Annotated in this window: 52 protein-coding genes and 1 other RNA gene (2 of these 53 running past the window's edge); 37 read left to right on the forward strand and 16 right to left on the reverse strand. The window is 62.1% G+C overall.

Annotated features, from left to right (window positions below; translation table 11 throughout):
- A protein-coding gene (locus ACYQ47_RS25430) for a tetratricopeptide repeat protein (RefSeq protein ID WP_459907505.1) crosses the window boundary here: on the reverse strand, positions 1-208 show its beginning. The gene continues 1643 nt to the left of window position 1, outside the view; the window shows 208 of its 1851 coding nt (coding positions 1-208); it begins with the start codon at positions 206-208; its stop codon lies off the left edge, out of view.
- A 129-nt stretch (positions 209-337) separates the two neighbouring features.
- Between ACYQ47_RS25430 and ACYQ47_RS25435 the strand changes: the two genes are divergently transcribed.
- The 3 genes from ACYQ47_RS25435 (at position 338) to ACYQ47_RS25445 (ending at position 3604) form a co-directional block, all read left to right on the forward strand.
- Positions 338-685 (forward strand): ArsR/SmtB family transcription factor, encoded by a 348-nt coding sequence (locus ACYQ47_RS25435; protein WP_244825944.1) that lies wholly within the window; start codon positions 338-340, stop codon positions 683-685.
- A gap of 23 nt (positions 686-708) precedes the next feature.
- Positions 709-1788, forward strand: coding sequence for a cation diffusion facilitator family transporter (locus tag ACYQ47_RS25440; protein ID WP_459907508.1), 1080 nt, complete (start codon positions 709-711; stop codon positions 1786-1788).
- 97 nt (positions 1789-1885) lie between these two features.
- On the forward strand, positions 1886-3604 hold the full coding sequence (locus tag ACYQ47_RS25445) for an FAD-dependent monooxygenase (protein ID WP_309844056.1): 1719 nt from the start codon (positions 1886-1888) through the stop codon (positions 3602-3604).
- 63 nt (positions 3605-3667) lie between these two features.
- Here ACYQ47_RS25445 and ACYQ47_RS25450 read toward each other — a convergent pair whose 3' ends face one another.
- The 4 genes from ACYQ47_RS25450 to ACYQ47_RS25465 are packed head-to-tail and all read right to left on the reverse strand — an operon-like array spanning position 3668 to position 8910.
- Positions 3668-3910, reverse strand: coding sequence for a formate dehydrogenase subunit delta (locus tag ACYQ47_RS25450; protein ID WP_250526121.1), 243 nt, complete (start codon positions 3908-3910; stop codon positions 3668-3670).
- 3 nt (positions 3911-3913) lie between these two features.
- On the reverse strand, positions 3914-6841 hold the full coding sequence (gene fdhF, locus ACYQ47_RS25455) for a formate dehydrogenase subunit alpha (RefSeq protein ID WP_250509361.1): 2928 nt from the start codon (positions 6839-6841) through the stop codon (positions 3914-3916).
- Between the two features lie 18 nt (positions 6842-6859).
- Positions 6860-8416 (reverse strand): formate dehydrogenase beta subunit, encoded by a 1557-nt coding sequence (locus ACYQ47_RS25460; RefSeq protein WP_459907511.1) that lies wholly within the window; start codon positions 8414-8416, stop codon positions 6860-6862.
- Positions 8413-8910 (reverse strand): NAD(P)H-dependent oxidoreductase subunit E, encoded by a 498-nt coding sequence (locus ACYQ47_RS25465; RefSeq protein WP_309962669.1) that lies wholly within the window; start codon positions 8908-8910, stop codon positions 8413-8415. The genes ACYQ47_RS25460 and ACYQ47_RS25465 overlap by 4 nt, the downstream gene beginning before the upstream one ends.
- Positions 8911-9037: 127 nt before the next feature.
- Between ACYQ47_RS25465 and ACYQ47_RS25470 the strand changes: the two genes are divergently transcribed.
- The 3 genes from ACYQ47_RS25470 (at position 9038) to ACYQ47_RS25480 (ending at position 11998) form a co-directional block, all read left to right on the forward strand.
- Positions 9038-10108, forward strand: coding sequence for a substrate-binding domain-containing protein (locus ACYQ47_RS25470; RefSeq protein WP_250509442.1), 1071 nt, complete (start codon positions 9038-9040; stop codon positions 10106-10108).
- 148 nt (positions 10109-10256) lie between these two features.
- Positions 10257-10526 (forward strand): hypothetical protein, encoded by a 270-nt coding sequence (locus ACYQ47_RS25475; protein ID WP_244825932.1) that lies wholly within the window; start codon positions 10257-10259, stop codon positions 10524-10526.
- 395 nt (positions 10527-10921) lie between these two features.
- Positions 10922-11998: a glycosyltransferase family 4 protein gene (locus tag ACYQ47_RS25480; RefSeq protein WP_244825931.1), complete on the forward strand. Its 1077-nt coding sequence runs from the start codon at positions 10922-10924 to the stop codon at positions 11996-11998.
- A gap of 78 nt (positions 11999-12076) precedes the next feature.
- On the opposite strand, the gene ACYQ47_RS25485 is transcribed toward ACYQ47_RS25480, so the two are convergent.
- The 5 genes from ACYQ47_RS25485 to ompA all read right to left on the reverse strand — a co-directional run bounded on the left by ACYQ47_RS25485 (position 12077) and on the right by ompA (position 17682).
- Complete coding sequence (locus ACYQ47_RS25485; protein WP_459907514.1) at positions 12077-14482, reverse strand: FG-GAP-like repeat-containing protein; 2406 nt, start codon at positions 14480-14482, stop codon at positions 12077-12079.
- A 413-nt stretch (positions 14483-14895) separates the two neighbouring features.
- Positions 14896-15253: a transfer-messenger RNA gene (gene ssrA / locus ACYQ47_RS25490) on the reverse strand.
- Positions 15254-15308: 55 nt separating this feature from the next.
- Positions 15309-16067, reverse strand: coding sequence for a phosphoglycolate phosphatase (gene gph, locus ACYQ47_RS25495; RefSeq protein ID WP_244825929.1), 759 nt, complete (start codon positions 16065-16067; stop codon positions 15309-15311).
- Positions 16068-16071: 4 nt separating this feature from the next.
- The gene (gene ubiG / locus ACYQ47_RS25500) at positions 16072-16770 is read right to left on the reverse strand and encodes a bifunctional 2-polyprenyl-6-hydroxyphenol methylase/3-demethylubiquinol 3-O-methyltransferase UbiG (protein WP_244825928.1); all 699 of its coding nucleotides are present in this window, start codon (positions 16768-16770) and stop codon (positions 16072-16074) included.
- Positions 16771-17025: 255 nt separating this feature from the next.
- The gene (gene ompA / locus ACYQ47_RS25505) at positions 17026-17682 is read right to left on the reverse strand and encodes an outer membrane protein OmpA (RefSeq protein ID WP_244825927.1); all 657 of its coding nucleotides are present in this window, start codon (positions 17680-17682) and stop codon (positions 17026-17028) included.
- 684 nt (positions 17683-18366) lie between these two features.
- Between ompA and gyrA the strand changes: the two genes are divergently transcribed.
- The 16 genes from gyrA to cysM all read left to right on the forward strand — a co-directional run bounded on the left by gyrA (position 18367) and on the right by cysM (position 36474).
- The gene (gyrA, locus tag ACYQ47_RS25510) at positions 18367-21030 is read left to right on the forward strand and encodes a DNA gyrase subunit A (RefSeq protein WP_244825926.1); all 2664 of its coding nucleotides are present in this window, start codon (positions 18367-18369) and stop codon (positions 21028-21030) included.
- A 170-nt stretch (positions 21031-21200) separates the two neighbouring features.
- Positions 21201-21815, forward strand: coding sequence for a DUF2059 domain-containing protein (locus ACYQ47_RS25515; protein WP_244828095.1), 615 nt, complete (start codon positions 21201-21203; stop codon positions 21813-21815).
- A 174-nt stretch (positions 21816-21989) separates the two neighbouring features.
- Positions 21990-23072 carry a 3-phosphoserine/phosphohydroxythreonine transaminase gene (serC, locus tag ACYQ47_RS25520; protein ID WP_459907518.1) on the forward strand — a complete coding sequence of 361 codons (1083 nt, stop codon included), beginning with the start codon at positions 21990-21992 and terminating at the stop codon, positions 23070-23072.
- A 40-nt stretch (positions 23073-23112) separates the two neighbouring features.
- On the forward strand, positions 23113-24195 hold the full coding sequence (gene pheA / locus ACYQ47_RS25525; protein WP_244825924.1) for a prephenate dehydratase: 1083 nt from the start codon (positions 23113-23115) through the stop codon (positions 24193-24195).
- Positions 24196-24277: 82 nt separating this feature from the next.
- Positions 24278-25204, forward strand: coding sequence for a prephenate dehydrogenase (locus tag ACYQ47_RS25530; RefSeq protein WP_244825922.1), 927 nt, complete (start codon positions 24278-24280; stop codon positions 25202-25204).
- A gap of 9 nt (positions 25205-25213) precedes the next feature.
- On the forward strand, positions 25214-26518 hold the full coding sequence (gene aroA / locus ACYQ47_RS25535; protein WP_459907521.1) for a 3-phosphoshikimate 1-carboxyvinyltransferase: 1305 nt from the start codon (positions 25214-25216) through the stop codon (positions 26516-26518).
- A gap of 103 nt (positions 26519-26621) precedes the next feature.
- Positions 26622-27302, forward strand: coding sequence for a (d)CMP kinase (gene cmk, locus ACYQ47_RS25540; RefSeq protein WP_459907523.1), 681 nt, complete (start codon positions 26622-26624; stop codon positions 27300-27302).
- A gap of 165 nt (positions 27303-27467) precedes the next feature.
- Positions 27468-29201 carry a 30S ribosomal protein S1 gene (gene rpsA / locus ACYQ47_RS25545; RefSeq protein WP_244825917.1) on the forward strand — a complete coding sequence of 578 codons (1734 nt, stop codon included), beginning with the start codon at positions 27468-27470 and terminating at the stop codon, positions 29199-29201.
- 22 nt (positions 29202-29223) lie between these two features.
- Entirely contained in the window at positions 29224-29553 is a 330-nt protein-coding gene (locus ACYQ47_RS25550; RefSeq protein WP_244825916.1) for an integration host factor subunit beta, read from the forward strand.
- Positions 29554-29911: 358 nt separating this feature from the next.
- A complete protein-coding gene (locus ACYQ47_RS25555) occupies positions 29912-30205 on the forward strand; it encodes a LapA family protein (protein ID WP_459907525.1) in 294 nt (97 codons plus the stop codon).
- A gap of 82 nt (positions 30206-30287) precedes the next feature.
- On the forward strand, positions 30288-31463 hold the full coding sequence (gene lapB / locus ACYQ47_RS25560) for a lipopolysaccharide assembly protein LapB (RefSeq protein WP_244825912.1): 1176 nt from the start codon (positions 30288-30290) through the stop codon (positions 31461-31463).
- A 69-nt stretch (positions 31464-31532) separates the two neighbouring features.
- The gene (locus ACYQ47_RS25565; RefSeq protein WP_459907527.1) at positions 31533-32936 is read left to right on the forward strand and encodes a UDP-glucose dehydrogenase family protein; all 1404 of its coding nucleotides are present in this window, start codon (positions 31533-31535) and stop codon (positions 32934-32936) included.
- On the forward strand, positions 32902-33879 hold the full coding sequence (gene rfaE1 / locus ACYQ47_RS25570) for a D-glycero-beta-D-manno-heptose-7-phosphate kinase (protein ID WP_244825909.1): 978 nt from the start codon (positions 32902-32904) through the stop codon (positions 33877-33879). Before ACYQ47_RS25565 ends, rfaE1 begins: the two co-directional genes overlap by 35 nt.
- Before the next feature lie 28 nt (positions 33880-33907).
- On the forward strand, positions 33908-34900 hold the full coding sequence (gene rfaD / locus ACYQ47_RS25575) for an ADP-glyceromanno-heptose 6-epimerase (RefSeq protein WP_250465318.1): 993 nt from the start codon (positions 33908-33910) through the stop codon (positions 34898-34900).
- 75 nt (positions 34901-34975) lie between these two features.
- A complete protein-coding gene (locus ACYQ47_RS25580; RefSeq protein ID WP_244825907.1) occupies positions 34976-35329 on the forward strand; it encodes a ComEA family DNA-binding protein in 354 nt (117 codons plus the stop codon).
- Between the two features lie 242 nt (positions 35330-35571).
- On the forward strand, positions 35572-36474 hold the full coding sequence (cysM, locus tag ACYQ47_RS25585) for a cysteine synthase CysM (protein WP_459907530.1): 903 nt from the start codon (positions 35572-35574) through the stop codon (positions 36472-36474).
- A gap of 67 nt (positions 36475-36541) precedes the next feature.
- Here the strand turns inward: cysM and mltB are convergent, their stop codons facing one another.
- Complete coding sequence (mltB, locus tag ACYQ47_RS25590; RefSeq protein WP_310396448.1) at positions 36542-37690, reverse strand: lytic murein transglycosylase B; 1149 nt, start codon at positions 37688-37690, stop codon at positions 36542-36544.
- Positions 37691-37997: 307 nt separating this feature from the next.
- Here mltB and ACYQ47_RS25595 point away from each other — a divergent pair, with 307 nt between their 5' ends.
- A complete protein-coding gene (locus ACYQ47_RS25595) occupies positions 37998-38921 on the forward strand; it encodes a histone deacetylase family protein (RefSeq protein WP_309962688.1) in 924 nt (307 codons plus the stop codon).
- A 4-nt stretch (positions 38922-38925) separates the two neighbouring features.
- Here ACYQ47_RS25595 and ACYQ47_RS25600 read toward each other — a convergent pair whose 3' ends face one another.
- Entirely contained in the window at positions 38926-39804 is an 879-nt protein-coding gene (locus ACYQ47_RS25600; RefSeq protein ID WP_459907533.1) for an alpha/beta hydrolase, read from the reverse strand.
- Between the two features lie 232 nt (positions 39805-40036).
- Between ACYQ47_RS25600 and ACYQ47_RS25605 the strand changes: the two genes are divergently transcribed.
- From ACYQ47_RS25605 to ACYQ47_RS25630, 6 genes are all read left to right on the forward strand, one after another.
- Positions 40037-41071, forward strand: a complete 1035-nt coding sequence (locus ACYQ47_RS25605; RefSeq protein WP_250465313.1) for a methionine ABC transporter ATP-binding protein — start codon at positions 40037-40039, stop codon at positions 41069-41071.
- On the forward strand, positions 41061-41714 hold the full coding sequence (locus ACYQ47_RS25610) for a methionine ABC transporter permease (RefSeq protein ID WP_244825900.1): 654 nt from the start codon (positions 41061-41063) through the stop codon (positions 41712-41714). Before ACYQ47_RS25605 ends, ACYQ47_RS25610 begins: the two co-directional genes overlap by 11 nt.
- A 34-nt stretch (positions 41715-41748) precedes the next feature.
- Positions 41749-42543, forward strand: coding sequence for a MetQ/NlpA family ABC transporter substrate-binding protein (locus tag ACYQ47_RS25615; protein WP_459907536.1), 795 nt, complete (start codon positions 41749-41751; stop codon positions 42541-42543).
- 234 nt (positions 42544-42777) lie between these two features.
- Positions 42778-43527 (forward strand): electron transfer flavoprotein subunit beta/FixA family protein, encoded by a 750-nt coding sequence (locus tag ACYQ47_RS25620; protein ID WP_459907538.1) that lies wholly within the window; start codon positions 42778-42780, stop codon positions 43525-43527.
- A gap of 14 nt (positions 43528-43541) precedes the next feature.
- Positions 43542-44477 (forward strand): electron transfer flavoprotein subunit alpha/FixB family protein, encoded by a 936-nt coding sequence (locus ACYQ47_RS25625; RefSeq protein WP_310396439.1) that lies wholly within the window; start codon positions 43542-43544, stop codon positions 44475-44477.
- A gap of 86 nt (positions 44478-44563) precedes the next feature.
- On the forward strand, positions 44564-46354 hold the full coding sequence (locus tag ACYQ47_RS25630) for an acyl-CoA dehydrogenase (RefSeq protein WP_459907540.1): 1791 nt from the start codon (positions 44564-44566) through the stop codon (positions 46352-46354).
- 99 nt (positions 46355-46453) lie between these two features.
- Here the strand turns inward: ACYQ47_RS25630 and ACYQ47_RS25635 are convergent, their stop codons facing one another.
- Positions 46454-47740 carry a D-amino acid dehydrogenase gene (locus ACYQ47_RS25635; protein ID WP_459907542.1) on the reverse strand — a complete coding sequence of 429 codons (1287 nt, stop codon included), beginning with the start codon at positions 47738-47740 and terminating at the stop codon, positions 46454-46456.
- Positions 47741-47891: 151 nt separating this feature from the next.
- Here ACYQ47_RS25635 and ACYQ47_RS25640 point away from each other — a divergent pair, with 151 nt between their 5' ends.
- Complete coding sequence (locus tag ACYQ47_RS25640; RefSeq protein WP_250526091.1) at positions 47892-48380, forward strand: Lrp/AsnC ligand binding domain-containing protein; 489 nt, start codon at positions 47892-47894, stop codon at positions 48378-48380.
- Between the two features lie 67 nt (positions 48381-48447).
- Entirely contained in the window at positions 48448-49575 is a 1128-nt protein-coding gene (locus ACYQ47_RS25645; protein WP_459907544.1) for a PA0069 family radical SAM protein, read from the forward strand.
- Between the two features lie 23 nt (positions 49576-49598).
- Here the strand turns inward: ACYQ47_RS25645 and ACYQ47_RS25650 are convergent, their stop codons facing one another.
- Entirely contained in the window at positions 49599-50102 is a 504-nt protein-coding gene (locus ACYQ47_RS25650) for a TM2 domain-containing protein (protein ID WP_459907546.1), read from the reverse strand.
- 295 nt (positions 50103-50397) lie between these two features.
- Between ACYQ47_RS25650 and rpsP the strand changes: the two genes are divergently transcribed.
- From rpsP to ACYQ47_RS25680, 6 genes are all read left to right on the forward strand, one after another.
- Entirely contained in the window at positions 50398-50652 is a 255-nt protein-coding gene (gene rpsP / locus ACYQ47_RS25655; protein WP_008342343.1) for a 30S ribosomal protein S16, read from the forward strand.
- Between the two features lie 62 nt (positions 50653-50714).
- Positions 50715-51446 (forward strand): ribosome maturation factor RimM, encoded by a 732-nt coding sequence (gene rimM / locus ACYQ47_RS25660; RefSeq protein ID WP_459907549.1) that lies wholly within the window; start codon positions 50715-50717, stop codon positions 51444-51446.
- 36 nt (positions 51447-51482) lie between these two features.
- Entirely contained in the window at positions 51483-52253 is a 771-nt protein-coding gene (gene trmD / locus ACYQ47_RS25665) for a tRNA (guanosine(37)-N1)-methyltransferase TrmD (RefSeq protein ID WP_250509331.1), read from the forward strand.
- A gap of 149 nt (positions 52254-52402) precedes the next feature.
- Complete coding sequence (rplS, locus tag ACYQ47_RS25670) at positions 52403-52795, forward strand: 50S ribosomal protein L19 (RefSeq protein ID WP_250465293.1); 393 nt, start codon at positions 52403-52405, stop codon at positions 52793-52795.
- Positions 52796-52942: 147 nt separating this feature from the next.
- Complete coding sequence (locus ACYQ47_RS25675) at positions 52943-53596, forward strand: CoA pyrophosphatase (RefSeq protein WP_309843997.1); 654 nt, start codon at positions 52943-52945, stop codon at positions 53594-53596.
- Between the two features lie 115 nt (positions 53597-53711).
- On the forward strand, positions 53712-54650 hold the full coding sequence (locus ACYQ47_RS25680) for a CobD/CbiB family protein (RefSeq protein ID WP_244825882.1): 939 nt from the start codon (positions 53712-53714) through the stop codon (positions 54648-54650).
- Between the two features lie 7 nt (positions 54651-54657).
- Here ACYQ47_RS25680 and ACYQ47_RS25685 read toward each other — a convergent pair whose 3' ends face one another.
- Both ACYQ47_RS25685 and rsgA read right to left on the reverse strand, forming a co-directional pair.
- Positions 54658-54981: a putative signal transducing protein gene (locus ACYQ47_RS25685; RefSeq protein WP_244825881.1), complete on the reverse strand. Its 324-nt coding sequence runs from the start codon at positions 54979-54981 to the stop codon at positions 54658-54660.
- Positions 54978-55852, reverse strand: the 3' portion of a protein-coding gene (gene rsgA / locus ACYQ47_RS25690; RefSeq protein ID WP_459907553.1) for a ribosome small subunit-dependent GTPase A. Its footprint extends 82 nt past the window's final position; the window shows 875 of its 957 coding nt (coding positions 83-957); the start codon falls outside the window, past its right edge; its stop codon occupies positions 54978-54980. The genes ACYQ47_RS25685 and rsgA overlap by 4 nt, the downstream gene beginning before the upstream one ends.

Genomic DNA, 55852 nt, shown 5'->3' on the forward strand with positions numbered 1-55852 from the left:
CGGCATCGGTCGGACGCAGGTCTACCGCGCGGCGCACGAGAGAAGCCGCTTCCTCGTGCTGGCCTTGTTGATGGCGCAGCACGCCGAGGTAGTGGAGCGCGTCGACGTGAAGGGGTTCGGCGGCGAGCGCGGCCTGATAGTCGCGCTCCGCCTCGGTCAGGCGGCCGTCACGATGGGCCGCGAAGCCGCGGGCAAATACGGTGTCCATGACGGGAAGTTTGTGCAAAACACGCGTATTTTCCCACACTGGCCCGAGCGATTTCCGCCTGTACGGTTGACATGTCGCGTCGATGGTCCTTAACATGTGAACACCTATTCATATGTTGACGATCAAGTCGTGGCTTCGACTCCACTGAATCCTGCTGGCGGCATCACTTCGGATGACCGCGTCGTACCGCTTGCCGACCTGTTTCGCTTGCTTGGCGACCCGACGCGCTTGCGCATCGTGCTCGCGTGTGTCGCTGAAAGGCGCGCGGTGGGCGCGATCGCGGAGGGGCTCGGGTTGTCGGGTTCGCTCGTGAGCCATCACTTGCGGCTCCTGCGCGCGGCGCGGATCGTGCGGGCCGAGCGGCAGGGCAAGCAGGTTTTTTACGTGGCGGCGGATCGCCATATCAGCGGGATGCTCGGCGAATTGCTGGAACACATTGCCGAGCCGCAGCCGCAGGACGCGACGGATATCGACTGATCGAACGAATCACGGGCACCACGATGAACAAGCAAACGCAGCACGACCACGAAGACCACGTTCACGCGGGACATGACCACGCCGGTCACGAGCATGCCGGCGACGACCACGCCGGTCACGACCACAAAGGTCACGACCACAAAGGTCACGACCACAAAGGTCACGACCACAAAGGTCACGACCACGGCGCGGGAGGACATCATCACCATCACGCGCCGCAGGCCGGACAAGGGCGCACGTTCGCGCTGGCAGTCGGCCTGAACGTGCTGATCGTGATCGTGCAGGCCGTCTACGGCTTTCTCGCGCATTCCACCGCGCTGCTCGCCGACGCCGGTCACAATCTCTCCGACGTGCTCGGTCTCTTGCTCGCGTGGGGCGCGGTATGGCTCGGCACGCGCCGGCCGAGCGCGCGCTATACCTTCGGCCTCGGAAGTTCGTCGATACTCGCCTCGCTTGCCAATGCCGCGCTTCTGCTTTTCGCGTGCGGCGCGATCGTGCTCGAAGCCGTCCAGCGTCTGCTGAATCCGGCGCCCGTCGCGGGACTCGACGTGTTCATCGTCGCGACGCTCGGCATGGTCGTCAACGGCTTCTCGGCGTGGCTCTTCATGCGCGGCAGCAAGGAGGACCTCAACGTGCGCGGCGCCTTCCTGCACATGGCCGCCGATGCCGCGATCTCCGCCGCCGTCGCCGTGAGCGGCCTCGTCATCCTCTTCACGGGCATGAGCTGGCTCGATCCGGTGATGAGCATCGTCGTGGTCGCGGTGATCGTCTATGGCACGTGGGGCCTCGGGCGCGACGCGATGCGCCTTGCCATGGCAGCCGTGCCGCCGAGCGTGGATCTGGCGCGTATCGAAGGCTATCTGACGCGCTTGCCCGGCGTGCGTAACGTGCACGACCTGCACGTGTGGGCGCTGTCCACCACGGAGAACGCGCTCACCGTGCATCTCGTGATGCCGCAAGGCCATCCCGGCGATGCCTTCGTGCAGGGCGTCGTGACCACCTTGCGAAGCGACTACTCGATGCATCATTCGACCTTGCAAGTGGAACTCGGCATGAGCTGCCACGAGTGCGTACTGCAGCAGGAACGCGCGCACGCGCATTGAAGGCACGGCCGCGCGTGTGCGCCGAGGTCGGCGCCCAGGTCCACCGAGGCGCGGCCACGGCGTACACTCGACAACGTGACGTTTCAGGGAGGACCGCATGTTTGCGCCAAAGCTGAATCCGAACGACAAGCTGGATGTCGCGCCCGTTCTGATCGTCGGCGCCGGTCCCACGGGACTCGCCGCCGCCATGAGCCTTTCGCGCGCGCATATTCCCGTGCGGCTCATCGACCGCGCGCACGAGCGCTCGCCGTATTCACGCGCCATCGGCATTCAGGCGCGCACGCTCGAACTGCTGGAACAGCATCGCGTCGTCGAGCCGTTTCTCGAACTCGGGCACCGCTCGCGGGTGGCGAACCTCTATTCGAACGGTCAGCGCCTCGCGCGGCTCGACTTCGATCCGCTGCAGACGCGCTATCCCTATCTTCTGTTTCTCGATCAATCCGAAACCGAACGCCTGCTTGCCGGGCATCTCGAAAGCCAGGGCGTGACGATCGAGCGCGGCGTCGAACTCGTCGATTTCAATCAGGGCGCGGCGGGCGTGCAAGCCACCTTGCGACACGCCAATGGCCGCGATGAGATCCTGCGCCCGTCCTACATGATCGCCGCCGATGGCGCGCATAGCTTCGTGAGGCATCGGCTGGAAATCGGCTTCGACGGCAAGACGTTCGACCAGACCTTCCTGCTCGCCGACCTGCAGGCCGATTCCGACTGGCCCGACGACGAACTCCATATCTTCGCGTCGGGCGAAGGCCTCGCCGCGCTCTTTCCGATGAGCGATGGCCGCGCGCGTCTCATCGCCGACTTGCCCGCGCCCGTCGACGACAAGGAGAAGGCAGGGCCCACTATCGAGGAATGCCGCGCGATCGTCGAGCGGCGCGTGCATCATCGCGTCACGCTGTCGGATCTCACGTGGTCGGCGTACTTTCATGTCAATAGCCGCATGGTGGATCGTCTGCGCGTGGAGCGCATTTTCCTTGCGGGCGACGCCGCTCACGTTCATAGCCCCGCAGGCGCGCAAGGCATGAACACGGGCATTCAGGAAGCGTTCAATCTCGGCTGGAAACTCGCGCGCATGCTCGCGGGCGGTGCACCCGAACGCCTGCTCGACAGCTATCACGCGGAACGGCATCCGATCGAGCGCGACGTGCTGCGTCAGTCGAACATGCTGTTGCAGATGGCGGGCGCGGAACACGGCCCGATGAAGCTCATGCGCGATCACGTCATGCCGATGCTCGCCGCCATCGGCCCGTTGCGCGATGCGATGCGGCGCACGGTGAGCGAGCTTTCGATCAACTATCGCAAGAGCCCGCTCACGCTGGAGCGTCTGCTCGATGGCGGTCCGCGCGCCGGCGAACGCGCGCCCGATGCACGCGTGCATGTCGTCGATGGCCCGCTCGGCCGCTTGCCGGGCGTCGGCTGTCTCTACGACCTGCACGATCCGGGCTGCTTCTCGCTGTTCCTGCTGCTGAACCCGTCGGGCGAGGACGACATCGCGCTGGCGCCGGCGACCATCACCGTGGCGCACGCGATGCGCGATCCCGATCTCGACGGCCTCGTGCGCTCCATCGAAGCGCTCATGCCGAATGCCGTGCGCGTATGGCGTATCACCGATACGCAAGGCGAAGGTGCGACTTCGCTCACCGACAATTACGGGCGCACGCGTCCCGCGTTCTATCTCGTGCGGCCGGATGGTTATATCGCGGCGCGCGGGCGGGCGCCTTCGGACGTCCACTCGTTGCTGCGCCACTGCGAGACGTGGTTCAGCGCACAGGGCGCGGATAACAACGAGCCACCCGCGCACGAGTATCGCGAGTAAAACGAAAAACGCCCTGCCGCTCGTGAAAGCGGGCAGGGCGTCGGTACGACGCCATCGCTTAGGTTAAGCCGGCACTTTCGGCTGAAGATCGTCCTTATGCGCGGTCAATGCCTCGCGCAGAATTGGCAGCATCGACGCGCTCGCCTCCGGATTGTCGAGTGCGGCAAGAATCGCGAGCCGCATGCGCGGTTCCCAGAAGCGGCGTATGTGATCCGCCACGCCATCGACGGCCTCGGGGCGATCCGGCATCGAATCGAAAAACTCGCCGATGCGGTTCGCCATGTCGATCAGGTTATCCACGTCCATGCGTCATTTCCCCGTAGTCGCCGCGACATCGCGCATGTTGAGCAGTTCGAGCTGCTGCGTGTTGAAGCGCGAATATTCCTTTTGCCATTGCGACGGTTGTTCCACCGGCATGACCTGCACCGCCGTGACCTTGTATTCAGGACAGTTGGTGGCCCAGTCCGACGAGTCCGTGGTGATCACGTTCGCGCCGGATTCCGGGAAGTGGAAGGTCGTGTAGACGACGCCCGGCTGCATGCGCTCGGTGATCTTCGCGCGCAGCACGGTTTGTCCCGCACGCGATTCGATACCAACCCAGTCGCCCGTCTTGATGCCGCGATCTTCCGCATCGACCGGATGAATTTCCAGACGGTCCTCGTCGTGCCACTGCGAGTTCTCGGTGCGACGCGTCTGCGCGCCGACGTTGTACTGCGACAGAATGCGCCCGGTCGTCAGCAGCAACGGATATTTGCGCGTGACCTTCTCCGGCGTCGCCACGAACTTGGTGATGACGAAGCGTCCCTTGCCGCGCACGAATTCGTCGATATGCATGGTCGGCGTGCCTTCCGGCGCACGCTCGTTGCACGGCCACTGAATGCTGCCGAGCTCGTCGAGCTTCTCGTAGGACACGCCGTGAAACGTGGGCGTGAGTCGCGCGATCTCGTCCATGATCTCTGACGGATGCGTGTAGTTCATCTCGTAGCCAAGTGCGCGCGCGAGCTTGATGGTCACTTCCCAGTCGCCAAGGCCGGGCAGCGGCGGCATGACCTTGCGCACGCGCGAGATGCGGCGTTCGGCGTTGGTGAAGGTGCCGTCCTTTTCGAGGAAGGTCGAGCCTGGCAGCAGAACGTGCGCGTACTTCGCGGTTTCGTTCAGGAAGATGTCCTGCACGACGATGCATTCCATCGCCGAGAGCGCGTCGGCGACGTGCTGCGTGTTCGGGTCCGACTGGACGATATCCTCGCCCTGACAATAGAGGCCCATGAAGGTGCCGTGCGCGGCGGCATCGAACATGTTCGGAATGCGCAGACCCGGTTCCGGCTGCAGCTTCACGTCCCAGGCTTCCTCGAAGAGGGCGCGCGTCGCGGCATCGCTGATATGCCGATAGCCCGGCAACTCGTGCGGGAACGAGCCCATGTCGCACGAACCCTGCACGTTGTTCTGTCCGCGCAACGGATTCACGCCGACGCCTTCGCGGCCCACGTTGCCCGTGACCATCGCCAGGTTGGCGATGCCCATGACCGTGGTCGAGCCTTGCGCGTGTTCGGTCACGCCGAGACCGTAGTAGATCGCGCCGTTGCCGCAGTTCGCGTAGGCGCGCGCGGCTTCGCGCACGAGCTTCGCGGGCACGCCCGTGACGGCCTCCATCGCTTCGGGCGAGTTCTCTTCGAGCGAGACGAAATCGCGCCATTGCTGGAACGCGCGCGTTTCGCAGCGTGCGGCGACGAAGGGTTCATCGACCAGTCCTTCGGTCACGATGGTATGCGCGAGCGAGTTGACCATCGCGACGTTGGTGCCCGGCCGCAATTGCAGATGATGCGACGCCTTCACGTGCGGCGTATCGACGATATCGATGCGGCGCGGGTCGATCACGATCAGTTGCGCGCCTTCACGCACGCGCCGCTTCAGCCGCGAGCCGAAGACCGGATGGCCGTCCGTGGGATTTGCGCCGATCACGACGATGACATCGGATTTCTCGACCGACGCGAACGTCTGCGTACCCGCCGATTCGCCGAGCGTGGACTTGAGGCCGTAGCCGGTCGGCGAATGGCAGACGCGCGCGCAGGTATCGACATTGTTGTTGCCGAACGCCGCGCGCACGAGCTTCTGCACGAGATAGGTTTCCTCGTTGGTACAGCGCGACGAGGTGATGCCGCCGATGGAATCGCGCCCGTACTTGTCCTGAATGCGGCGGAATTCGCTTGCCGCGTAGTTGATCGCTTCGTCCCACGACACTTCGCGCCACGGGTCGGTGATCTTCGCGCGGATCATCGGCTTCTTGATGCGATCCTTGTGCGTGGCGTAACCCCACGCGAAGCGGCCCTTCACGCACGCGTGGCCTTCGTTGGCCTGGCCGTTCTTGTTCGGCGTCATGCGCACGACGGTGTTGCCTTTCATCTCGGCCTTGAGCGAGCAGCCGACGCCGCAATACGCACACGTCGTGATGGCCGAATGCTCCGCCTGACCGAGCATGATGACGGTCTTTTCCTGCAAAGTCGCGGTCGGGCACGCGGCGACGCATGCGCCGCACGACACGCACTCCGACTCCATGAACGGCACGTTTTCGCTTGCCGCCACGCGCGATTCGAAACCGCGCCCGGCGATGGTCAGCGCGAACGTCCCTTGCGTTTCTTCGCACGCGCGCACGCAGCGATTGCAGACAATGCACTTCGACGGATCGTAAGTGAAGTACGGATTCGATTCGTCCTTCTTGTCCTTCAGATGGTTCGCGCCTTCGTAGCCGTAACGCACTTCGCGCAAGCCGACCACGCCCGCCATGTCCTGCAGTTCGCAATCGCCGTTGGCGGGACAGGTGAGGCAATCGAGCGGGTGATCGGAAATGTAGAGTTCCATCACGTTGCGGCGCAGCGACTGCAGCCGGTCGGTCTGCGTGCGGACCTTCATGCCCGCTTCCACGGGCGTCGTGCACGAAGCCGGATAGCCGCGCTTGCCCTCGATCTCGACGAGACACAGGCGGCACGAACCCCACGGTTCGAGCGAATCCGTGGCGCAGAGCTTGGGCACGTTGATGCCCGCTTCGATGGACGCGCGCATCACCGACGTTCCCGCCGGCACCGTGACCGCTTGGCCATCGATTTCCAGCGTCACGTCGATATCCGCGTGACGCAGCGGCGTGCCGTAATCGGTTTCGTCGAACGGGTCGCGGCGCTGAACCGAGGCCGCGCTCTTGCATGCGCAATTGCCCGAGCCGCAGCCGTTGATGGTGTTGGACATGTTCTTGTCTCCCTTGCTTTAGGCCGCTTTTCGGGCGGGCGTGCGGGGCAGCCCGAAATCTTCGGGAAAGTGATCGAGCGCGGACAGCACCGGGAACGGCGTCATGCCGCCCATTGCGCAGAGCGAGCCGGCGACCATGGTGTCGCACAGTTCGCGCAGCAGCGTGATCTGTTTCACCGACGTATCGCCGTCGCGAATCTTGCCGATGACCTCTTCACCGCGCGTCGAGCCGATGCGGCACGGCGTGCACTTGCCGCACGATTCGAGCGCGCAGAAGTGCATCGCGTATTGCGCCAGTTCGGCGAGGTTCGAAGTGTCGTCGTGGATCACGAGACCGCCGTGGCCGACCACTGCGCCGACCTTTGCGTATTCCTCGTAGTCGAGCGGAATATCCCACTGGCTTTCCGGCAAATACGTGCCGAGCGGACCGCCCACCTGCACCGCGCGCGCCGGACGGCCGCTCGCCGTGCCGCCGCCGTATTCATGAATCAGTTCGCGCAGGCTTACACCGAACGCGAGTTCGACGAGTCCGCCTTGCTTGACGTTGCCCGCGAGCTGGAAGGGTAGCGTGCCGCGCGAGCGTCCCATGCCGAAGTCGCGATAGAACGCAGCGCCTTTCGCAAAGATGATCGGCACGGTGGCGAGCGTGATGACGTTGTTGATGACAGTTGGCCTGCCGTACAAACCGACGAGCGCGGGCACCGGCGGCTTCGCGCGCACGATGCCGCGCTTGCCTTCGAGCGATTCGAGCAACGCCGTTTCCTCGCCGCAGACATACGCGCCCGCGCCTTTCGCCACGTACAGGTCGAACGCATGCGAGGTGCCGAGCACGCTCGCGCCAAGCCAGCCGGCATCGCGCGCGCGCTCGATCGCCCGATTCAGGGTGGCGATGGCATGCGGATACTCGCTGCGCACGTAGATGTAGCCCTTGGTCGCGCCCGTCGCCACGCCCGCGATGATCATGCCTTCGATCAGCATGAACGGATCGCTCTCCATGACGAGGCGGTCGGAGAAGGTGCCGGAGTCGCCTTCATCCGCATTGCAGACGATGTACTTCTGGTCCGCATACGCGCCGCGCACGGTCTTCCATTTGATGCCGGCGGGGAATGCCGCGCCGCCGCGTCCGCGCAGGCCGGAATCGACGAGCGCTTCGCACACCGCGTCGCCGTTCATGTCGAGCACTTGGCGCAGGCCCGCAAGTCCGCCGAGCGCGGTGTAATCGTCGATGGAAAGCGGGTCCGTGATACCGATGCGCGCGAACGTCAGCCGCTGCTGCTTCTTGAGGTACGGAATGTCGTCGACCAGGCCGACGTTCTTCGCGTGGACGCCGCCTTCGTGGAAAGAGGCATCGAAGAGGGCGGCGATATCGTCTTCATCGACATTCGAATAACCGATACGCCCTTGCGGCGTTTCCACTTCGACGAGCGGTTCGAGATAGAAGAGGCCGCGCGAACCGTTGCGCACGATCTGCACGTCGATGCCGCGCTTGTCCGCTTCGCTTTCGATGGCCTTCGCAATACCTTCCGCGCCCAATGCCAGCGCGGCGGAATCGCAGGGAACGTAGATGCGCGTCATGCCGTCACCTCTGTCTTCTGGCTTTGTTCGCTCGCTGCCTTGTATAGGCGGTCGAACTTCTGCGGCGTGACGCGCGCGTGAATCTCGCCGTTGATCATCATCGACGGCGACAGCGCGCATTGGCCGAGGCAATACACCGATTCGAGCTCGGTGCCTTCGGCATGACCGCTGTCGAAACGGCATCCGGTATGCCCTTCGATGTGATCCTTCAGCGCTTCGGTGCCCATGCTGCGGCAGGCTTCCGCGCGGCACAACTGCACGGTCACGCGCGCGGGCGGCGCGCTTCGAAAGTGATGGTAGTACGTGATCGTGCCGTGAACCTCCGCACGCGACAGCGACAGGACGCGCGCCAGCGGCGCGACGACTTCTTCCGGCACGAAGCCGGTTTCGTCCTGGATGGCATGCAGGATGGTCATCAAGGTGGCGTCGTGCACGGCATGGCGGCGCACGAGGTCTTCAGCGGCAGCGGCGGACAACGGCTGCGTGTGTGTCATGGGGCTCCTCCAACGCTCGGTATATGTTTTATTAGTGCATATTTCGATCATATAATCGTAAGCACCGAGCATGTAAAAGAACAATAGGCGTCGTGATATATCTTGGCAATAGGAAGGGGCAATGCATATGGTCGATGTCGAATGCCGCGCCGAACTCATCCTCCGCGACGCCGATGGCCGGGAGACCAGCCTGAGCGCGGTTGTGCCGCTTTTGAAGCTCGTCTCTCAGACTGGCAGCATCGCGAATGCCGCGAGCGCTAAGGGTTTGTCCTATCGGCATGCGTGGGGTTTGTTGCGCGAAATCGAGGCGCGGCTGGGCGGCGCGCTGATCCAAAAATCGCGCGGACGCGGGTCGGTCTTGTCGGAACTTGGCGAGTCCGTGTTGCGTGCGCAGCGCGTTTGCGGCGACCGGCTCGAAACGCCGTTGCAGTCCGTCGCAAGCGATGTCGCCAATGAACTCAATCGCAAACTCGCCAGTGGTCTCGCGCAAGTGCGCATTCATGCTTCGCACGGCTACGCGGTCGCGACGCTCGTGCACGCGCTCGGCGAACAGCGCGTGCCGGTGGACATCAAATACCGCGAAAGTTACGAAGCCGTGAGTGCGCTGGCTCGCGGCGAGTGCGAACTGGCGGGCTTTCATCTGCCGATCGGCCCGTTTCGCGCGACGTGTGCGGAGAGCTATCGTCCTTATCTCGATGCGGGCAAGCATCAACTCATTCGGCTCACGCGGCGCACGCAGGGCCTCTTCGTGCCGAAGGGCAACCCAAAGCGCGTGACGGGACTGCGCGATCTCGCGCGCAGCGACGTGCGCTTCGTGAATCGTCAGCCGGGCTCGGGCACGCGCATGCTGCTCGATTTGTCCTTGCGCGGCGTCGGTGTCGATCCCGATCAGATCAACGGTTACGCGACCACCGAACTCACGCATTCGGCCATCGCCGCGTTCGTCGCAAGCGGCATGGCCGACTTGGGCTTTGGCGTGCAGCCCGCCGCGCAGCACTTCGCGCTCGACTTCATTCCGATCATCGACGAGGACTACTTCTTCGCATGCGAACGCGCGCGGCTCAACGAGGCGCGGCTTGCCACCGTATTGCGCGTGCTACGCAGCGACGCGTTCAACGACAGCGTGGCGCATCTGGAAGGTTACGACCCGGCGCGTTGCGGCTCGCTCGTCGATATCGAAGAAGGTTTGCGCGGCTGAGACACTCGCCGCCGCGCGCGGGAGAAACGAACGGTAAGAAGATGCCGGCCCGGAAGAAACTGCTCGCGGCGGTGAATTGGGTTAACCTAACGCTTTGCTGTCGACTCAACCCTGTTCCAGACGCGGCTGTCCCGCGCGAAATTCCGCCATGAAACTTACGTTGCTCGCTTCCACCACCGCTGCGCTCGTCGCCGGTGCGTTCTATCTGATTCCCGTTGCGTTTGCCCAGAATTCGCCTGGCGTGCCGGGCGGCGTGCTGCAAGACCAGTTCCGCCTCAACGAGCATCCGCAAATGCAGTTTGCGGCTTCCGCGCCAACCGATAAGTATCAAAAGGGCAGCTCGCCCATGCGCCGTCGCGGCGACCTCGGCGACCCGGACGGCTGCAATCTGAAGTGCCCGAAGGACGGCACCAACTGATCGCCATTTCACTTCTGCGACCGCACTGCCGAATGCCGGACAGCGTGTGCGGTTGCAGCAAAATCTTCCTCTTACTTCGTGCCAAAACCGCTTTGCACTGACGCGACGCGGCAGGACGTGTGCGCGCAGTCACACGTGCACTTTCAACGTCTTACGCATCGACTGAAAAACGCTATGTGATGGCGGGCGTTTGGTATGACCTCCGGAGTACCTTATGACGGCGTGCTCCCGTGTGCTGTTTTGCGTGGGCATGGCTCATTAGTCATAAAACACAAAAAACAGGAAGTGCGCTGGCCGCCGGATGATGCGAACCGGCGGGCGGCGACGGGGACCACGATACTTGGGCAAAGCGTGTGGCCACTGAGCGCACTTCGGATCAGCCGAGGGACTGCAAAATGCGTATTCTCCAGGTCATACTGGCGCCCCGACTATCCGGGGCCGAAGTGCTTGCCAAAGGCGTCGCGATCGGGCATCAGCGATCGGGCCACGACGTCTGCATCGCATCGCTGATGCCGGAACACGACGACTTCAAACACATCAGCGCGGAACTCGGTTCGCACGGCGTGATCTGCCTTTTCCCGACGAAAAACCCTGGCAAGCTCGGACGCTTGCTGTTCTTGCATCGCGCGATCCGTCAGTTCAAGCCCGACATCATCTTCGCGCACGCCACCATTCCCGCGCTCTACGTTCGCGCCTTGCCGACGCGGGTGCCGATCGTCTGGGTCATGCACTCCGGCGCGAACGATTTCGCGAACCGGGCGCTTTTGCGCGCCGAGCGATTGCTGTCGAGCCGGGCGAAGGCGGTGATTGGCGTGTCGCAGAAGAATATCGACAACTACGTGCAGGAAATCGGGCTGCATCCTTCGATGATCGTCGTGCCCAACGGCGTCGATGTCTCCCGTTTCGCCGACGACGCGCAACCGTCCATTCCCGTGGCCGCCAAGCAGATCGTGCAGGTGGGCCGCTACATTCCCGAGAAGAACCAGTTGCAGACGGTCGAAGCGTTCGCGCGCGTCGCGCGCGCCGAGCCGGATGCGCGACTGCTGCTGTGCGGTGTCATCGAAAATCTCGACTATCACAAGGCGGTCGTCGATCTGGTCGCGAAGCTCGGTCTTGGCGATCGCGTGAAGATCGAAGGGCCGCAGATGAACGTGGCGCAGATTCTGAAGGCGTCGAGCGTGTTTGCGATGCCCTCGAGCTTCGAGGCGCATAGCATCGGCTTTCTGGAGGCGCTGGCGTCGGGCATTCCGGTGGTCGCGAGCGCGATTGCATCGTTCGCCTTCGCGGGTGGTTTTCCCGGCGTGCAATTACTCGATACCGCCGACAGCGACGCCTACGGCCACGCCTTGCTCGATGCGCTCAATCAGCCGCGCGCGACGCGCCCGCTCAACGGCCTGACCCTGCAGAGCACGGCGGACAAGTATCTGGCGATCGCGCGGGACGTTCTGAACTTGCGCGTGGGCCTTAGTTGAGCGTCGGCTTGTTGAACAAGTACGCGCCGCATCGGTTGCCCGGTCGGCGCGTTTGATTTGGTGACGACGAACGCGCTTTCACTGCCCCCAGTAAGCCAGCGTCTTGAGCCACAGCGACTCGGAAAACAGCCCTGGCAATTCGCCCCAAATTTTCACCGGCCCGAGCTTGAACGCCGTATCGAATTCGTAGCCGTAGAGACTCGGCGCGCCGCCCGTGTAATAGAACTCGCCGAGCAACGCGTTCGCGCGCTTGAACAGCACCAGCGTGGCGTGATCGTCGTGTTCGGTGACGCGCGCGATTGCGGGCATTGAATCCGCGTAGGACGTATCGGCGAGCGTCGTTGTCTCGATGGCCGGGCCGAACGCCTTGCCGCCTTTCATCGTGAAGACGCGCGTGCTCGCGCTGTCCCCACGCGGTTCGAGCACGGCCAGATCGTCGATGCCGTCGCCATCGATATCGCCCGCCACGACCTTGGCGAACGGCGCGCGCAACTGCGCATAGACGTTCGTGCGATAGCTCGGCGCGAAGGCGCTTCCGTCACTCGCGAATTGCGAGAGCGCGAGCGCGCCGTCGATATTCTCGATCGCGAGAAGCCCCACGTGCTTCGATTGCGCGACGCGAGCCGGCATGAAACGCGCGCTCTGACTCAACTGGCTCGCCTTTAACCACAGCGCAGGCGCGTTCGCCGTCGCGCCGCTCGACGTCAGCACCCAGAGGTCGAGCCCCGCGTCCTTGCTTTTCTGCGCGATCATCACGTCGGCGCGGCCGTCGGCGTTGAAATCGCCTGCCACGTATTGCTGCGCGATTTCGGGCGTCCATGCCGCGCTCGTCTGAAACCACAAACGGGGCGCCTCGAAATGCGTGCCGGCGCTTTTGAGGAGCCAGAACGCGGTGCCGCCGTTGCGCGGCGTGATCGCCATCAGATCGGCGCGGCCGTCGCCATCGAAATCGCCCAACAGAAAGCGCGCGCTGTCGAAGCAAAGCGAATCGGCATTGCAGGTCGGCGCGGTGGCTTGCGGGTCGAACGGCACGGCGTTCAGAAACCACGGCGACGCCCGGTCGAAGCGCGACATCTCCGCCACCCATACGTTGAAGCCGGGCCCGTCCTTGCGCCGCTGCACATACACGGTGCTGTCGCGGCCTTCGCCACGAACGTCGCCGAAGAGGGCGCCTTCCTGCCGCGTGTCCGTCCACACCGTTTGCGATGACGGCGACCATCGATACTGCGCCGTCAGCATCGAACAGCGGCTTGCCGTCAGTAAGTCGTTTTTCTCGCCGAGACAGTGATCGAGCGGCGTGTACACGAAGCCGAAGTCCCACGGCGTCCAGTGCTGTACCGCGCTTTCCGGCTTGCAGCTTTCCTCGACAAGCCCGTTTTCCCGTTCCGCGATACACCCGCGCGTCGCCGCGCTCACGAAGAGCGCATCGTTTTTAGCGCCCGGCGCGGCGGGCAACTGTTGCCAGAACCAGTTTTGCGTCGCGGCGCCTGTGCATGCGGCGAGCGTCGGTGCCTTACCCGCACCGGCCGATGTCAGGCAGCGGCTCGAGTATTCGTTGACGAGCTGGAACGGGCGCAGCTGGAACTCCGGACCGGCGTCGTTCGCATGGGCCATGCTCCAGTAGCGGCGCGCGACCCAGTTGCCGTCCCACATGTACTCGCCGAAGACGTGACCGGCGTCGTTGCCATCGATCGCGAAATAGCTGCCGACGACATCGCGCTTTCGCAGCGTCTGCGCGGCGTCGAGATTCTTCGGCAAGCCGCCCGTCGGATAGGTGACGTGATAGCCGATCGGCACATCGCGCTTCAGGCTCTGCGCAACCACACGCGTGATGCGCGCCGCGAGAATGTGATCCGGATGCTCCATGAAGGCGACCGTATCCGGATTGAGCGTGTAGATTTCCGTAGCTTGCGAGAGGATCGCGCGCAACGTCGCGGAAAGGGCGGCGCGGTCGTAAGTGGTCGAACCGGTGCCGTCCGCTTGCAGCGGATAGGTATTGAGCGTCTGCCCGCGATCCCACAGCAGACCGAGCGGCACCTTGCCGCCGCGCACACCGCCGCCGGGCAACCGCAATTCGAGCAGCTTCACGCGCGGCTGCTGCGTAAGCACGAGCTGATGCACGGGCTTTCCCGCGAGCATCACTGTCGATTCTTGCCATTTGTCCGGCACGCCTGCCATGCGCGCATAGGCGAGCTTCGTGCCGGTCTCGCGAAGCACGACGTAATCGAACTTCGCACCGTTTGCGCCGCCGATCAGGTGAACCGTCGTCACGCACCAGCCGGCGTCGAGCTTGTCGCTGATGCCGGGATTCACGAAGAGGAGATCGTCGTCCAGGTGGGCGACTACCGTGATGAGAGTGCCCGCGTGGCAATCGGCGACGGGCGGGGCCGCGCGGGCGCCAGCCGGGAGGAGCGCGGCGCATAGCGCCCACATCAAAGAAAGAATCAGATTGCCGATCCACCGTCTCGCTATGCTTCTGCGCATGCTTTCCCCGTAAGCGCTTATCGACGCGCCGATCGTCGACAGAATAAAGCAGAAGATTGCCGTGCGAACGAGAAATCGGTCAGTGGCCGAGCGAACATGAATGGGGCTGACGCGTCCAATCTCGCGGCACAGAAGGGCATCGCCTTGCGCCGGGCTTACGTGCATCAAGATAACTGCCGTAAGGCAGCGTTTTAGGACCGCTCTGATTCGAACAGTACTGGCCGCCGACTATTCTCTCGTCCGTAGCCGAGGTTGTCTCTGCCAGAGCTACGTCTCTCAAGGATGTTTGCCCCGCCCCGCGCGGGGCTTTTTTTTTGGCTACGGGTTTCGCGGATGCGCTTATTCGCGCGGGTTGGCGAGCCGTGGCAAGAAAAAACCCGCGGTGCTTTCGCATGCGCGGGTTTCAAATGGGGTGGTGGAGGCGGCGGGAATCGAACCCGCGTCCAGAAGCACTCTACGAACAGTTCTACATACTTAGTTCTATCTTTTGATTTAACCGTAGCAACGCGGACGAACACGCTTCGCTACAGCGATTCACTAAATTTTCGACTTTGGCGTCGTGACGCCGACAAAGCTTAACTGACGTATATGACCTCTCGTGGTATTGCTACCCTAACCCGTCAGTAAGTTAGTGAGAGGACGGCGGCCCTTAGGCTGCCAGTGCGAACGTTTCGTCGTTTGCAGTTACGTTTTTCCCATTGATTAACGAGGTGACGGGTCCTCGGTATGCCCTGACCGCTTCGCAACCCCTGTCGAAACCAGGTCGCCCCCAAGCAGAACGGAGATTATCCCATGAAAAGCCATGTGAGGCGAACCGCGGCCACTTTCAAGCGATATCGCGCAGCAATTGCTGCAGTTCTTCTGGCGTGTCCACTACGTGAGTCGCGTGCCAGCGGTGCGGCGGAATGTCGTCGCCGCAATAGCCATAGGCCGCCGCCACGGTGATCATGCCGGCTGCAAAGCCTGCCTGAACGTCGCGCAAGTCGTCGCCGACATAGACGATTCGCTCCGGCGCCACATCCAGTAATTCGGCCGCGTGCAGCAGCGGCGCGGGATGCGGCTTCGAATGCGCCGTCGTATCGCCACAAACGAGACAACCGGCCCGCTTATCCAGTCCGAGCAGGGCGACGAGCGGTTCGGCGAAGCGCGTCACCTTATTCGTCACGATGCCCCAGCGCACGCCGCGTGCATCGAGCTGATCGAGCAACTCGGTGATGCCGGGAAACAGCGTCGTTTCGATACACAAATCCGCTTCGTAGTTGGCGAGAAACTCATCGCGCATCGCCGCGAAATCGGGATGCTCGGGGCTGATCTCGAACGCGCCGCCCAACAACCCGCGCGCACCCGCCGATGCGTAAGGCCGCAGGGTTTCGAGGGGGCGCATTTCGAGTCCGCGATCGTGCCGCATCTTGTTGACGGCCGCGACGAGATCGGGCGCAGTATCGGCGATGGTGCCGTCGAGATCGAACAGTACGGCCTGGCAGAGCCCGAGCGAATCGCCCTCGGCGGCGCGCTGGGGCAGCGGGGTGGGATCGTCGGGCAGGGGCGTCGTCTGGACAACACCGTTCTGGTCTTCTTGGGTCATGGCGTCAGGCTTCCCGGCGGCAGGCCATCATGTAGTTGATGCTCGTGTCAGTAGACAGCCCGAAGTGGCGCGAGAACGGACGGTAGGTGATGCCTTTGATGTCGACCGGCAAGAGCGACGCCGTGCGCGCGAAGGTGGCGAGTTCGGACGGCTTGATGAAGCGCGCATAGTCATGCGTGCCGCGCGGCAACATGCGCGCGATGTACTCCGCGCCGATCACGGCGAACATATACGCCTTCGCGTTGCGATTCAGCGTAGAGAAGAAGACCCAGCCGCCTGGCTTGACCAGCGCGGCGCACGCGGCAACGGTGCCCGCCGGATTCGGCACGTGCTCGAGCATTTCCATGCAGGTCACGACGTCGTAGGAAGCGGGTTCGCGCGCGGCCAGCGCTTCGGCTGCGATCTCCTCGTACGCCACCTCCACGCCGCTTTCCAGACTATGCAGATCCGCGACGCCAAGCGCGCTCGACGACAAGTCGATGCCCTTGACCTTCGCGCCACGCGCCGCCATCGATTCCGACAAAATGCCGCCGCCGCAGCCGATGTCGAGCACTTGCTTGCTCATCAGATGCGCGTGCGCATCGATCCAGTCGAGCCGCACCGGGTTCAATTCGTGAAGCGGTTTGAACTCGGCGTTCGGGTCCCACCAGCGATGCGCAAGCTCGCTAAATTTCTGCAGTTCGTGGGGATCGACGTTGGTCATATTCTCAATTGCCCTTCTAAGTCGTGAATCGTTAAGGATCGAGTATATAGGCGCGGGAAAAGGGCGGCAAAAAGCTGAAGTGACGCGTCGCCGACAACTTCGCTCGTTCCGTGCCATAGCCGTCGAAGCCGCCTGCGCCGGGGCCACGGTTATTGCGTTTATTCGATGCGCGCATCTCGCCGAGATTCACAAAAATCGCAGGCATAAAAAAACCCCCGCCGAAGCGGGGGTTCGATCCTGCGGCAATCAGCGCAATTACTGCGGCTGACGCGTCGTGCCGACAACTTCGACTTCCACGCGACGATCCGGTGCGAGGCAGGCGATAAGTTGCTTGCGGTTCTTCTGGTTGCAGCCCGTGGTGACCGGGTTGCGCTTGCCCTTGCCTTCCGTATAGATACGGTTGGCTTCGATGCCCTTGCTGACCAGGTAAGCCTTGACAGCTTGCGCACGGCGCAGCGACAGACGGTCGTTGTACTTGTCCGAACCAATGCGGTCGGTGTAGCCGGTAGCGACCACGACTTCCAGGTTCAGCGCGCCGATCTTCGATGCGAGATCGTCAAGCGCGGTCTTGCCAGCCGGCTTCAGAACTGCCTTGTCGAAGTCGAACAGAGCGTCAGCTTGATAGGTGACCTTCTGGCTTTGGATAACCGGGGGCGGCGGAGCGACCGGTGCGGGCGGCGTCGGCGCGACTGCGACCAGAGCGCCATCGCACTTTGCGTTGGCCGTGGCCGGGGTCCAGAATGCGTCGCGCCAGCAGAGTTCGTTCGTGCCGTTCATCCACACATACTCGCCCGTGCCGTTCACCCAGTTGTCGTTCACGGCTTGTCGCGAGGCCGGCACCGATTGCGCCGAGGCCGATGCAGCCATAACTGCGGTAGCTGCAATGAACGCGAGCTTTGAAAGTTTATTCATATTTCTCCTCTCGAAATTGAGATTACCGCAGGTTTACTGCGAGCCTGTAGACAAAGACAAGTCATACATTGCTCGGAGTATAACATTCCCTACGGAACAAAACGCGGCTGTGTAGACTTCGAGCAGTGTCTAACTTTGTGCGTTGGCATTTTGCCATATCGTTCCCTTGCAACGATAAAAATATCCCCGCACCCTCTGCGCCCGCAACCTTATGTGGTGCATGCGCAACAAGAAAGGGACAGGAGCCGGTCTTGGTCGCGGAAGGCGCGAAACGTGCGCACTTTATGTGCCCGCGAGTCAATATCTGCGTATCTTTATCGTCGGGTTTGTACTGCTTTAGCAAAACGACGAGGCGGCATCATAGCCCGCCTAAGTGACGAAAACAGTGAAACGTTCCCTGGTTTTTGTAAGTAATTGGAACAAGTGCATCTATCCCTCATTCCTCAAGATCGGGAACGGCGGTTGAGCGTCCCATACACTATGTATACGCCGGTCCTCCGGACGCGGATGTCGCGCATGTTAGAATCTTTGGATGCGCTGCGTTCGCAGCGCCGCAGCGTATGGCTTACGCGCCTGGCCGGCGCGGGTCGCGCGGCCGGCGGGCGAGGGCGAAACTCGAGGTAACGTTTTCGAATCGTCGGATCGCGCTGCTGTGTCGCTGCTGCACAGTTCAAGACACGGATAATGGATCAATTCGCCAAAGAGACTCTGCCAATCTCCCTAGAGGAGGAAATGCGCCGCTCATATCTCGATTACGCGATGAGCGTGATCGTCGGGCGAGCGCTTCCCGATGTCCGCGATGGACTGAAGCCCGTACACCGTCGCGCGCTGTATTCCATGCACGAGCTGAACAACGACTGGAATCGCGCGTATAAAAAGTCGGCGCGTATCGTCGGCGACGTGATTGGTAAGTACCATCCGCACGGCGACGCATCGGTGTACGAGACGATCGTTCGCATGGCTCAGCCGTTTTCGCTGCGCTACATGCTGGTGGACGGCCAGGGCAACTTCGGTTCGGTCGACGGCGACAACGCCGCCGCCATGCGTTACACCGAAATCCGCATGGCGAAGATCGGTCACGAACTGCTGGCCGACATCGACAAGGAAACCGTCGACTTCGGCCCGAACTACGACGGCAGCGAAAGCGAGCCGCTCGTACTTCCGGCGCGCATCCCGAATCTGCTGATCAACGGCTCAGCCGGTATCGCGGTCGGCATGGCAACGAACATTCCGCCGCACAATTTGCGCGAAATCGTCGACGCCTGTCTGCATCTGCTCAACACGCCTGAGGCAACGGTCGACGAACTCATCGAGATCGTGCCGGCGCCGGATTTCCCGACGGCCGGCATCATCTACGGCGTCGCGGGCGTGCGCGACGGTTATCGCACTGGGCGCGGTCGCGTCGTCATGCGCGCGACCACGCACTTCGAAGAGATCGACCGCGGCCAGCGCATGGCCATCATCGTCGACGAGATTCCGTATCAGGTGAACAAGCGCACGCTGCTCGAGCGCATCGCCGAACTCGTCAACGAGAAAAAGATCGAGGGCATCTCCGACATTCGCGACGAGTCCGACAAGAGCGGCATGCGTGTCGTGATCGAACTCAAGCGCGGAGAAGTGCCGGAAGTCATTCTGAACAATCTGTATAAGCAGACGCAGCTTCAGGACACTTTCGGCATGAATCTGGTCGCGCTCGTCGACGGCCAGCCCAAGCTGCTGAACCTGAAGGAAATGCTGGAATGCTTCCTGTCGCATCGGCGGGAAGTGCTCACGCGGCGCACGGTCTACGAACTGCGCAAGGCGCGCGATCGCGGACACGTGCTCGAAGGCCTCGCGGTGGCGCTCGCGAATATCGACGAATTCATCGCGATCATCAAGGCCGCGCCGACTCCGCCTGTGGCGAAGCAAGAGTTAATGAACCGTCCGTGGGATTCTTCGCTCGTGCGCGAAATGCTCACGCGCACCGAGACCGAGGCGACGGGCGGGCGTATTGCGTATCGTCCGGAAGGACTGAATCCGGCCTACGGGCTGCAGGAAGATGGGCTCTACAAGCTGTCGGACGTCCAGGCGCAGGAAATTCTGCAGATGCGCCTGCAACGCCTGACGGGTCTCGAACAAGACAAGATCGTCGCCGAGTATCGTGACGTGATGGCGCAGATCGCCGACTTGCTCGACATCCTCGCGCGGCCGGAGCGTATTCGTCAGATCATCGTCGAAGAACTGGGCCAGGTACGCGCCGAGTTCGGTGACGAGCGTCGTTCGCGTATCGAGTTGAATGCAACCGAGCTGAACACCGAAGACCTGATCACGCCGCAGGAAATGGTCGTGACCATGTCGCATACCGGCTACGTGAAGTCGCAGCCGCTTTCCGAGTACCGCGCGCAAAAGCGTGGCGGGCGCGGCAAGCAGGCCACGCAAATGAAGGAAGACGACTGGATCGACACGCTTTTCATCGCGAACACGCACGATCACATGCTGTGCTTCTCGAACCGCGGTCGCGTGTACTGGATCAAGGTCTACGAAGTGCCGCAAGGCTCGCGCAATTCGCGCGGCCGGCCAATCGTCAACATGTTCCCGCTGCAGGAAGGCGAGAAGATCAACGTCGTGCTGCCTATCAAGGACTTCTCGGCCGACAAGTTCGTCTTCATGGCCACTTCGCTCGGCACCGTCAAAAAGACGCCGCTCGAAGCGTTCAGCCGTCCGCTCAAGAAGGGCATCATCGCGGTCGGTCTGGATGACGGCGACTTTCTCATCGGCGCGGCCATTACCGACGGCGCGCATGACGTCATGCTGTTCTCCGATTCAGGCAAGGCGGTACGTTTCGACGAGAACGACGTGCGCGCCATGGGCCGCGAAGCGCGCGGCGTGCGTGGCATGCAACTGGAAGACGGTCAGCAGGTCATCGCCATGCTCGTGGCCGGCGACGAAATCCAGTCGGTGCTCACCGCGACGGAAAACGGCTACGGCAAGCGCACGCCGATCAACGAATACACACGCCATGGCCGCGGCACGAAGGGCATGATCGCGATCCAGACTTCCGAGCGCAACGGCCGCGTGGTCGCCGCGACGCTCGTCGAGCCGGAAAGCGAGATCATGCTCATTACGACATCGGGCGTGCTCATCCGCACGCGCGTGTCCGAAATCCGCGAAATGGGGCGTGCAACTCAAGGTGTTACACTCATCAGCCTTGACGAGGGCACCAAGTTGTCGGGACTGCAGCATATCGCGGAGGCGGAAGCCGAAGTGGAAGCAGAAGCTGAAGCACTCGACGAAGGCGACACCGGCACGAACGGCTCCGCCGCCGCGCCGGGCGACTCAGAAAATGATGAAAACGGCGAAGACGCCTGATATTTTTTGTGACGCAAGCTTCTCGTATTCGCTTTTGAAAGCCTGAATTGGTTAAGCTGCGCGACTCGGGCCTGTTGTCGGCGCTGTGCTTCGTTATGTGCGAAGCCAGCGTCGAAAATCTGAAGGCTCGTCGCCGGTGCAGAACTGGATATTTTTTACAGGGAGTAATGATGCAAGGACGTTTCAAGCAGTGGATGTTGCTGGCCGCTTTCGTGCCGACTTTCGCGATGGCTCAGTCGCTTCAGAACCAGGCGCCGAACCAGGCGGCAGCTCCGGCACCGGCCGCAGCAGCCCCGGTTGATCCGGCCAAGCAAGCCGCGATCAAGGACCTGCTCGACGCGATCGACGCGCAGAAGCTGGTCGGCGCGATCGGCAACAGCGCGCAAATGCAGTCGAAGCAACTCGTCCCGGCAATCCTGTCGGACGCGCTGTCGGAAAACAAGTCGCTGAACGACAAGCAGAAGCAAGCTGCCGTTCCGACGCTGCAAAAGAATGCAGTGCCGAAGCTGGTTGACTCGGCAGGTCAGGTGTTCGCAACTGACAGCTTCCGTCAGGACGCAATGAAAGCTCAGTACGACGCATACGCGAAGTACTACACGACCGATGAAATCAAGGACCTGACCTCGTTCTACAAGAGCACGACGGGCCGCAAGTTCATTCAGGTTCAAGACCAGGTTGGTCGCGACGTGGTCAATGGTTTGATGCAGAAGTACATGCCGCAAGCCATCAAGGCAACGCGCACGCAAGCCGACCAGGAAGTGGCAAGCGTCAAGCCGGGCAAGTAAGCACGGTGGCATAGTCCGAAAGGCTCGCGCATTGGCGGGTTTTCAGGACAGTGCGATAATGGCTGTTTGCGCGCAAGCGCAAGCAGCCATTTCTTTTTTAGGCGCGGACAACGAGCTTTCAGCTCATCGTTTCAGGCTCCGCGTCTGTCGAACGAGACAAATCGGGATCTCCAGATGCGCGTGTTCAATTTCTCCGCCGGCCCGGCCGCCTTGCCAGAAGAAGTGTTGAAGCAAGCCGCCGATGAAATGCTCGATTGGCAAGGCAGCGGCATGAGCGTGATGGAGATGAGTCACCGCGGCGCGGAGTTCACGTCGATCCATGAAGCGGCGCTGACCGATCTGCGGGAATTGCTCAAGGTGCCGGCGTCGCATCGCATATTGTTTCTGCAGGGCGGTGGCATTGGCGAAAACGCCATCGTGCCGATGAACATGCTCGGCACGAAAAAGACCGCCGATTTCGTCGTCACCGGTTCATGGTCGACCAAGTCGCTCAAGGAAGCGCAGAAGTACTGCACGCCGCATCTCGCGGCGACTGGCAAGACCGAGCAGGGCTTCACGCGCGTGCCTGCGTTGAGCGAGTGGCAGCTTTCGGACGATCCCGCTTACGTGCATCTGTGCACGAACGAAACCATCGACGGCGTCGAGGCCTTCGAAATTCCCGATCTCGGCGACATTCCGCTCGTGGCGGACGCGTCGTCGCACATTCTTTCGCGTCCCATGGACGTCGCCAAGTACGGCGTGCTCTTCGGCGGCGCGCAGAAGAACATCGGCATGGCGGGCGTGACGGTCGTGATCGTGCGCGAGGATCTGCTCGACCGCGCGCTGTCTATCTGCCCGTCCGCGTTCGAGTGGAAGATCGTCGCGGAGAACAATTCGATGTACAACACGCCGCCCACTTACGCGATCTACGTCGCTGGCCTCGTCTTCAAGTGGCTGAAGAAACAGGGCGGCCTGGAAGCCATGGAAGCGCGCAATCTCGAAAAGGCGACGTTGCTTTACGACACCATCGATTCCAGCGATTTCTACGTCAACAAGGTCGACCGGAACGCGCGCTCGCGCATGAACGTGCCGTTCTTCCTCGCCGACGAATCGCGCAATACCGATTTCCTGACCGGCACCAAGGCGCGCGGTCTGTTGCAACTGAAGGGCCACAAGTCCGTCGGCGGCATGCGGGCATCGATCTACAACGCGGTGCCGGTCGAGGGCGTGAAAGCGCTCGTCGATTACATGAAGGAATTCGAGCGGACCAGCGCGTAAGCCTCATCGCTCCTTTAACTGCCTCTGCCCCAAGCACCGCATGGACGACGATCTCAATTCAAGACTCAAACCGCTGCGTGAACGCATCGACGCGCTCGACGCGCAACTCATCGCGCTTTTGAATCAGCGCGCTTCCGTCGCGCTCGAAGTCGGCGAAGTGAAGAAGCATTTCAACGCGCCCGTGTTTCGGCCGGAGCGCGAACTGCAAGTCATCGCGCGTCTGCAGGAAATGAGCGACGGCCCGCTCGCCGACGCGCACATCGCCGCGATCTGGCGCGAGATCATGGCCGCGAGCCGCGCGCTCGAACAGACTATCCGTTCAGCGTTCCTGGGCCCGGTCGGCACGTATAGCGAACAGGCGATGTTCGAATACTTCGGTCATTCGATCGAGGGCCTCGCGTGTCCGTCCATCGACGAAGTGTTTCGCTCGGTCGAAGCGGGCGCCGCGCAATATGGCGTCGTGCCGGTCGAGAATTCGGCGGAAGGCGCGGTGTCGCGCACGCTGGACTTGCTGCTGGAAACGTCGCTCTTGATCGGCGGCGAACTCGCGCTGCCGATTCACCACAATCTTTTGACCGCGTCCGGCACGCTCGAAGGCGTGAAGCGCGTCTATGCGCATCCGCAAGCGCTCGCGCAGTGCCAGCACTGGCTGACCGCGAACGCGCCGCAGCTCGAACGGCAGGCGGTTTCGAGCAACGCGGAAGCGGCGCGTATCGCGGTGGGCGACCCGGCCGTCGCGGCCATCGCTGGCGACCGCGCGGCCACGCATTACGGCTTGGGCGTCGTTTATTCGCAGATTCAGGACGACCCGCACAACCGCACGCGCTTCGTGATCATCGGTCGCGAACCGACGGGGCCGAGCGGTCACGATCAAACTTCGCTCATCGTGACGGTGACCAATGAATCGGGCGCAATGTTCAAGCTCCTGGAGCCGCTCGCAAAGCACGGCGTTTCCATGACGCGCTTCGAATCGCGGCCCGCGCGCGCCGGCACGTGGGAGTATTACTTCTATATCGATATCGAAGGGCATCGCGACGATGCGTTCGTCGCCGCCGCGCTCGATGAACTCGGGCGCAAGGCTGCGTTTTTGAAGATTCTTGGGTCCTATCCGCGCGCGCGTTGACCCGAGTTTTCGCGGGCCGCCGCTCGATTCGGGCAGCGGCCGATTTTTCCAGCGTCGAACGGCGCGCACTTATCGATGTTCCGTGGACGCATTCTCTTTCAATAAACTGGTTATTTTCGGCGTCGGCCTGATCGGCGGATCGCTTGCGCGCGCGTTGCGCGAGCGCGCGGGAATCGAAGGCCGCGTGGTCGGCGTCGGACGCTCGCTGCGCTCGGTCGAACGCGCGCTCGAACTCGGCGTGATCGACGAAGCCGTCGCGCTCGACGACGACGCGGCGCTCGCACGCGCGTTGCACGGCGCGGATCTCGTCTTGATCGCGGCGCCCGTCGCGCAGACCGAACCGCTGCTCGCGCGCATCGCGCCCTTGCTCGAAGCGCGGACCATCGTCACGGACGCAGGCAGCACCAAGAGCGACGTCGTCGCGGCGGCGCGCGCGGCGCTCGGCGTAAAGCTCGCGCAGTTCGTGCCCGGGCATCCGATCGCCGGGCGCGAATCGAGCGGCGTCGATGCCGCCTTGCCCGACCTTTACGTGGATCGCAACGTCGTGCTTTGTCCGCTCGCCGAAAACGCGCCGGCCGATGTCGACCGCATCGCCGCGATGTGGCGCGCGACCGGCGCGGCGGTGCATCGCATGAGCGAGACGCAGCATGATCGCGTGTTCGCGTCGGTGAGCCATCTGCCGCACGTGCTCTCGTTCGCGCTCGTCGAGCAGATTTTGGAAGCGCCCGACGCCGAGCTGAAGTTTTCTTTCGCCGCGGGCGGATTTCGCGATTTCACGCGCATCGCGGCATCGAGTCCGGAAATGTGGCGCGACATCTGCGTGGCGAATCGCGCCGCGCTGCTCGCCGAACTCGACGATTACGCCGCCGTGCTCGCACGGTTTCGCGCGGCCATCGATGCGTCGGACGGCGCGGCGCTCGAAGCGGCGTTCGCGCGTTCGCGTGTCGCCAGAAAAGAATGGCAGGAACGCGGCAGCATCAAGACGTCCGGCGATCCCGCCGCGAAATAAGGAAAGACCATGGAACATCTCGATCTCGGACCCTTCTCCCGCGCGTCCGGCACGGTGCGGCTGCCCGGCTCGAAGAGCATCTCGAACCGCGTGCTTTTGCTCGCCGCGCTCGCGAGCGGCGAAACGCAGATCACGAATCTGCTCGATTCCGACGACACACGCGTGATGCTCGCCGCGCTGCAAACGCTCGGCGTTACGTTTCTAAACGACGGCGCACGCGTCATCGTGAACGGCACGGGCGGCGCGTTTCCGTCGAAGAAGGCGGAGCTGTTTCTCGGCAACGCGGGCACGGCGGTGCGGCCGCTCACGGCGGCGCTCGCGGTCAACGGCGGCGAATATCGCGTGCATGGCGTGCCGCGCATGCACGAACGGCCAATCGGCGATCTGGTCGATGGCTTGCGTCAGATCGGCGCGAAAATCGACTACGAGCTCAACGACGGCTTCCCGCCGCTCAAGATTCATGCGGCGAAAATCGCCATCGACAAACCCATCCGCGTACGCGGCGATGTATCGAGTCAGTTTCTGACCGCGCTTCTGATGAGCCTTCCGGTGATCGAGGGGCGTGACGCGCCGGTGACCATCGAAGTCGAAGGCGAGCTGATTTCGAAGCCGTACATCGACATCACCATCCGGCTGATGGAGCGTTTCGGCGTGCAGGTCGAGCGCGACGGCTGGGCGCGCTTTACCGTGCCGGCCGGCGCGGGCTACCGGTCGCCAGGCGCGATCATGGTCGAAGGCGATGCATCGTCCGCGTCGTATTTCCTGGCGGCGGGCGCGATCGGCGGCGGTCCGGTGCGCGTGGAAGGCGTGGGCCGGGCGAGCATCCAGGGCGATGTCGGTTTCGCCGACGCGCTCAATCGCATGGGCGCGAACGTGATGATGGGCGAAGACTGGATCGAAGTGCGCGGCGTCGAGTCCGACGACGGCAAACTCGCGCCCATCGACATGGACTTCAACCTGATTCCCGACGCGGCGATGACCATTGCCGTCGCCGCGCTCTTTGCCAACGGCACGACCACGCTGCGCAATATCGCTAGCTGGCGCGTGAAGGAAACGGACCGCATCGCCGCGATGGCAACCGAGTTGCGCAAGGTCGGCGCGACGGTGGAAGAGGGCGCGGATTATCTCGTCGTCACGCCACCCGCCGAACTCACGCCGAACGCCGCGATCGATACTTACGACGATCACCGCATGGCCATGTGTTTTTCGCTCGTGAGTCTGGGCGGCGTGCCGGTGCGCATCAACGATCCGAAGTGCGTGAACAAGACGTTCCCCGATTATTTCGATCGCTTTGCGACGCTCGCCCACGCCTGAAAGAGACGCTCAAGACTCAAACGCCAACGAACGCCGCAACATGAAACGCGACCATTTCGACTTCAACGAAAGCAGTAATAACGGGCCAGAAAGGCCGAGAGCAATGAAACCGACCCGTCCATTCGACCCTACACCAGTAATCACCATCGACGGGCCGACCGCTTCGGGCAAGGGCACGGTCGCGGCGCTCGTCGCGGCCACGCTCGGCTTCCACCTGCTCGACAGCGGCGCGCTTTATCGGCTAACGGCCTTGGCAAGCCTGAGCTACGACATCGACACGGACGACGCTGCCGCGCTCGCAAAGCTCATCGGCGCGCTTCACATCACCTTCCGCGAGGGCTGTGCGCAGCTCGACGGCGTGGATGTATCGAGCGAGATTCGCGCCGAGGAAGTCGGCAACCGCGCGTCGGCGATCGCCGTGCATCCGCAAGTGCGGCAGGCGCTCGTCGCGCGGCAGCGGGCGTTTCGCAAGCGTCCGGGCTTGGTCGCCGACGGCCGCGACATGGGCACCGTCATCTTTCCCGATGCCACGTTGAAAGTGTTTCTGACCGCAAGCGTCGAAGCACGCGCGGCGCGCCGGCATAAGCAATTGATGCAAAAAGGTTTTTCTGCTAATATGAATGACTTGCTGCGAGATTTGCGTGAGCGCGACGCCCGGGACTCCAACCGGGCCACCGCACCGCTCAAAGCCGCGGCGGACGCGAAGACGCTGGACACCTCCGGTTTGTCGGTCGATCAGACGGTGGAACAAATCATCGGTTGGTACAGCGCGGTTCGTGTATAGCGGTTCGTTTTTAGCGAGTTGTGAAGAACAGTAGTCAGCTTTAGACGCAAGGTGCTCTTCCATGTGGCGGAGCGTGTTTCAACCCCTTAACCCCGCATCGCCTCGCGCACATATCCGGCCATATTCCGGCTCTTCGGAAACTTCAAAGGCCATCGCGCAAAAGCCGTGCAAATATCGATTTTTATGTCCGACCTGCAAACCTCTACCCCGAATACCGAATCTTTCGCGGCTCTGTTCGAAGAGTCGCTGACCAAGCAGGACATGCGCGCCGGCGAAGTGATCTCCGCCGAAGTCGTGCGCGTCGACCACAACTTCGTGGTCGTGAACGCTGGTCTCAAGTCCGAAGCCTACATTCCGCTCGAAGAATTCCTGAACGACGCGGGCGAGGTTGAAGTGCAGGCGGGCGACTTCGTTTCCGTCGCAATCGACGCGCTGGAAAACGGCTATGGCGACACCATCCTCTCGCGCGACAAGGCGAAGCGTCTGGCTTCGTGGCTGTCGCTGGAAAAGGCCCTCGACAACAACGAACTCGTGACCGGCACGATCACGGGCAAGGTCAAGGGCGGCATGACCGTGATGGTCAACGGCATCCGCGCATTCCTGCCGGGTTCGCTGGTCGACACGCGTCCGGTCAAGGACACGACGCCGTACGAAGGCAAGACGCTCGAATTCCGCGTCATTAAGCTCGACCGCAAGCGTAACAACGTCGTGCTGTCGCGCCGCGCTGTCATCGAAGCGACGCAAGGCGAAGAGCGCGCAAAGCTGCTCGAAACGCTGAAGGAAGGCGCGATCGTGGAAGGCGTGGTCAAGAACATCACCGACTACGGCGCATTCGTTGACCTCGGCGGTATCGACGGCCTGCTGCACATCACCGACATCGCATGGCGTCGTGTGCGTCACCCGAGCGAAGTTCTGTCGGTTGGCCAGGAAGTTACCGCCAAGATCCTCAAGTTCGACCAAGAGAAGAACCGCGTTTCGCTCGGCATCAAGCAACTGGGCGACGATCCGTGGGAAGGCATCTCGCGCCGTTACCCGTCGGGCACGCGCCTGTTCGGCAAGGTCACCAACATCACCGACTACGGCGCATTCGTCGAAGTGGAATCGGGCATCGAAGGCCTGGTTCACGTGTCGGAAATGGACTGGACGAACAAGAACGTTGCACCGTCGAAGGTCGTGCAGCTGGGCGACGAAGTCGAAGTCATGGTTCTGGAAATCGACGAAGACCGCCGCCGTATCTCGCTCGGCATGAAGCAATGCAAGCCGAATCCGTGGGATGACTTCAGCCGCAACTTCAAGAAGGGCGACAAGATCAGCGGCGCCATCAAGTCGATCACCGACTTCGGCGTGTTCATCGGTCTGCCGGGCGGCATCGACGGCCTGGTTCACCTCTCCGACTTGTCGTGGAGCGAAACCGGCGAAGAAGCCGTGCGCAAGTACAAGAAGGGCGACGAAGTCGAAGCCGTGGTTCTGGGCATCGACGTGGACAAGGAACGCATTTCGCTCGGCATCAAGCAGCTCGAAGGCGATCCGTTCAACAACTTCGTCGCGATCAACGACAAGGGCGCTATCGTCGACGGTACGGTGAAGTCGGTGGACGCGAAGGGTGCGGTTATCACCCTGACGGCGGACGTCGAAGGTTACCTGCGTGCTTCGGAAATCGCGCAAGATCGCGTGGAAGATGCTCGCAACGTGCTGAAGGAAGGCGACAAGGTCAACGCGATGATCATCAACATCGATCGCAAGTCGCGTGGCATCAACCTGTCGATCAAGGCGAAGGATTCGGCCGAACAGCAGGAAGCCATTCGTGGTCTGCAGACTTCGGACTCGAACGCCGCCGCCACCGGCACGACCAACCTCGGCGCGCTGCTCAAGGCCAAGCTTGACGGCCAGAACAGCTAAGCCTTAACGGTACTGCTGCAGTATGACCAAATCGGAATTGGTCGCCCAGTTGGCGTCGCGATTTCCGCAACTTGTCCTCAAGGATGCGGATTTCGCGGTGAAGACGATGCTCGATGCGATGTCGGAGGCTTTGGCCAACGGTCATCGTATCGAAATTCGCGGCTTCGGCAGCTTCGGGCTCAATCGCCGTCCGTCGCGCGTCGGGCGCAATCCAAAGTCGGGTGAGAAAGTGCTGGTACCGGAGAAATTCGTGCCGCACTTCAAGCCGGGCAAGGAGTTGCGTGAACGCGTGGATGGTCGTGCGGGTGAGCCGCTGAAGGAGTCGAATGACGACGATGCGGACGATCTCTGATCGGCGCCCATCGTCCCCGTGATCAACTTGATCTCAGGTTCGCGGCGTCCGGCCACGAGGCAATCGACCAGAAAAGCACCCTGCGGGGTGCTTTTTTTATTGCCGGCCGAACTTGCGCGGCCTTAAAGCGGCACGTAACGGGTGCGGCATTTGCTCGGCCATCGCCTGCTGATCAATTTCAACGATTGGTGATAGCCCTTTCGCGCCCGATGCGTTCCAATTGAGGGTCGGCGCGCCGCAGGTGCTGGCGCGCGAAGGCATCCATTACAATACCGGTCACTTTGACCTGGTTATCATCCGCGCGGGCTTGGCGTCATGCCAACCACTGACACGCGCGACCGCTCCTGGAAAACCGTACATGAAATTCATCGTCTGGCTGATCCGTGTCCTGGTATTCGTGCTTCTGCTCGTGCTGGCGCTCGCGAATCGCGACCCCGTCACGCTGAACGCGCCCGGAGGATTTCAATGGCAAGCGCCGTTGATCCTGATCGGCCTTGCATTCTTCCTCGTGGGCTTGCTGGCGGGACTGGTTTCGGCTTTGCCGAAGATGCTGCGTTTGCGCATGGAAAACGGGCGCCTCAAGCGCGAGTTGCGTGTCGCACGCGAGACGCCGGTGGTGAAGGAAGAGCCGCCCATGCCGCCACTCATCTAAAGAAATCATTCGCAACTGTCCCGGCGAGCGCCGTGAGGGTTGTTAAAAAGCAGACACCTAACCGACTCTTCGACAAAAGCGCATGGATCTAGACTTCTGGTGGCTGCTCGTCATTCCCGTTGCCTTCGCTCTCGGCTGGATGGCGTCCCGCTATGACCTGAAAACGCTGCTATCCGAAAATGCGAACCTGCCGCGCTCGTATTTTCGCGGCCTGAATTTCCTGCTCAACGAGCAACACGACAAGGCGATCGACGCGTTCATCGAGGTGGCCAAGCTCGATCCCGAAACCATCGAACTGCACTTTGCGCTCGGCAACCTGTTTCGGCGGCGCGGCGAAACCGATCGCGCGATCCGCGTGCATCAGAACCTCTTGAGCCGTGCCGATCTTCCCGTGGCCGAGCGCGATCACGCGCTCTATGAACTCGGTCAGGACTTTCTGAAGGCTGGGCTGCTCGATCGCGCCGAGGAAACTTTCCGCTCGCTCGAAGCCGGCGAATACTCGCTCGGCGCGCAACGTGCGCTTCTGACCATCTACGAAATCGAAAAAGATTGGCCGAAGTCGATCGCGACCGCCGAGCGCATCGAAAAGATGGGCGCGCCGTCGCTGCATATGGAGATCGCGCATTTCCATTGCGAGCTTGCGCAGGAGGCTTTGCAGCGCAAGAATCCGGAAGGCGCGCGCGACGAGTTGAAGCTCGCGCTGGCGTCGAATCCGGATAACGTGCGCGCGACCATTCTCTCGGGCGATGTCGAAGCCGCCGCCGGCAATGTCGAAACGGCGATCGAAAGCTGGAAGCGCGTGGAGGCGCAGAACGAAGCGTATCTGCCGCTCGTCGCCGAGAAGCTGATGAAGGCGTACAGCACGCTTGGCCGCAAGGAAGAGGGCGTCGATTTGTTGATCGATTACGCGAGCCGTTATCCATCGAACGATTTGCTCGATGTCGCGTACAAGCATGTTCAGGAGTTGCGCGGACTCGACGCGGCGCACGCGCTTGCGAGGAAGCAAATGGAAAGCGCGCCGAACCTCGCGGGCATGACGCGTCTGCTCGAAGCGCAGGAAGCGACCGCCGAGGAGCCGCGCCGCGGCGAGCTCGAACTCATGCGCACGCTCGTCAAACAGCGCACGAAGAATCTGCCGCGCTACACATGTCAGACCTGCGGCTTCCGCGCGCGTCTATTCTATTGGCAATGCCCCGGCTGCAGCGGCTGGGAAACCTACGCGCCGCGCCGCGTGGAGCCGATCACCAGTTCCGCCTGAGGGCGGACGCGCTCGAGAGCGCGAGGCGTCGTCTCCGCCACCGGCATTTCAGGAATCAGTTAAAAGCGTATGAAAATCACCATCGTCGGCACGGGTTACGTCGGTCTGGTTACCGGCGCGTGTCTCGCCGAAATCGGCAATGACGTGTTTTGCGTGGATGTCGATCCGCGCAAGATCGATATTCTCAACAACGGCGGCGTGCCGATCCACGAGCCGGGCTTGCAGGAAATGCTCCGGCGCACGCGCGCGGCGGGTCGTATTCAGTTCTCCACCGATGTGCAGGCAAGCGTCGAGCATGGCGAGATCCAGTTCATCGCGGTCGGCACGCCGCCCGACGAGGATGGCTCCGCCGACTTGCAGTACGTGCTCGCGGCGGCGCGCAATATCGGCCGCTATTCGAACGGCTTCAAGGTGATCGTCGATAAATCCACGGTGCCAGTCGGCACGGCGCTGCAGGTCAGCAACGTGGTCGAAGCCGAACTAAAGGCGCGCGGACTGGAAGGTTCGGACGAACACGGCTTCTCGGTCGTGTCGAATCCGGAGTTTCTCAAGGAAGGCGCCGCCGTGGACGACTTCATGCGGCCGGATCGCATCGTGATCGGTATCGACGACGACGAGAACGGCAAGCTCGCGCGCGAGAAGATGAAGCGGCTCTACGCGCCGTTCAACCGAAATCACGAGCGCACGCTTTACATGGACGTGCATTCCGCCGAGTTCACCAAGTACGCGGCCAACGCCATGCTGGCCACGCGCATCTCGTTCATGAACGACCTGTCGAATCTCGCGGACATGGTCGGCGCGGATATCGAAGCGGTGCGACGCGGGATCGGTTCGGACCCGCGCATCGGCTATCACTTTTTGTATGCGGGCTGCGGCTACGGCGGCTCGTGTTTCCCGAAGGATGTGCAGGCGCTCGTTCAGACCGCGCGTGAAAACGGCCATCGGCTGCGCATTCTCGAAGCGGTCGAGGAAGTCAACGACGCGCAAAAAGAAGTGCTTGTCAACAGGATCGTCAGGCGCATGGGCGAGGATCTGCGCGGGCGCACGTTCGCCGTGTGGGGGCTCGCGTTCAAGCCCAATACCGACGACATGCGCGAGGCGTCGAGCCGGCGCATCGTCGAGGCGCTGCTTGCGCGCGGCGCGACCGTGCGCGCTTACGATCCCGTCGCATTGCAGGAAGCCGAACGCGTACTCGCGCTCGATCTGGCCGAGCGGCCCGACGACATCAAGCGTCTGCACTTCGTGCGCTCGCAGCAGGAAGCGCTGACGGATGCGGATGCGCTCGTCATCGTGACCGAATGGAAGGAATTCAAGAGCCCGGACTTCGCGCATCTGAAGAGCGCGTTGAAAATGCCGGTGATCTTCGACGGCCGCAATCTGTATGAACCGGAAGCGATGTCCGAGATGGGCATCGATTACTACGCAATAGGACGTCCTCATGTCGCTCTCGACAGTAACGGCAAGCGCAGCTGATTCCGCCGACATTCCGGTGGTGCCGCGCGCGCGCATTTCGGCGGCGCGCGTGCTCGTAGTGGGCGACGTGATGCTCGACCGCTACTGGTTCGGCGACGTGAATCGCATCTCGCCGGAAGCGCCCGTGCCTGTCGTGCACGTGCAGCGCAAGGAAGACCGCTTGGGCGGCGCGGCCAACGTCGCGCGCAATGCGGCGGCGCTCGGCGCGCAGGCTGGCCTCCTGTGTGTGGTCGGGCATGACGAACCGGGCGAGCGCATCGTCGAATTGCTGGGCGAGAGCCGGGTCGCGGGCCATCTCGAACGCGATCCCGAACTGCTGACGACCATCAAGCTGCGCGTGCTGTCGCGGCAGCAACAACTGCTGCGTGTCGATTTCGAAAACACGCCGAATCACGAAGTGCTGGCCGCGTGCCTCGCGCGCTTCGCGGAACTGCTGCCGCAGCACGACGTCATCCTCATGTCGGACTATGCGAAGGGCGGGCTCACGCACGTCACGCAGATGATCAGCGAAGCGCGGCAAGCAGGCAAGCCGGTGCTGGTCGACCCCAAAGGCGACGACTGGGACCGCTATCGCGGCGCGACACTCATCACGCCGAATCGCGCGGAGTTGCGCGAGGTGATCGGGCAGTGGAAGTCGGAAGAAGATTTGCACGAGCGCGTGAGCAAGCTGCGCGCGGAACTCGACCTGAGCGCGCTCTTGCTCACGCGTTCGGAAGAGGGCATGACACTCTTCACCGAGAACCAGGTGCTGCACACTTCGGCCGAAGCACGCGAAGTGTATGATGTCTCGGGCGCGGGCGACACCGTCATCGCGACCGTCGCGACCATGCTCGGCGCGGGTGTGCCGCTCGTCGATTCCGTGGCTTATGCGAACCGCGCGGCGGGTATCGTGGTTGGCAAGCTCGGCACCGCGACCGTCGATTACAACGAACTCTTCGCCTGACTCTTCGGGCAACTCGGGCAACGCCATCATGACCTTTATCGTTACCGGAGCGGCTGGCTTCATCGGCAGCAATATCGTCAAGGCGCTCAACGAGCGCGGCGAGCATCGCGTGATCGCAGTGGACAACCTCACGCGTGCCGACAAGTTCAAGAATCTCGTCGATTGCGAGATAGACGATTACCTCGACAAGACCGAATTCGTCGAGCGCTTCAGGCGCGGCGACTTCGGTCAGGTGCGCGCGGTGTTTCATGAAGGCGCCTGTTCGGACACGATGGAAACCGACGGCCGCTACATGATGGAGAACAACTTCCGTTACAGCCGCGACGTGATGGATATCTGTCTCGCACAGGGCGCGCAGTTTCTCTACGCGTCCTCGGCTGCGACGTATGGCGGTTCGAGCCGCTTCGTCGAAGAGCGCGAATACGAAAAGCCGCTCAACGTCTACGGTTATTCGAAGCTGCTGTTCGACCAGATCGTGCGTCAGGTGTTGCCGAAGGCGGGCAGCCAGATCGTCGGCTTTCGCTACTTCAACGTCTACGGTCAGCGCGAAACGCATAAGGGGCGCATGGCGTCCGTGGCGTTCCACAATTTCAATCAGTTCCGCTCGGAAGGCAAGGTCAAGCTCTTCGGCGAATACAACGGTTATGCCGCAGGCGAGCAGACGCGCGATTTCGTCTCCGTCGAGGACGTGGTCAAGGTGAATCTGTACTTTCTCGATCATCCGGAGAAGTCGGGCATCTTCAATCTCGGCACGGGCCGCGCGCAGCCGTTCAACGACATCGCCTCGACGGTCGTCAACTCGTTGCGCGCACTGAATGGCGAGGCCGCGCTCTCGCTGGCGGAGCTCGTGCAGCGCGGCTTGATCGAATACGTGCCGTTCCCGGATGCGCTGCGCGGCAAGTATCAATGCTTCACGCAGGCGGACCAGTCGCATCTGCGCGCGGCCGGTTACGACGCGCCGTTTCTGACGGTGCAAGAGGGTGTCGATCGCTACGTGCGTTGGCTATTCGGCCAGCTATAAAGGCAATCGAAGTCTCTCTACACTGGGTCTCGCGGTCGGCACTGTTCGCCGGCCGGTTCTTCTGGAGACTCAGTCATGTTCAAGCAAGCATTCTCAACGATCGTCGCGCTCGCGCTCACCTTTTCCATCGGTTCCGCGCTCGCGGCGGTCGATGTCAACACCGCCAACGCCGACGCCCTGCGCGGGATCAAGGGCATCGGCCCGGCCAAGGCGAAAGCCATCCTCGATGAACGTCAGGCGCACGGCCCCTTCAAGGACGCGTCCGATCTCGGCTCGCGCGTGAAGGGCATGGGCGGCAAGACCGTATCGCGCCTGGAGGCCGAAGGACTGAGCATCGGCGCGGCGCCGAAAGCGGCAGCGCCCAATTCCGTGAACGCGACGCCGGTCTCGGCATCGACGGCGGCGAAGCCCGTGGTCGTCAAGAAATAGCCGGCGGCTCTTTCCTCGCATCAAAAAAGCTCCTTCAGCCTCGGATGGTTTGGGCTCCCCGCGGTCTGTCTCGTCGCGGGGTTTTTGCACGAACGCCGATGCGCCCGGCATTCCATCCGTGCAAGAGGGGTGAAGAACATGGAAAGGACCGCTGGGCTACAATCGACGGATTCCCATACCAAATCCCCACGAAGATCGCACGCGGTGTGACCTTTTCGGCGGGATATGAATCCGGTCCGCTTATGGCTTACATGACTATCGAAGACACGATCGGCAACACGCCGCTCGTGCAACTCGTCCGCGTCGTGGACGATGAAATCCGCAGCCGCAACAACGTCGTTCTCGGCAAGCTGGAAGGCAATAACCCGGCGGGATCGGTGAAAGACCGTCCGGCACTGTCGATGATCAGGAAAGCTGAGGAACGCGGCCGCATCAAGCCCGGCGACACGCTGATCGAATCGACGAGCGGCAACACTGGTATCGCGCTTGCCATGGCTGCGGCAGTGCGCGGCTACAAGATGGTGCTGATCATGCCGGAGGACTTATCCATCGAGCGCCGGCAGAGCATGGGCGCGTATGGCGCGCAGATCATCCTCACGCCGGTCACGGGCGGCATGGAATACGCACGCGATTTGGCCGACCAGATGCAGCGCGATGGCCGCGGCATCATCCTCGATCAATTCGCCAATCCGGACAATCCGCTCGCGCACTACGAAACCACCGGGCCGGAACTGTGGAAGCAGACGGAAGGACGCATCACGCACTTCGTCTCGTCGATGGGCACCACGGGCACGATCATGGGCGTGTCGCAGTTTCTGAAAGAGAAGAACCAGCAGATCGAGATCGTCGGAGCGCAGCCGGAGGAAGGCTCGCGCATTCCGGGCATCCGCAAATGGCCGGAAGCGTATCTGCCGAAAATTTTCGATCGTAGCCGCGTGGATCGCGTCGAGAACGTGAGTCAGGCAGCGTCGGAAGCGATGGCGCGCCGGCTGGCATCGGTCGAAGGCATCTTCGCGGGCATTTCGTCGGGCGGCGCGTGCGAAGTCGCGCTGCGCGTGGCGCGTCAGGTCGAGAACGCGACCATCGTGTTCGTGGTGTGCGATCGCGGCGACCGCTATTTGTCTACAGGCGTGTTTCCGGCGTGAGTCCTTCCGCGGCCGCAATGAAAAAACCCCGGCGCGCCGGGGTTTTTGCTTGGTGCCAAAGAAGCCCTTACTGCGCGCCTGTTGCCATGCGCGCCTTCACGGCCTCGCCAAGCTGATACACCGCGAGCGCATAAAAGAAGCTGCGGTTATAGCGCGTCAATGCATAGAAGTTCCTGAGCCCGAGCGTGTATTCGGTGGCGCGGCCCGGCGTGGGCAAATCGACCACCGTAAGCGGCGTGCCGGCTTCGGCATCGACATTAAGGCCCGGCTGGTCGATTATCATGCCCGCTTTCGTCAGTTGCGCGAGCGACCAGCGCGGCTCCGGCTGACCGTTCGCGGCGGCTTCCGCGATACCCTGACTGCCGACATCGCCCGCGATTTTCCATACCACCGGGCGCCCGGGTTCCCAACCGTTCTGCTTCAGATAATTCGCGACACTGCCGATGGCATCCGCCGGACTCGTGCGCAGATCGATACGGCTGTTGCCGTCGTAATCCACCGCGTATTGCACGATGCTGCTTGGAAGAAACTGCGGAATGCCGATCGCGCCCGTGTACGAGCCGAGCACGGTGGTCGGGTCGATTTGCGCGTCGCGCGTCCAGACCAGCAGGTCTTCGAGATTCTTGCGGAAGGTCGCCTGACGGTCCACGCGATTCGGCACATTGGGGTAGTCGAACGTGAGCGTGGTCAGCGCGTCGAGCGCGCGGAAGTTGCCCATGTATTTGCCGTAGATCGTCTCCACGCCGATGATCCCGACGATCACTTCCGGCGGCACACCGAACTGCTCGGAGGCGCGCTGCAGCGTCGCCTGATTCGCGCGCCAAAATTTTACGCCCGCGTTGATGCGCACCGGCTCGATGAAGCGCGCCTGATACGCGCGCCAGTTCTTGGCGGACGGCGTGGGCGAAGGCAGCACCAGCTTGACTGCCGTCGCCGAATAACTGACGTGATTGAAGAGGTCGTGCAGCGCGTCGGAGTCGAAATCGTAGCGCGCGACCATGTCGTTGATGAACGCATCGACATTCGGGTTGTTCGCGTAGCGCTGCGGAACGATCTCTTCCTCGAAATCCTGTCCTTGCGGCGTTGCGGTTTGCGGTTGCTGCGACTGCGCCCACGCGCTGTTGCCGCCAAACGTGGCGATCGCGCAAACGAACGAGGCGAGAAGGGCGCGCTTGAGCGAGACAGGAGAGACGAACGGGGCGAACTGAAAAGTCATAGTCTGCGTGGTTGTGCGATAAGGGGCGTAGCCGGATGTTCGAACGGTCAGACGCCTGCTGAACGGTGCAACGATCCGCAACGTTTCTCAACGGAACGCAGCGGCCGGCGACATGCCGTGCACGCATGCAAGGCTGCCTTCGGCTCGGGGCAGTATAACCGACGCATGGAGCCCGGACTGCCGTGGAGAGCGAGAAGGCGGCCGTTTCGAACGGTGTGGTAACTTAACGTCAAATGCGCGGTGCGGGATACGCGTATGACGAAAAAACACGAGACGAGAGCCGACCCCGACGGCACTGCGAGACATCATGGCCACCGGCTTTTACTCCCACCCCGACTGCCTCAAGCATGACAACGGCGAGTGGCATCCCGAATGCGCGGCGCGTTTGCAGGCGATTGAAGATCAACTGATCGCAAGCCGCATCGACATGCTCGTCGAGCGCGAGGAAGCACCGCTCGCCGGGGAAGCCGACCTAGCGCGCGTGCACACGCAGTCGCATATCGATTACATCAAGAGCCGCACGCCCGAGCATGGCAGAAGCGAACTCGACCCGGATACGTCGATGTGTCCGCAGTCGTATCGCGCGGCCTTGCGAGCGGCGGGCGCGGCGATCGCGGCGACCGATGCCGTCATCGAGGGCCGATACGAAAACGCGTTTTGCAGCGTGCGTCCGCCGGGTCATCATGCCGAGCCCGCGCGCGCGATGGGCTTTTGTCTCTTCAATAACGTGGCCATCGCGGCGCGGCACGCGCTCGAAGTGCACGGTCTGCAGCGCGTCGCCGTGATCGATTTCGACGTGCATCACGGCAACGGCACCGAAGCTGCGTTCACGGGCGACTCGCGCGTCATGATGTGCAGCTTCTTCCAGCATCCGTTCTATCCGTTCACGGGCGCGGACAATCACGCGTCGAACATGGTCAACGTGCCGCTGCCCGCGCGCACCAAGGGCATGGCAGTACGCGAAGTGGTCGACCTGATGTGGCTGCCGCGCCTCGAGGAATTCAAGCCGCAGATGCTGTTCGTCTCGGCGGGCTTTGATGCGCACCGCGAAGACGATCTCGGCAACATGGGACTCGTCGAGGACGATTACGCGTGGATCACCGAAAAGATTCGCGCGGTGGCCGAGCGTCATGCACAAGGGCGCATCGTCAGTTGTCTCGAAGGCGGCTACAACCTCTCGGCGCTCGGGCGCAGCGTCGTCGCGCATCTTCGAGCGCTGGCCGAAATCTAGCCTGTCACGGATGCGTGCGCGCATAGTCGGCGCGCACGAGCGTCCAGTCGATGAGCGCGCGAATCACGCGATCGCGGTCCAGGTCGTTGAGCGTCTCGTGATAGCTTCCGTCGATCATTTCGAGCGTGCTGTCGGTCGAGCCCGCGTTGGCTTCGAATTCACGGCTGCCGGCCGGATCGCAGATGACATCCGCCGTGCCATGAAACACCAGAAGCGGCAACTTGATGAGATCGCGCTTTGCCGCGATGCGCTCCATCGCCGCGAGAATCTGCGCGCCCGTGCGAGCCGGAACCGGACCATGATGCACGAGCGGATCGCGCCGGTTCGCCTCGACGACGCCGGGCGCGCGCGAGAGCAGCGCGGGATCGATCGAGAACGCGGGCCAGCGCGGCATCAGCGTGCCGACGATGCGGTTGAGCGTCGTCTTCCAGCGCGGCGTGCCGCTGCCAATGCGCAATGCCGGGCTCGACAAAATCAATCCAGCCAGCTTCTTCTCGCTCCCGCGTTCGGCGGCATGGAGCGCGGCAATCGCCCCGCCCATGCTGTGGCCCATCAGAAAGAGCGGCGTGTCGGCGGGCGGTGTCGTGGCGCAGGCTTCGAGAAGCACTTCGGCATCGAGCAGATAGTCGGTGAAGACGCGCACCCACGCACGCTCGCCCGACGACTTGCCGTGACCCCGCAGATCGATTGCGAACAGTTCGATGCCCGCCGCGTTGAGCGCGAGCGCCAGCGCGTCGTATCGGCCGGCGTGTTCGGCAAGGCCATGCACGAGCGCGATGCGCGCTGTCGGCTCCAGTGGAGGCTTCGGCTGCCAGCGGTGCAGGAAGAGTTCGACGCCCTGGCGTGTGGTGACGGTGCTGGTCGAGTAGACGTTGGTTGGCATGCGGTGAGCTTCGAAGTGATCGGCTGCGGCCAGGCATCAAGCAAATTCGATTCAGTAATTAAATCATCGAAATTCATTATTAAACAGAATGTTGATGCTCCGGTAAAATCCTGCGGCTGAACAGCAACGAAGTTAGAACGAGCGGCGGCTGGCTGCGCGGGCGCTACAGTGCCCGCGAAAGCCTCCCGCCGTTTGTATTTTCCGGACCACGCATGAATCACGTCCTGGTCGAATGATCGAAATCCGCAATCTCTCACAGCGTTTCGCGAGCCCACGAGGCTGGGTCGAAGCGCTACACAACGTCAATCTGACGATTCCCGCCGGCGAAGTGTTCGGCATCATCGGGCGCAGCGGCGCGGGTAAGAGCACGCTGGTGCGCACCATCAACCTGCTGACGCGACCGAGCGAAGGCAGCGTCGTGGTCGATGGCCGCGATCTCATGACGCTCGGCAAGCACGACTTGCGCGCCGCGCGCCGTGACATCGGCATGATCTTCCAGCATTTCAACCTGCTGTCGTCGCGCACGGTGTTCGACAACGTCGCGCTGCCGCTCGAACTCGCGGGCAACAAGCGCGCGGAGATCGAGGCCGTGGTGTTGCCGCTGCTCGAACTCGTCGGCCTCACCACGCACAAGGACAAATATCCCGCGCAGATCAGCGGCGGGCAGAAGCAGCGCGTGGGCATCGCGCGCGCGCTTGCGAGCAAGCCGAAAGTGCTGCTCTCCGATGAAGCCACCTCCGCGCTCGATCCCGAAACCACGCGTTCCATTCTCGACCTGCTGCGCAAAATCAATCGCGAGCTCGGGCTCACGATCGTGCTCATCACGCATCAGATGGACGTCATCAAGCAAGTGTGCGATCGCGTCGCCGTGCTCGATGCCGGGCGCGTGGTCGAAGAGGGCAAGGTGGTCGATGTCTTTATGCAACCGCATCACGAAGTCACGCGCGCGCTGATCGGCGATGTCATCGCGCACGAGTTGCCGCCCGCGCTCAAGGTGCGCGTGGCCGAGCGTCTCAAGACCGGCAGCGGCCATTTGCTGCGGCTCGCGTTCACGGGCTCGGGCGTCGATCAGCCGATTCTCTCCGAGACCATCCGCCGCTACGAGCTCGACTTCAATATCCTGCATGGCCAGATCGACGAGATTCAGGGCCAGGCGTTCGGCTCGCTCGCGGTGCTCGCGGGCGGTCAGCCGGTGAAGGTCGCCGAGGCGATTACTTATTTGCGCTCGCAAGGCGTCGTGGTGGAGGAGCTTTCCCATGTTGAGTGAAATGTTCGACATGTTCGTGCAGTCGTTCTGGGAGACGCTGATCATGGTCGGCATCTCCGGGCTGATCGGCGCGGCACTTGGGCTTCCGCTCGGCGTGCTCCTGTATCTGACGGATCGCGACGGCGTGCTGCCCAATCTCGCCGTGAATCGAGTGCTCGGCGGCATCGTCAATGCCGTGCGCTCGACGCCGTTCATCATTCTGCTCGTCGCGGTCATTCCCTTTACGCGGCTCGTCGTGGGCTCGTCCATCGGTACGGCGGCGGCTGTCGTGCCGCTGACCATCGCGGCCGCGCCGTTCATCGCGCGGCTCGTCGAAACCGCCTTGCGCGAGGTGGATCGCGGGCTCATCGAAGCCGCTCAGGCCATGGGCGCGACCACGCGGCAGATCGTTTTCAAGGTGCTGCTGCCGGAATCGTTGCCGGGCGTGGTGGCGGGGCTGACCATCACGTTCGTTTCGCTTGTCGGTTATTCGGCGATGGCCGGTGCAATCGGCGGCGGCGGGCTGGGCGACCTCGGCATCCGCTACGGTTATCAGCGTTTCCTGCCCGAAGTGATGCTCACGGTGGTCATCATCCTCATCGTGTTCGTGCAGCTCGTGCAGTCGTTTGGCGACTGGCTCGTGCGCCGTCTCAGTCACAAGTGAAGTTCGCATCAACCTCATAACGAAAGGTCAGTTCATGCAACGTCGATTCATTCTGAAGTTCGCCGCCGCGTTGTCCGCGGTCATGCTGGTCAGCGGCGTCGCGCATGCCGACGACGCGATCAGGGTCGGTGTGACGGGCGGGCCGCACGCGCAGATCATGGATGTCGTGAAGCAGGTCGCGGCGAAGAACGGCCTGAAGATCACGGTCATCGAGTTCTCGGACTATGTGCAGCCGAACGCCGCGTTGTCCGCGGGCGACCTCGACGCGAACAGCTATCAGCACTTGCCGTATCTCGATGCACAGGTGAAGGATCGCGGCTACAAGCTCATCAAGGTCGCCGACACGGTGACGTTCCCCATGGGCATCTACTCGAAGAAGATCAAGTCGCTTGGCGAGTTGCAGAACGGCGCGCGCGTTGCGGTTCCGAACGATCCTACCAACGGCGGCCGCGCATTGCTGCTGCTGCAAAAGCAAGGCTTGCTCAAGCTGCGCGCCGATGCCGGATTGAAGGCGACGCCTATCGATATCGTCGAAAATCCGAAGAAGCTGAAGATCGTCGAACTCGATGCCGCGCAGATTCCGCGCTCTCTCGCCGACGTGGACGCCGCCGCGATCAACACGAACTTCGCAATGGAAGCAGGTCTCAAGCCGAACGCGGATGCCATCGCGATCGAAGATCCGCATGGTCCGTACGCCAACATCATCGCCATTCGCGCGGTGGACAAGGACAAGCCTTGGGTCGCGAAGCTGGTGGCCGCGTATCACTCGCCGGAAGTGAAGCAGTTCATCGCCGGCAAATACTCGGGCGCGGTGATTGCCGCCTGGTAATCCAGCAGAAAGCGGACTGCGGGTTTTTTGGGATAGTGAATAGAACGGTCGTTCGATATTATTCGGCGTATGCCGATCGTGCGTCGCCTCGCCCACCCGTTTCGGCGGGGGAAGCGCACACGCAGCGCTCGTATAATGTGAGGCTGGGTTGACTCAATCGATCGCCGAATCCGCAAGGAATCGGAAGAACAAGCTTCCTCCGTTAGCGCGGAGAGACCCTTTTGGAGCGTGTGGATGAAAATTCTGGTGCCAGTCAAGCGCGTGGTCGACTACAACGTGAAGGTCCGGGTGAAGTCGGACAACACGGGTGTCGATATCGCCAACGTGAAGATGTCCATGAACCCGTTCGACGAGATCGCCGTGGAAGAGGCGGTGCGTCTGAAGGAAGCGGGCGTGGCAACCGAAGTGATCGCCGTGTCGTGCGGCGTCACGCAATGCCAGGAAACGCTGCGCACGGCGCTTGCAATCGGCGCGGATCGCGCCATTCTCGTCGAGTCCCCGGATGAGTTGCAGCCGCTTGCCGTCGCCAAACTGCTCAAGGCGTTGGTCGAACAGGAAAAGCCCGAACTCGTCATCCTCGGCAAACAAGCAATCGACGACGATTCGAACCAGACCGGCCAGATGCTCGCCGCGCTGGCAGGCTTGCCGCAAGCGACGTTTGCATCGAAGGTCGTCGTAGCTGACGGCAAAGCCACCGTGTCGCGCGAAGTCGACGGCGGCGCGGAAACGCTGTCGTTGAAGCTGCCCGCTGTCATCACCACCGACCTGCGCCTGAACGAGCCGCGTTATGTGACGCTGCCCAACATCATGAAGGCGAAGAAGAAGCCGCTGACGGTCGTGAAGCCGGCCGACCTCGGCGTGGATGTCGCGCCGCGACTGAAGACGCTGAAGGTCGTCGAGCCGCCCAAGCGCAGCGCAGGCATTACGGTGCCGGACGTGAAGACGCTGGTCGAGAAGCTCAAGACCGAAGCCAAGGTCCTGTAACGGAGACGCACGAAATGACGATTCTGGTAATTGCGGAACACGACAACGCGTCCATCAAGGCCGCGACGTTGAACACGGTAGCGGCGGCGGCAAAAATCGGTGGCGATATCCATGTGCTGGTCGCGGGTGCGAACGCGCAAGGCGCGGCCGATGCGGCAGCCAAGATCGCAGGCGTATCTAAAGTGCTGCTTGCGGATGCGCCTCAACTCGCCGAAGGTCTGGCCGAGAACGTCGAGGGCACGGTGCTGAATATCGCGAAGGACTATTCGCACATCCTCGCGCCCGCGACGGCCTATGGCAAGAACATCGCCCCGCGTATCGCGGCGCATCTGGATGTCGCACAGATCAGCGACATCACCGCCGTCGACAGCGCCGATACCTTCGAGCGTCCGATCTACGCGGGCAACGCTATCGCGACGGTGCAATCGAGCGATCCGATCAAGGTCATCACGGTCCGTGCAACGGGCTTCGATCCGGTGGCAGCAGAAGGCGGCAGTGCATCGATCGAGAAGATCGAAGCGGCAGCCGACGCTGGCATCTCGTCATTCGTCAGCCGCGAAGTCACGAAGCTGGATCGGCCGGAACTGACTTCGGCTTCGATCATCGTGTCGGGTGGACGTGGTCTTGGCAGCGGCGAGAACTACACGAAGGTGCTCGAACCGTTGGCCGACAAGCTTGGCGCCGCAATGGGCGCATCGCGCGCGGCGGTGGATGCCGGCTACGTGCCGAACGACTATCAAGTGGGGCAGACGGGCAAGATCGTCGCGCCGCAGTTGTACGTGGCCGTTGGTATTTCGGGTGCCATTCAGCATCTGGCCGGGATGAAGGACAGCAAGGTCATCGTCGCCATCAACAAAGATCCGGAAGCGCCTATTTTCAGCGTCGCGGATTACGGCGTCGTCGGCGACCTGTTTTCGCTCGTGCCGGAACTGGTGAAGGAAATCGGCTGAGCACGCGTCGCTCGCCGACTTAGAACCGAAAGGGCGCGACAATTGTTGCGCCCTTTTTGTATCGGATGAATGAGGAGACAAGAACGATGAGCTATCACGCCCCCGTCAAGGACATGCTGTTCGTCATCAAGGAACTGGCCGGTATCGACGGCATCGCCGCTTTGCCAGGCCACGAAGACGGCAGCTTCGATACCGCGCAAGCCGTCGTCGATGAAGCCGCGCGCTTTTGCGGCGAGGTCGTCGCGCCGCTCAACGTCGAAGGCGACCGCAATCCGAGCGCGTGGGCAAATGGCGAAGTCACGACCACGCCCGGTTTCAAGGAAGCGTTCCGTCAATTCGGCGAGGGCGGCTGGCAAGGCGTCGTGCATCCCGAGGAGTTCGGCGGACAGAACCTGCCGAAGCTCATCGCCACGCCGTGCATCGAGATGCTCAACTCAGCGAGCCTTTCGTTCGCGCTGTGTCCCTTGCTGACCGATGGCGCAATCGAAGCGCTGCTCACCGCAGGCAACGACGCACAAAAAGCCCGCTATCTGCCGAAGTTCATTTCCGGAGAATGGACCGGCACGATGAACCTCACCGAGCCGCAAGCCGGCTCCGATCTCGCGCTGGTACGCACGCGCGCCGAGCCGCAGGGCGACGGTTCCTTCAAGCTGTTCGGCACGAAGATTTTCATCACCTACGGCGAGCACGACATGGCGAAGAACATCGTCCATCTCGTGTTGGCGCGCACGCCTGACGCGCCCGAAGGCGTGAAGGGCATCTCGCTATTCATCGTGCCGAAGTTCCTCGTCAACGAGGACGGCTCGACGGGCGCGCGCAACGACGTGCATTGCGTGTCGATCGAGCACAAGCTCGGCATCAAGGCGAGTCCCACGGCCGTGCTGCAATTCGGCGATCACGGCGGCGCGGTCGGGCATCTGATCGGCGAAGAGAATCGCGGGCTCGAATACATGTTCATCATGATGAACGCCGCGCGTTTTGCCGTTGGCATGCAGGGCATCGCGGTTGCGGAGCGGGCGTATCAGCAGGCGGTCGCGTATGCGAAGGACCGCGTGCAAAGCCGTCCGGTCGATGGCTCATCGAAAGAGCCAGTGACCATCATTCATCATCCCGACGTGCGCCGCATGCTCTTCACCATGCGCGCTTATACCGAAGGCGCCCGCGCGCTGGCGTATGTCGCCGCGTCGCACAGCGATCTCGCGCATGGTCATCCCGATGAAAAAACGCGCAAGAGCCATCAGTCGATCTACGAATATCTCGTGCCGATCATCAAGGGATTCAGCACGGAGATGTCGGTGGACGTGGCGAGCCTCGGCGTGCAGGTGCATGGCGGCATGGGATTCATCGAGGAAACGGGCGCCGCGCAGCATTATCGCGATGCACGCATTCTGCCGATTTACGAAGGTACGACGGCTATTCAGGCCAACGACCTGATCGGCCGCAAGACGGTGCGCGACGGCGGCGCGACGGCGCAGGCGTTGCTCGCGCAGATCGATCAGACCATCGCTGCTCTTGCGGATACGGAGGGCCAGGCGTTCATGTCGATGCATCGGCACTTGAGCGCGGGGAGCTTGTCGCTCGCGCGCTCGGTCGAGTTTATCGTCGCAAAATTCAGGAGCGATCCGAACGCGGTGTTTGCGGGCAGCGTGCCGTATTTGCGGCTAGCGGGAATCGTGCTGTGCGGTTGGCAGATGGCGCGTGCGATGCTCACCGCGCAAAAAAAGCGCGGCGAGGACAAGCGCTTCTATTCGGCGAAAATCGCGACGGCTCAGTTTTACGCGGAACACATTCTGTCGCAGGCGCCGGGCATCGAGGCATCGATTGTCAGCGCGAATGGGAGCGAAGGCGTGCTCGCGTTGAGCGAGGATCAGTTTTGATGTGAGCGCCGAAGCTCATCGAACGCGAGCCGACGCCCGCGCATGAAAAAACCCCACGTCGTTCGCAACGTGGGGTTTTCTTCGTGCGTGATTGCCTTCTCAAGCATAAGCGGGACGCGTCTTCACACCGACTTCGCCCATATAACGATGCACCGACAAATCGTCCGCCCGAATCGCGGGTTGCTTGCCGGACATCACGTCGGCGAGCAATTGGCCGGAGCCGCACGACATCGTCCAGCCGAGCGTGCCGTGTCCGGTATTCAGATACAGATTCGGCACCGGCGTGCGGCCAACGATCGGCGTGCCGTCCGGCGTCATTGGGCGCAGGCCAGTCCAGAACTTGGCGCTGGCCGTATCGCCACCGCCGGGGAACAGGTCGTTCACGCACATTTCCAGCGTCTCGCGGCGCGCCTGCTTCAACGACTTGTCGTAGCCGACGATCTCCGCCATGCCGCCCACGCGAATGCGGTCGTCGAAACGCGTGATCGCGATCTTGTACGTCTCGTCGAGCACGGTCGAAACGGGCGCGCGGGCCGCATCGACAATGGGCGCGGTGAGCGAATAACCCTTGAGCGGATAAACCGGAATCTTGACGAGATCGCCGAGCAACTTCGGCGAATATGAACCGAGCGCGACGACGTAGGAGTCACCTGTCACGAGTTCCTTGCCGCATTGCACGCCGGCAATCCGGCCCTGGCTCATGGCAAGTGCGTCGATTGGCGTGTTGTAGCGGAACTTGACGCCCAACGCTTCAGCCATGGCGGCGAGGCGCGTGGTGAACATCTGGCAATCGCCGGTTTCGTCGTTCGGCAGGCGCAAGCCGCCCGTCAGTTTGTGCGATACCGCTGCGAGCGCCGGTTCTGCCTTCGCGAGTTCGGCCGACGAGAGCAATTCGAACGGAACGTTCGCGTCTTTCAACACCGCGATGTCTTTCGCCGCGCCGTCCAGTTGCGCCTGCGTGCGGAAGAGTTGCAGCGTGCCGCCGGTGCGGCCTTCGTAGTGAATGCCTGTATCCGCGCGCAAGGCTTGCAGGCAATCGCGGCTGTATTCGGCAAGGCGCACCATGCGGCCCTTGTTGACCATGTAGCGATCTTGCGTGCAGTTACGCAGCATTTGCCACATCCATTGAAGTTGAGTCATCGTGCCGTCGAGACGAATGGCAAGCGGCGCGTGCTTTTCGAACATCCATTTGACGGCCTTGAGCGGCACGCCCGGCGCGGCCCACGGCGACGCGTAGCCCGGCGAAATTTGCCCGGCGTTGGCGAAACTCGTTTCGAGCGCGGGGCCGGCTTCGCGGTCGATGACCGTGACTTCGTGACCCGCCCGCGCCAGATAATAAGCACTGGTCACGCCGACGACGCCGCTTCCGAGAATAACGATACGCATGAGTTCTCCATCAGGATTCGATGAAACTGCCCGTTTGCGCGCAAGAAGTGGAACTGAGCCGCGGACGGAAGTTTGTGTAGTGTTATCGCCTATACTATTGATGTCGATATAGTTTTAGTTAATGTATTTGGCGGATTTTCAGGAAAAACGCATGAGAACACAGCGAAATCCGGTTCGTGCGCTCGATAAGCTCGATCACAAGATCCTGAATATTCTTCAAGCGGATGGCCGCATCGCGATGAAGGACCTTGCGGAGCGCGTCGGGCTGTCCGTCACGCCTTGTATCGAAAGGGTGAAGCGCATGGAACGGGACGCCGTGATCACGGGCTATTACGCGCGTGTTAATCCGACTCAGCTCGGCGCGGCGCTGCTGGTGTTCGTCGAGATCACGCTGGATCACAAGAGCGGCAATATGTTCGAGCAGTTTCGCCGCGAGGTGCAGCGCATTCCGGAAGTGCTCGAATGCCACCTCGTTTCCGGCGATTTCGACTATCTGATCAAGGCGCGGATTGGCGAAATGGCCGACTACCGCAAGCTTCTTGGCGACATCCTTCTACAACTGCCGGGCGCGGTGCAGTCGAAAAGTTATGTGGTAATGGAGGAGATCAAGGAAACGCTGATGATCCCGGTGGACGTGTGATTTTCTGCTTGCGATGACGTGTCAATACTGTATATTTGTACAGTACATTTCTGCTGCGCTCATCGTAATGCCGACACCCGACCGTGAATTTCCTGTCGCGCCGCCCGCGCCGCTGAAAGGGCGCGGCGCGGTGACGAACATGCAGGGACGCTACGAGAAAGACGCGCGCGAACGCGTGGACGACGGCTGGCTACACGAAACGGACGGTGACGACGAGGGCGCGCCGCCGCTTCGCACACAAGTGTTCGAAGAACGCGCAAAGAGCATTCTGACGCACAACAATTCGCCCGACATACCGTTTAGCGTGTCGCTCAATCCGTATCGCGGGTGCGAGCACGGCTGTATCTATTGCTTCGCGCGTCCGACGCATAGTTATCTTGGCCTGTCGCCGGGACTCGATTTCGAAAGCCGCCTTTACGCCAAGGTCAACGCCGCCGAACTTCTCAGGCGCGAGATCGGCAAGCCGAAGTACGAGCCGGAATCCATTGCGCTCGGCGTGAATACGGACGCCTATCAGCCCGTCGAGCGCGATCTCAAGATCACGCGCAGCGTCATCCAGGTGCTGCACGATTGCGGTCATCCGTTCGCGGCGATCACGAAGTCATCGCTGATCGAACGCGATATCGATTTGCTGGCGCCCATGGCGGAGCGCGGGCAGGTCATGGCGGCCATCACCGTGACTACGCTCGATGCAGACATCGCCCGCACGCTCGAACCGCGCGCGGCCACCCCCGCGCGGCGTCTGCGCACGATCCGCACGCTCGCCGAGGCGGGCATTCCGGTGGGTGTGAGTATCGCGCCGGTAATTCCGTTCGTCACGGAGCCGGATCTGGAGCGGGTGCTCGAAGCGTGTGCGGAAGCGGGCGCGAAGACCGCCAGCTACATCGTGTTGCGCCTGCCATGGGAAGTGGCGCCGCTTTTCAAGGATTGGCTCGCGGCGCATTTTCCCGATCGTGCCGACCGCGTGATAAGCCGCGTACGCGACATGCGCGGCGGCAAGGACTACGACGCGGACTTTGCCAAACGCATGAAGGGCGAAGGATTATGGGCGGACATGCTGAAGCAGCGCTTTCAACAAGCAACCAAGCGTCTGGGATTGAACGCCCGGCAGCGCGGCATTCTCGACATGTCGGACTTCAAGCCGCCGGCGTTCGTCAAACCGGTGCCAGACAAAGGCCAGCTCGACTTGTTCTAACGCCTGCGATCGTCGTCTATCGCCTACTGCGACAGTGTCTTCGCAGCTTCCACCTGGCTTTCGAAATAAGTCTGGAACGTCAGCGCGAGGCCGGTCATCAGCAAGAACGCGCCGAACAGCAATGAAAAAATAACGATGAAGATGACCGTCCAGCCCGAATCGCTTTGCCGGTTGGTATGCGCGTTGAATTGCGCGTCCCACTTGGCGTCGGGTCGAAGACCGTAGACGATCGCGGAAAGAAACGCCGCCAGCAGCGATACCGCGCCGGGAAACGCCAGCACCCAGCCCAGAATCGAAGTCCGCTCCGTCGCCGCGAGCAACAGATAACCCACCGCGCCCAACACGATGCCGACGATATACGCCCAGCCCCATTTGTCGCGCATTCCATACAGATAGAAACGGTGCAGTCCGATACTGCCGAAAAAAAACGCGAGCGCCGCCGTGAGCGTCTTCGAGCGGAAGTACGGGCAGTTCTGGTTGCCGGCCGGTTTCGGGCCGGTCTCGGTAGCGACGGACGAAGAAGTCATCAGCGAAAGCGGTGGTATCAGTGGTGAAAATAGTGGCGCGCGCGCCGTCTTATCGCGGATTGCTCTGATTGCGCCAGGCGAGAATCCGACATCTTACGCTGCTCGCTTCGGCGGTCACACACTGGCACAATGCCGCACTGGCCGCTGCGGGGCTTTTGTCCTTGCGGCGCGCCGTTTGAAGCGTTCCAAACCCGAACTGCGCGCAATAATCACGTTAAGTGTTTGTTGGAGCGTCGGTTTCCGCTATAATCGCGTGTTCTGGTAGTTCCGAACCCCGGTTTTCAAGGATTTCAGCATGGTCATCATCCGCTTGGCTCGTGGCGGCTCGAAGAAGCGCCCGTTTTACAACATCGTCGCAACCGATTCGCGTAGCCGCCGTGACGGCCGCTTCATCGAGCGCGTTGGTTTCTACAACCCGGTCGCGACCAAGGGCGAATCGCTGCGTATCGCTCAAGATCGTCTGACCTACTGGCAAGGCGTTGGCGCGCAACTGTCGCCGACCGTCGAGCGTCTGGTCAAGCAAGCTCAGCAAGCTCAACCGGCTGCTTAAGTGCTGGTTAGTTTGTCGACTGAAGTTCAGTCGTTCAAGGTATTCCGCTTCAAGGTCTGCTGATGCCCGCGCGTGATTCTGAATCCGGCAACGTCGCTGGCAATGTCAGTCGGCCGAAGCCGAAGCAAGAAGAAAATGCCAGCACGTTTGGCGCGTTCGTCCGGAAACCCGGCGCGCGTCGCGTGACGGCGGACGCTTCGGGCGAAGGCAAAGCGCAGGAAGCATCGGCGGGGGGCGAGTCGGTAGATGGTCTCCCGGAAGACGCGGTGGAAATCGGTTTTATCGCCGATGCCTACGGTCTGAAGGGCTGGATCAAGATCGTTCCGCACGCCAACGGCAAGCTGGGCGGCGACGCGCTCCTCGGTGCGAAGAACTGGTGGCTCGTCAAAGGCCGCGAGTTCAAGTCCGCGCGTTGTGTTCAGTCGAAAGTGCACGCGGATACCATCGTCGCGCGCCTGTCAGGCTGTGACGATCGCGACGCCGCATTGTTGCTGAAGGGTCACGCGGTCTACATCGCTCGCAGCGACTTCCCGAAGCTCGACGACGAAGACGAGTTCTACTGGGTCGATCTGATCGGCCTCGATGTCGAAAACGAAGCGGGCGTGGCGCTTGGCCGTGTCGCCGACATGATCGACAACGGCGCGCATTCCATTCTGCGGATCGAGTATCCGAGTACCGACAAGGATGGCAAGCCCGTCACCGAAGAGCGGCTCATTCCGTTCGTCGGTGTGTATGTGAAGACGGTGGATCGGGCGGCGAAACGCATCATCGTCGACTGGGACGCCGACTATTAACCCGGTGCTCGTCATCGGCAAGTTACGGAGAGAGCGATGCAGTTCGATGTCGTAACGCTCTTTCCCGAAATGTTCCGCGCGCTGACCGACTGGGGCATCACCAGCCGGGCAGTGAAGCAGGAGCGGTTCGGTTTGCGTACGTGGAATCCGCGCGACTTCACCACGGACAATTACCGCACCGTCGACGATCGCCCGTACGGCGGCGGCCCCGGCATGGTCATGCTGGCACGTCCGCTAGAAGACGCGATCGCGGCCGCGAAAACCGCGCAGCGCGAGCAAGGCATCGCGACGACGCGCGTCGTGATGATGTCGCCGCAAGGCGCCAAGCTCGATCACGAACGCGTGATGCGCATGGCCGCCGAGCCGGGCCTCGTGCTGTTGTGCGGTCGTTACGAAGCAATCGACCAGCGTCTGATCGATCGTGAAGTAGACGAAGAAATAAGCCTCGGCGACTTCGTGCTGTCAGGCGGCGAATTGCCCGCCATGGCGTTGATGGACGCCGTCGTGCGCCAGTTGCCCGGCGTGCTGAATGACGCGCAATCGGCGGTGCAGGACAGTTTCGTCGACGTACTTCTGGATTGTCCGCATTACACGCGTCCGGAAGAATACGAAGGCGCGCGCGTTCCCGATGTGCTGCTCGGCGGCCATCACAAGGAAATCGACGCCTGGCGCAGGCGCGAAGCATTACGCAACACATTCACGAAGCGGCCCGATCTGATTCACCGGGCGCGCAAAAGCAAGATGTTGAGCCGTGCCGACGAGGCATGGCTCGCAGATCTCGCGAAGACGGCGTCGAAGTCCGAATAGACTTCGAGCCGACGAGCGGGGCAAATGGGGGCGCTGAATTCAACCTCGGCGCCAGAAGTGAACCCATCCTCTACCGGGGCCTTATCAACGAAATCGCGCAAGCGAAATCTAGGCACACAACTCCGGCAAGATGGCACAAGGAGTCAGTAATGAATCTGATTGAGCAACTCGAGAAGGAAGAGATCGCGCGCGTTTTGGGCGAGAAATCGATCCCCGACTTCGGTCCGGGCGACACGGTCATCGTCAACGTGAACGTCGTCGAAGGTACGCGCAAGCGCGTGCAGGCTTACGAAGGCGTCGTGATCGCCAAGCGTAATCGTGGCCTGAACTCGAACTTCATCGTCCGCAAGATTTCCTCGGGCGAAGGCGTTGAGCGTACGTTCCAGACCTACTCGCCGCTGCTGGCGAGCATCGTCGTGAAGCGTCGCGGCGACGTCCGTCGTGCGAAGCTGTACTACCTGCGCGAGCGCTCGGGGAAGTCGGCACGTATCAAGGAAAAGCTGTTTACGAAGGACCGTACCGCCGCAGCCGCTGCAGAGTAAAGACTCAGCGTCCAGGCGCCGTACTGAAAAAGCACCCTCGCGGGTGCTTTTTTCTTTGGTGTGTTCAAATTGAATCTTCGACATCCTGGCTTTCGACCCGTGTCCACCGGCAAGACTTCGACTCCCCGCATTCTCGAACCTGAACGAATGCCCGTCCTCTCGACGGGCGCCGCGCTTCCCGCCATACCACCCGAGCGCCTCACGCCCGAAGGACTGCGAGCGCGTTTCGCACAGACGCTCGAATGGACGCAGGAAGCGCCCGAACAGCGCATCAAGGCCATCGGCGGCGATCCGCGCGTGGCTTCTGTTCTCGTGCCGCTCGTCGTGCGTGAAGGCGGTCTGACCGTGCTCCTGACACAGCGGGCCGACCATCTTTCCGACCACGCGGGACAAATCAGCTTTCCCGGCGGCCGTCAGGAACCCGAGGACGCCGATGCCGCCGCCACCGCGCTACGCGAAGCACGCGAGGAAGTCGGCTTGGGCGCGGAGCATTGCGAAGTGGTCGGCGCGCTGCCGGACTATCTGACGGGCACCGGATTTCGCGTGACGCCTGTCGTTGCCTTGGTCTATCCGCCGTTCGCGCTCAAAGCCGATACGAGCGAAGTCGCCGATATCTTCGAAGTGCCGCTCGCGTTTCTGATGGACTCGGCAAACCACGAAGTGCGCGTTTTCCAATGGGAAGGTGGCGAGCGTCGTTTTTTTGCCATGCCTTACAAACCCGATGAAAAGACGGCTCCGTATTTCATCTGGGGTGCAACGGCTGGCATGTTGCGCAATTTCTACCGCTTCCTCGCCGCCTGACGCGTCGACGTGCGACGTTACGCGACCTTGCGATTGGTCAGCGCGTCTGAACGCATCGAACGCTGTGCTATCGTTACGCGAAACTCGAACTACTCCGACCGTTTCGGCGCACCGCATGACTTTTTTCTCTGTATTGCTGGCTCTTATCCTCGAGCAGGTGCGTGCGTTATCGCCGCACAATCCGATCTCGGCGTTGCTTCAGTATCATGCGGAAAGCACCGCCCATGGCTTCGACGCGGGCAAGGAAAAGCACGGCATCGTCGCGTGGCTGGTGGTTGTGTTGCCGTGGACGCTCGTGGTCGGGCTCATCTATTACGTGTTGTATCGGATCAACTTCGTTCTGGCGTTTTTCTGGAACGTGGTGATCGTGTACTTCACGCTCGGCTTTCGTCAGTTCAGCCACTATTTCACCGATATCCATCTCGCGCTCAATAACGACGACGTGCCGCGCGCCCGCGAGGTGCTCACGGAGTGGACCGGTCTCGATACCGTCGACATGCCGGTAAGCGAGATCGTGCGCCACACGCTCGTGCACGCGGTAATCGCGTCGCATCGGCATGTGTTCGGCGTGTTCTTCTGGTTTCTGATTCCCATCGGGCCGGCTGGCGCGGTGTTTTATCGGATCGCTGAGTATCTGGCGCGTGCGTGGACGGAGCCGAATCCCGAACGGACCGCAGCGTTCTCATCGTTCGCGCAGCGTGCGTTTTTCGTGATCGACTGGATTCCTACGCGGCTCACCGCGCTCGGCTTCGCAATCGTCGGCAATTTCGAGGATGCGATCTACGCGTGGCGCAATCACGCGCGTCAGTGGCCGGACCCGAACGAAGGCGTATTGCTCGCGGCCGGCAGCGGCGCGTTGGGCGCGCGTCTCGCAGGACCGCTCGCCGAACCGCTGAGCGTCGAGGCGCTCGCCGTGGGCGATGCAAGCCCGCTGCCCGTCGGTGACGACTGCACGCCACGCACGCTCCAATCGGCGGTTGGCTTGGTGTGGCGCGCGGTGATCTTGTGGATGTTGATCCTGCTCATGCTGACCATTGCCGTCTGGCTGGCATAGCAAGGCGTCAATCGTCCAGCGGGTCGCGGTCCGTCTGGCACTGCCAGCACACGGTGAACTGCGCTTCGAGCCATTCGCCGCACTGACGGCATCGCCAGGGCCGGGCATTCGCTTCCGGTCCGCGCTTCGCACGCTCCAGAAGGCGAGTGGCCAGCGCTTCGTCGCGTTCATCGACGATCCAGATTTCCGGCGCGCATTGATCCGCCGGAATGTCACCCAGCGCGCCGTTCAAATACCGATTGTGTAACTCGCAAGGCACACCTGCGGTCGCGAGCACGTTCATCCAGTGTTGCGCCGTGATGAGGTTCGGTGCGCGCGTAAGCCGTTTCATCGAACGATCTGGCTTGCTTCGTGGACGAGCTGCGCATAAAGCGCATGCCGCGCCGGCCGAATTTTGCCGGCTTCGACCGCTTCGAGTACAGCGCAGCCCGGCTCCTGCAGATGATGGCAGTTGTAGAAGCGGCAATGCCCTAGATACGGCCGAAAGTCAGCGAAGGCGCGTTCCAGTTGACCTTCGGACAAGTGATGCAGGCCGAACTCCTGAAAGCCAGGCGAATCGATGAGCGAGCCGCCGCCTGGCAATTCGTACAGACGCGTGAAGGTGGTGGTATGCCGGCCGCTGTTGAGCGCCGACGAAATCTCGCGCGTGGCGGCGTCGGCGTCGGGGATGAGCAGATTCACGAGCGTCGATTTGCCCATGCCCGACTGGCCGAGCAAGATCGTCGAGCGATCTTTCAGGCGCTCATCCAGTTGCGGATGCACTTCGCCGGGTGCCATCTTCGCGGACAGTTCGATCACCGTATAGCCCAGCGCGCGATAGGGCGCAAGTCGCTCGCGCGCCAGGGGCAACGCGCTTTCCACGTCGATCTTGTTGAGCACGATGAGCGCTTCGAGCCCGTGCGCCTCGGCGGCGATCAGCGCACGCCCGAGCAGGTCTTCGCTGAAATGCGGCTCGGTGGCGAGCACGATCAGCAGTTGATCGAGGTTCGCCGCGAAGAGCTTCGACTTGAACTGATCGGACCGGTAAAGCAGGTTGCGCCGCTCGCCGATTTCGACGATCACGCCCTGATCCGCCGAAGACTGCTCGTAGATCACGCGATCGCCAACGGCGACTTCGCTCTTTTTGCCGCGCGGGAAGCATTGCAGCTTCGCGCCGCCGTCGTGCGGCGCGACGAGATAGTGCCGGCCGTGCGCGGCGATCA

The organism is Caballeronia sp. HLA56 (assembly GCF_054655155.1).

What these genes read in the sequence shown, in the direction of transcription:
- rpsP (WP_008342343.1), top strand. Translation starts at nt 50,398, where the DNA reads ATGGTCATCATCCGCTTGGCTCGTGGCGGCTCGAAGAAGCGCCCGTTT.
- rfaE1 (WP_244825909.1), top strand. Translation starts at nt 32,902, where the DNA reads ATGTCGCTCTCGACAGTAACGGCAAGCGCAGCTGATTCCGCCGACATT.
- ACYQ47_RS25650 (WP_459907546.1), bottom strand. Translation starts at nt 50,102, where the DNA reads ATGACTTCTTCGTCCGTCGCTACCGAGACCGGCCCGAAACCGGCCGGC.
- ACYQ47_RS25615 (WP_459907536.1), top strand. Translation starts at nt 41,749, where the DNA reads ATGCAACGTCGATTCATTCTGAAGTTCGCCGCCGCGTTGTCCGCGGTC.
- fdhF (WP_250509361.1), bottom strand. Translation starts at nt 6,841, where the DNA reads ATGTCCAACACCATCAACGGCTGCGGCTCGGGCAATTGCGCATGCAAG.
- ACYQ47_RS25595 (WP_309962688.1), top strand. Translation starts at nt 37,998, where the DNA reads ATGGCCACCGGCTTTTACTCCCACCCCGACTGCCTCAAGCATGACAAC.
- ACYQ47_RS25460 (WP_459907511.1), bottom strand. Translation starts at nt 8,416, where the DNA reads ATGACGCGCATCTACGTTCCCTGCGATTCCGCCGCGCTGGCATTGGGC.
- ACYQ47_RS25475 (WP_244825932.1), top strand. Translation starts at nt 10,257, where the DNA reads ATGAAACTTACGTTGCTCGCTTCCACCACCGCTGCGCTCGTCGCCGGT.
- ubiG (WP_244825928.1), bottom strand. Translation starts at nt 16,770, where the DNA reads ATGACCAACGTCGATCCCCACGAACTGCAGAAATTTAGCGAGCTTGCG.
- cysM (WP_459907530.1), top strand. Translation starts at nt 35,572, where the DNA reads ATGGCTTACATGACTATCGAAGACACGATCGGCAACACGCCGCTCGTG.
- ACYQ47_RS25445 (WP_309844056.1), top strand. Translation starts at nt 1,886, where the DNA reads ATGTTTGCGCCAAAGCTGAATCCGAACGACAAGCTGGATGTCGCGCCC.
- ACYQ47_RS25600 (WP_459907533.1), bottom strand. Translation starts at nt 39,804, where the DNA reads ATGCCAACCAACGTCTACTCGACCAGCACCGTCACCACACGCCAGGGC.
- trmD (WP_250509331.1), top strand. Translation starts at nt 51,483, where the DNA reads ATGCAGTTCGATGTCGTAACGCTCTTTCCCGAAATGTTCCGCGCGCTG.
- ACYQ47_RS25550 (WP_244825916.1), top strand. Translation starts at nt 29,224, where the DNA reads ATGACCAAATCGGAATTGGTCGCCCAGTTGGCGTCGCGATTTCCGCAA.
- ACYQ47_RS25480 (WP_244825931.1), top strand. Translation starts at nt 10,922, where the DNA reads ATGCGTATTCTCCAGGTCATACTGGCGCCCCGACTATCCGGGGCCGAA.
- ACYQ47_RS25610 (WP_244825900.1), top strand. Translation starts at nt 41,061, where the DNA reads ATGTTGAGTGAAATGTTCGACATGTTCGTGCAGTCGTTCTGGGAGACG.
- ACYQ47_RS25485 (WP_459907514.1), bottom strand. Translation starts at nt 14,482, where the DNA reads ATGCGCAGAAGCATAGCGAGACGGTGGATCGGCAATCTGATTCTTTCT.
- ACYQ47_RS25470 (WP_250509442.1), top strand. Translation starts at nt 9,038, where the DNA reads ATGGTCGATGTCGAATGCCGCGCCGAACTCATCCTCCGCGACGCCGAT.
- gyrA (WP_244825926.1), top strand. Translation starts at nt 18,367, where the DNA reads ATGGATCAATTCGCCAAAGAGACTCTGCCAATCTCCCTAGAGGAGGAA.
- rplS (WP_250465293.1), top strand. Translation starts at nt 52,403, where the DNA reads ATGAATCTGATTGAGCAACTCGAGAAGGAAGAGATCGCGCGCGTTTTG.
- ACYQ47_RS25605 (WP_250465313.1), top strand. Translation starts at nt 40,037, where the DNA reads ATGATCGAAATCCGCAATCTCTCACAGCGTTTCGCGAGCCCACGAGGC.
- ACYQ47_RS25620 (WP_459907538.1), top strand. Translation starts at nt 42,778, where the DNA reads ATGAAAATTCTGGTGCCAGTCAAGCGCGTGGTCGACTACAACGTGAAG.
- gph (WP_244825929.1), bottom strand. Translation starts at nt 16,067, where the DNA reads ATGACCCAAGAAGACCAGAACGGTGTTGTCCAGACGACGCCCCTGCCC.
- mltB (WP_310396448.1), bottom strand. Translation starts at nt 37,690, where the DNA reads ATGACTTTTCAGTTCGCCCCGTTCGTCTCTCCTGTCTCGCTCAAGCGC.
- ACYQ47_RS25675 (WP_309843997.1), top strand. Translation starts at nt 52,943, where the DNA reads ATGCCCGTCCTCTCGACGGGCGCCGCGCTTCCCGCCATACCACCCGAG.
- ACYQ47_RS25680 (WP_244825882.1), top strand. Translation starts at nt 53,712, where the DNA reads ATGACTTTTTTCTCTGTATTGCTGGCTCTTATCCTCGAGCAGGTGCGT.
- ACYQ47_RS25645 (WP_459907544.1), top strand. Translation starts at nt 48,448, where the DNA reads ATGCCGACACCCGACCGTGAATTTCCTGTCGCGCCGCCCGCGCCGCTG.
- ACYQ47_RS25685 (WP_244825881.1), bottom strand. Translation starts at nt 54,981, where the DNA reads ATGAAACGGCTTACGCGCGCACCGAACCTCATCACGGCGCAACACTGG.
- ACYQ47_RS25440 (WP_459907508.1), top strand. Translation starts at nt 709, where the DNA reads ATGAACAAGCAAACGCAGCACGACCACGAAGACCACGTTCACGCGGGA.
- cmk (WP_459907523.1), top strand. Translation starts at nt 26,622, where the DNA reads ATGAAACCGACCCGTCCATTCGACCCTACACCAGTAATCACCATCGAC.
- ACYQ47_RS25565 (WP_459907527.1), top strand. Translation starts at nt 31,533, where the DNA reads ATGAAAATCACCATCGTCGGCACGGGTTACGTCGGTCTGGTTACCGGC.
- pheA (WP_244825924.1), top strand. Translation starts at nt 23,113, where the DNA reads ATGGACGACGATCTCAATTCAAGACTCAAACCGCTGCGTGAACGCATC.
- ACYQ47_RS25555 (WP_459907525.1), top strand. Translation starts at nt 29,912, where the DNA reads ATGAAATTCATCGTCTGGCTGATCCGTGTCCTGGTATTCGTGCTTCTG.
- ACYQ47_RS25630 (WP_459907540.1), top strand. Translation starts at nt 44,564, where the DNA reads ATGAGCTATCACGCCCCCGTCAAGGACATGCTGTTCGTCATCAAGGAA.
- ACYQ47_RS25515 (WP_244828095.1), top strand. Translation starts at nt 21,201, where the DNA reads ATGCAAGGACGTTTCAAGCAGTGGATGTTGCTGGCCGCTTTCGTGCCG.
- ACYQ47_RS25635 (WP_459907542.1), bottom strand. Translation starts at nt 47,740, where the DNA reads ATGCGTATCGTTATTCTCGGAAGCGGCGTCGTCGGCGTGACCAGTGCT.
- ACYQ47_RS25640 (WP_250526091.1), top strand. Translation starts at nt 47,892, where the DNA reads ATGAGAACACAGCGAAATCCGGTTCGTGCGCTCGATAAGCTCGATCAC.
- aroA (WP_459907521.1), top strand. Translation starts at nt 25,214, where the DNA reads ATGGAACATCTCGATCTCGGACCCTTCTCCCGCGCGTCCGGCACGGTG.
- lapB (WP_244825912.1), top strand. Translation starts at nt 30,288, where the DNA reads ATGGATCTAGACTTCTGGTGGCTGCTCGTCATTCCCGTTGCCTTCGCT.
- ACYQ47_RS25580 (WP_244825907.1), top strand. Translation starts at nt 34,976, where the DNA reads ATGTTCAAGCAAGCATTCTCAACGATCGTCGCGCTCGCGCTCACCTTT.
- ompA (WP_244825927.1), bottom strand. Translation starts at nt 17,682, where the DNA reads ATGAATAAACTTTCAAAGCTCGCGTTCATTGCAGCTACCGCAGTTATG.
- rimM (WP_459907549.1), top strand. Translation starts at nt 50,715, where the DNA reads ATGCCCGCGCGTGATTCTGAATCCGGCAACGTCGCTGGCAATGTCAGT.
- ACYQ47_RS25625 (WP_310396439.1), top strand. Translation starts at nt 43,542, where the DNA reads ATGACGATTCTGGTAATTGCGGAACACGACAACGCGTCCATCAAGGCC.
- ACYQ47_RS25450 (WP_250526121.1), bottom strand. Translation starts at nt 3,910, where the DNA reads ATGGACGTGGATAACCTGATCGACATGGCGAACCGCATCGGCGAGTTT.
- rfaD (WP_250465318.1), top strand. Translation starts at nt 33,908, where the DNA reads ATGACCTTTATCGTTACCGGAGCGGCTGGCTTCATCGGCAGCAATATC.
- ACYQ47_RS25465 (WP_309962669.1), bottom strand. Translation starts at nt 8,910, where the DNA reads ATGACACACACGCAGCCGTTGTCCGCCGCTGCCGCTGAAGACCTCGTG.
- serC (WP_459907518.1), top strand. Translation starts at nt 21,990, where the DNA reads ATGCGCGTGTTCAATTTCTCCGCCGGCCCGGCCGCCTTGCCAGAAGAA.